75 protein-coding genes, 1 tRNA gene and 1 pseudogene (2 of these 77 running past the window's edge) are annotated in these 54,138 nt (G+C 43.6%); 1 reads left to right on the top strand and 76 read right to left on the bottom strand.

Going from position 1 to position 54,138, the window contains the following annotated elements:
- The 19 genes and pseudogenes from MUF05_02090 to rpsU form a co-directional block, all read right to left on the bottom strand.
- A protein-coding gene (locus tag MUF05_02090) for a M23 family metallopeptidase (protein MCU0665870.1) crosses the window boundary here: on the bottom strand, positions 1–306 show its 5' portion. 105 nt of this gene lie to the left of the window's left edge; 306 of the gene's 411 nt are visible here — the first part of the coding sequence; it begins with the start codon at positions 304–306; its stop codon lies off the left edge, out of view.
- A 30-nt stretch (positions 307–336) separates the two neighbouring features.
- A tRNA-Gly gene (locus MUF05_02085) sits at positions 337–407 on the bottom strand.
- A 6-nt stretch (positions 408–413) separates the two neighbouring features.
- The gene (gene thiC / locus MUF05_02080) at positions 414–1,697 is read right to left on the bottom strand and encodes a phosphomethylpyrimidine synthase ThiC (GenBank protein MCU0665869.1); all 1,284 of its coding nucleotides are present in this window, start codon (positions 1,695–1,697) and stop codon (positions 414–416) included.
- On the bottom strand, positions 1,694–2,245 hold the full coding sequence (gene thiE, locus MUF05_02075) for a thiamine phosphate synthase (protein ID MCU0665868.1): 552 nt from the start codon (positions 2,243–2,245) through the stop codon (positions 1,694–1,696). The genes thiC and thiE overlap by 4 nt, the downstream gene beginning before the upstream one ends.
- Before the next feature lie 10 nt (positions 2,246–2,255).
- Complete coding sequence (locus tag MUF05_02070) at positions 2,256–2,714, bottom strand: thiamine-phosphate pyrophosphorylase (protein ID MCU0665867.1); 459 nt, start codon at positions 2,712–2,714, stop codon at positions 2,256–2,258.
- Positions 2,695–3,117, bottom strand: a pseudogene (rfaE2, locus tag MUF05_02065) (D-glycero-beta-D-manno-heptose 1-phosphate adenylyltransferase). The gene MUF05_02070 and the pseudogene rfaE2 overlap by 20 nt, the downstream one beginning before the upstream one ends.
- Before the next feature lie 50 nt (positions 3,118–3,167).
- A complete protein-coding gene (locus tag MUF05_02060; GenBank protein ID MCU0665866.1) occupies positions 3,168–3,740 on the bottom strand; it encodes a D-sedoheptulose 7-phosphate isomerase in 573 nt (190 codons plus the stop codon).
- A gap of 26 nt (positions 3,741–3,766) precedes the next feature.
- Positions 3,767–4,795, bottom strand: coding sequence for a 6-phosphofructokinase (locus MUF05_02055; protein MCU0665865.1), 1,029 nt, complete (start codon positions 4,793–4,795; stop codon positions 3,767–3,769).
- Between the two features lie 16 nt (positions 4,796–4,811).
- Positions 4,812–5,420 carry an alkaline shock response membrane anchor protein AmaP gene (gene amaP, locus MUF05_02050; GenBank protein MCU0665864.1) on the bottom strand — a complete coding sequence of 203 codons (609 nt, stop codon included), beginning with the start codon at positions 5,418–5,420 and terminating at the stop codon, positions 4,812–4,814.
- A gap of 3 nt (positions 5,421–5,423) precedes the next feature.
- Complete coding sequence (locus MUF05_02045; protein ID MCU0665863.1) at positions 5,424–5,771, bottom strand: Asp23/Gls24 family envelope stress response protein; 348 nt, start codon at positions 5,769–5,771, stop codon at positions 5,424–5,426.
- Between the two features lie 3 nt (positions 5,772–5,774).
- Complete coding sequence (accC, locus tag MUF05_02040) at positions 5,775–7,136, bottom strand: acetyl-CoA carboxylase biotin carboxylase subunit (protein ID MCU0665862.1); 1,362 nt, start codon at positions 7,134–7,136, stop codon at positions 5,775–5,777.
- Positions 7,137–7,412: 276 nt separating this feature from the next.
- A complete protein-coding gene (gene accB, locus MUF05_02035; GenBank protein MCU0665861.1) occupies positions 7,413–7,874 on the bottom strand; it encodes an acetyl-CoA carboxylase biotin carboxyl carrier protein in 462 nt (153 codons plus the stop codon).
- 20 nt (positions 7,875–7,894) lie between these two features.
- Positions 7,895–8,458 (bottom strand): elongation factor P, encoded by a 564-nt coding sequence (gene efp / locus MUF05_02030; GenBank protein ID MCU0665860.1) that lies wholly within the window; start codon positions 8,456–8,458, stop codon positions 7,895–7,897.
- Entirely contained in the window at positions 8,439–9,491 is a 1,053-nt protein-coding gene (locus MUF05_02025) for an aminopeptidase P family protein (GenBank protein MCU0665859.1), read from the bottom strand. The genes efp and MUF05_02025 overlap by 20 nt, the downstream gene beginning before the upstream one ends.
- Positions 9,472–9,921 (bottom strand): type II 3-dehydroquinate dehydratase, encoded by a 450-nt coding sequence (gene aroQ, locus MUF05_02020; protein ID MCU0665858.1) that lies wholly within the window; start codon positions 9,919–9,921, stop codon positions 9,472–9,474. Before aroQ ends, MUF05_02025 begins: the two co-directional genes overlap by 20 nt.
- Before the next feature lies 1 nt (position 9,922).
- The gene (locus tag MUF05_02015; protein MCU0665857.1) at positions 9,923–10,084 is read right to left on the bottom strand and encodes a Trm112 family protein; all 162 of its coding nucleotides are present in this window, start codon (positions 10,082–10,084) and stop codon (positions 9,923–9,925) included.
- Positions 10,085–10,086: 2 nt separating this feature from the next.
- Positions 10,087–10,437: a DUF1844 domain-containing protein gene (locus MUF05_02010; protein ID MCU0665856.1), complete on the bottom strand. Its 351-nt coding sequence runs from the start codon at positions 10,435–10,437 to the stop codon at positions 10,087–10,089.
- Positions 10,438–10,453: 16 nt separating this feature from the next.
- Entirely contained in the window at positions 10,454–11,284 is an 831-nt protein-coding gene (gene amrB, locus MUF05_02005; GenBank protein ID MCU0665855.1) for an AmmeMemoRadiSam system protein B, read from the bottom strand.
- Between the two features lie 6 nt (positions 11,285–11,290).
- The gene (rpsU, locus tag MUF05_02000) at positions 11,291–11,449 is read right to left on the bottom strand and encodes a 30S ribosomal protein S21 (protein MCU0665854.1); all 159 of its coding nucleotides are present in this window, start codon (positions 11,447–11,449) and stop codon (positions 11,291–11,293) included.
- 112 nt (positions 11,450–11,561) lie between these two features.
- Between rpsU and MUF05_01995 the strand changes: the two genes are divergently transcribed.
- Positions 11,562–12,728 carry a sensor domain-containing diguanylate cyclase gene (locus tag MUF05_01995; protein MCU0665853.1) on the top strand — a complete coding sequence of 389 codons (1,167 nt, stop codon included), beginning with the start codon at positions 11,562–11,564 and terminating at the stop codon, positions 12,726–12,728.
- Here MUF05_01995 and MUF05_01990 read toward each other — a convergent pair.
- The 57 genes from MUF05_01990 to rpsL all read right to left on the bottom strand — a co-directional run.
- On the bottom strand, positions 12,725–15,991 hold the full coding sequence (locus MUF05_01990; GenBank protein MCU0665852.1) for an AAA family ATPase: 3,267 nt from the start codon (positions 15,989–15,991) through the stop codon (positions 12,725–12,727). The genes MUF05_01995 and MUF05_01990 overlap by 4 nt on opposite strands.
- A gap of 19 nt (positions 15,992–16,010) precedes the next feature.
- Positions 16,011–16,250 carry a helix-turn-helix domain-containing protein gene (locus MUF05_01985; protein MCU0665851.1) on the bottom strand — a complete coding sequence of 80 codons (240 nt, stop codon included), beginning with the start codon at positions 16,248–16,250 and terminating at the stop codon, positions 16,011–16,013.
- 84 nt (positions 16,251–16,334) lie between these two features.
- The gene (locus MUF05_01980; GenBank protein ID MCU0665850.1) at positions 16,335–16,697 is read right to left on the bottom strand and encodes a PilZ domain-containing protein; all 363 of its coding nucleotides are present in this window, start codon (positions 16,695–16,697) and stop codon (positions 16,335–16,337) included.
- Positions 16,697–17,017, bottom strand: a complete 321-nt coding sequence (locus MUF05_01975; protein ID MCU0665849.1) for a hypothetical protein — start codon at positions 17,015–17,017, stop codon at positions 16,697–16,699. The genes MUF05_01980 and MUF05_01975 overlap by 1 nt, the downstream gene beginning before the upstream one ends.
- Before the next feature lie 286 nt (positions 17,018–17,303).
- Entirely contained in the window at positions 17,304–18,014 is a 711-nt protein-coding gene (locus MUF05_01970) for a transposase (GenBank protein MCU0665848.1), read from the bottom strand.
- A 136-nt stretch (positions 18,015–18,150) separates the two neighbouring features.
- Positions 18,151–20,340, bottom strand: coding sequence for an ATP-binding protein (locus MUF05_01965; protein ID MCU0665847.1), 2,190 nt, complete (start codon positions 20,338–20,340; stop codon positions 18,151–18,153).
- Position 20,341: 1 nt separating this feature from the next.
- Complete coding sequence (locus MUF05_01960) at positions 20,342–21,796, bottom strand: NAD(P)/FAD-dependent oxidoreductase (GenBank protein MCU0665846.1); 1,455 nt, start codon at positions 21,794–21,796, stop codon at positions 20,342–20,344.
- Between the two features lie 18 nt (positions 21,797–21,814).
- A complete protein-coding gene (locus tag MUF05_01955; protein MCU0665845.1) occupies positions 21,815–22,417 on the bottom strand; it encodes a nitroreductase family protein in 603 nt (200 codons plus the stop codon).
- Between the two features lies 1 nt (position 22,418).
- Positions 22,419–23,087, bottom strand: a complete 669-nt coding sequence (locus MUF05_01950) for a nucleotidyl transferase AbiEii/AbiGii toxin family protein (protein MCU0665844.1) — start codon at positions 23,085–23,087, stop codon at positions 22,419–22,421.
- Entirely contained in the window at positions 23,075–23,662 is a 588-nt protein-coding gene (locus tag MUF05_01945; protein MCU0665843.1) for a hypothetical protein, read from the bottom strand. The genes MUF05_01950 and MUF05_01945 overlap by 13 nt, the downstream gene beginning before the upstream one ends.
- A 61-nt stretch (positions 23,663–23,723) precedes the next feature.
- Positions 23,724–24,764 carry an SDR family oxidoreductase gene (locus MUF05_01940; protein MCU0665842.1) on the bottom strand — a complete coding sequence of 347 codons (1,041 nt, stop codon included), beginning with the start codon at positions 24,762–24,764 and terminating at the stop codon, positions 23,724–23,726.
- Complete coding sequence (locus MUF05_01935) at positions 24,764–25,015, bottom strand: acyl carrier protein (protein ID MCU0665841.1); 252 nt, start codon at positions 25,013–25,015, stop codon at positions 24,764–24,766. Before MUF05_01935 ends, MUF05_01940 begins: the two co-directional genes overlap by 1 nt.
- A 25-nt stretch (positions 25,016–25,040) precedes the next feature.
- Positions 25,041–25,271, bottom strand: a complete 231-nt coding sequence (locus MUF05_01930; GenBank protein MCU0665840.1) for a helix-turn-helix domain-containing protein — start codon at positions 25,269–25,271, stop codon at positions 25,041–25,043.
- 321 nt (positions 25,272–25,592) lie between these two features.
- On the bottom strand, positions 25,593–25,823 hold the full coding sequence (locus MUF05_01925) for a hypothetical protein (GenBank protein MCU0665839.1): 231 nt from the start codon (positions 25,821–25,823) through the stop codon (positions 25,593–25,595).
- A 17-nt stretch (positions 25,824–25,840) separates the two neighbouring features.
- A complete protein-coding gene (locus tag MUF05_01920; GenBank protein ID MCU0665838.1) occupies positions 25,841–27,094 on the bottom strand; it encodes an NAD(P)/FAD-dependent oxidoreductase in 1,254 nt (417 codons plus the stop codon).
- 6 nt (positions 27,095–27,100) lie between these two features.
- Positions 27,101–28,018 carry a malate dehydrogenase gene (locus MUF05_01915; protein ID MCU0665837.1) on the bottom strand — a complete coding sequence of 306 codons (918 nt, stop codon included), beginning with the start codon at positions 28,016–28,018 and terminating at the stop codon, positions 27,101–27,103.
- Positions 28,019–28,197: 179 nt separating this feature from the next.
- The gene (locus MUF05_01910; GenBank protein ID MCU0665836.1) at positions 28,198–28,632 is read right to left on the bottom strand and encodes a four helix bundle protein; all 435 of its coding nucleotides are present in this window, start codon (positions 28,630–28,632) and stop codon (positions 28,198–28,200) included.
- 9 nt (positions 28,633–28,641) lie between these two features.
- Entirely contained in the window at positions 28,642–29,733 is a 1,092-nt protein-coding gene (locus tag MUF05_01905) for an isocitrate/isopropylmalate dehydrogenase family protein (GenBank protein ID MCU0665835.1), read from the bottom strand.
- 48 nt (positions 29,734–29,781) lie between these two features.
- Complete coding sequence (locus MUF05_01900) at positions 29,782–30,156, bottom strand: four helix bundle protein (GenBank protein MCU0665834.1); 375 nt, start codon at positions 30,154–30,156, stop codon at positions 29,782–29,784.
- Between the two features lie 53 nt (positions 30,157–30,209).
- Positions 30,210–30,710, bottom strand: a complete 501-nt coding sequence (locus MUF05_01895; GenBank protein ID MCU0665833.1) for a 3-isopropylmalate dehydratase small subunit — start codon at positions 30,708–30,710, stop codon at positions 30,210–30,212.
- A 14-nt stretch (positions 30,711–30,724) separates the two neighbouring features.
- A complete protein-coding gene (locus tag MUF05_01890) occupies positions 30,725–31,771 on the bottom strand; it encodes a type IV pilus twitching motility protein PilT (GenBank protein ID MCU0665832.1) in 1,047 nt (348 codons plus the stop codon).
- Between the two features lie 96 nt (positions 31,772–31,867).
- Positions 31,868–33,121 (bottom strand): 3-isopropylmalate dehydratase large subunit, encoded by a 1,254-nt coding sequence (locus MUF05_01885; protein MCU0665831.1) that lies wholly within the window; start codon positions 33,119–33,121, stop codon positions 31,868–31,870.
- Between the two features lie 3 nt (positions 33,122–33,124).
- Entirely contained in the window at positions 33,125–34,300 is a 1,176-nt protein-coding gene (locus tag MUF05_01880; GenBank protein ID MCU0665830.1) for a pyridoxal phosphate-dependent aminotransferase, read from the bottom strand.
- A 10-nt stretch (positions 34,301–34,310) separates the two neighbouring features.
- Complete coding sequence (rplQ, locus tag MUF05_01875; GenBank protein ID MCU0665829.1) at positions 34,311–34,880, bottom strand: 50S ribosomal protein L17; 570 nt, start codon at positions 34,878–34,880, stop codon at positions 34,311–34,313.
- A gap of 6 nt (positions 34,881–34,886) precedes the next feature.
- Positions 34,887–35,879: a DNA-directed RNA polymerase subunit alpha gene (locus MUF05_01870; GenBank protein MCU0665828.1), complete on the bottom strand. Its 993-nt coding sequence runs from the start codon at positions 35,877–35,879 to the stop codon at positions 34,887–34,889.
- Positions 35,880–35,894: 15 nt separating this feature from the next.
- Positions 35,895–36,521, bottom strand: coding sequence for a 30S ribosomal protein S4 (rpsD, locus tag MUF05_01865; GenBank protein ID MCU0665827.1), 627 nt, complete (start codon positions 36,519–36,521; stop codon positions 35,895–35,897).
- Between the two features lie 3 nt (positions 36,522–36,524).
- Entirely contained in the window at positions 36,525–36,914 is a 390-nt protein-coding gene (gene rpsK / locus MUF05_01860; protein ID MCU0665826.1) for a 30S ribosomal protein S11, read from the bottom strand.
- A 21-nt stretch (positions 36,915–36,935) separates the two neighbouring features.
- Entirely contained in the window at positions 36,936–37,334 is a 399-nt protein-coding gene (rpsM, locus tag MUF05_01855; protein ID MCU0665825.1) for a 30S ribosomal protein S13, read from the bottom strand.
- 30 nt (positions 37,335–37,364) lie between these two features.
- The gene (gene rpmJ / locus MUF05_01850) at positions 37,365–37,478 is read right to left on the bottom strand and encodes a 50S ribosomal protein L36 (GenBank protein MCU0665824.1); all 114 of its coding nucleotides are present in this window, start codon (positions 37,476–37,478) and stop codon (positions 37,365–37,367) included.
- Positions 37,479–37,503: 25 nt separating this feature from the next.
- Positions 37,504–37,722 carry a translation initiation factor IF-1 gene (infA, locus tag MUF05_01845; GenBank protein MCU0665823.1) on the bottom strand — a complete coding sequence of 73 codons (219 nt, stop codon included), beginning with the start codon at positions 37,720–37,722 and terminating at the stop codon, positions 37,504–37,506.
- 4 nt (positions 37,723–37,726) lie between these two features.
- Positions 37,727–38,470, bottom strand: a complete 744-nt coding sequence (gene map, locus MUF05_01840) for a type I methionyl aminopeptidase (GenBank protein ID MCU0665822.1) — start codon at positions 38,468–38,470, stop codon at positions 37,727–37,729.
- The gene (locus MUF05_01835) at positions 38,451–39,116 is read right to left on the bottom strand and encodes an adenylate kinase (GenBank protein MCU0665821.1); all 666 of its coding nucleotides are present in this window, start codon (positions 39,114–39,116) and stop codon (positions 38,451–38,453) included. Before MUF05_01835 ends, map begins: the two co-directional genes overlap by 20 nt.
- Positions 39,117–39,436: 320 nt before the next feature.
- A complete protein-coding gene (secY, locus tag MUF05_01830) occupies positions 39,437–40,807 on the bottom strand; it encodes a preprotein translocase subunit SecY (protein MCU0665820.1) in 1,371 nt (456 codons plus the stop codon).
- Between the two features lie 26 nt (positions 40,808–40,833).
- Complete coding sequence (gene rplO / locus MUF05_01825) at positions 40,834–41,274, bottom strand: 50S ribosomal protein L15 (protein MCU0665819.1); 441 nt, start codon at positions 41,272–41,274, stop codon at positions 40,834–40,836.
- A 115-nt stretch (positions 41,275–41,389) separates the two neighbouring features.
- Positions 41,390–41,869 (bottom strand): 30S ribosomal protein S5, encoded by a 480-nt coding sequence (gene rpsE, locus MUF05_01820; GenBank protein ID MCU0665818.1) that lies wholly within the window; start codon positions 41,867–41,869, stop codon positions 41,390–41,392.
- Entirely contained in the window at positions 41,869–42,228 is a 360-nt protein-coding gene (gene rplR / locus MUF05_01815) for a 50S ribosomal protein L18 (GenBank protein ID MCU0665817.1), read from the bottom strand. The genes rpsE and rplR overlap by 1 nt, the downstream gene beginning before the upstream one ends.
- Positions 42,229–42,245: 17 nt before the next feature.
- Positions 42,246–42,791: a 50S ribosomal protein L6 gene (gene rplF / locus MUF05_01810; protein ID MCU0665816.1), complete on the bottom strand. Its 546-nt coding sequence runs from the start codon at positions 42,789–42,791 to the stop codon at positions 42,246–42,248.
- A 10-nt stretch (positions 42,792–42,801) separates the two neighbouring features.
- On the bottom strand, positions 42,802–43,197 hold the full coding sequence (gene rpsH / locus MUF05_01805) for a 30S ribosomal protein S8 (protein ID MCU0665815.1): 396 nt from the start codon (positions 43,195–43,197) through the stop codon (positions 42,802–42,804).
- A 14-nt stretch (positions 43,198–43,211) separates the two neighbouring features.
- Positions 43,212–43,397 (bottom strand): type Z 30S ribosomal protein S14, encoded by a 186-nt coding sequence (locus tag MUF05_01800; GenBank protein ID MCU0665814.1) that lies wholly within the window; start codon positions 43,395–43,397, stop codon positions 43,212–43,214.
- 21 nt (positions 43,398–43,418) lie between these two features.
- A complete protein-coding gene (gene rplE, locus MUF05_01795) occupies positions 43,419–43,982 on the bottom strand; it encodes a 50S ribosomal protein L5 (GenBank protein ID MCU0665813.1) in 564 nt (187 codons plus the stop codon).
- Positions 43,983–43,996: 14 nt separating this feature from the next.
- On the bottom strand, positions 43,997–44,308 hold the full coding sequence (gene rplX, locus MUF05_01790) for a 50S ribosomal protein L24 (protein ID MCU0665812.1): 312 nt from the start codon (positions 44,306–44,308) through the stop codon (positions 43,997–43,999).
- The gene (gene rplN, locus MUF05_01785) at positions 44,309–44,677 is read right to left on the bottom strand and encodes a 50S ribosomal protein L14 (GenBank protein ID MCU0665811.1); all 369 of its coding nucleotides are present in this window, start codon (positions 44,675–44,677) and stop codon (positions 44,309–44,311) included.
- The gene (gene rpsQ / locus MUF05_01780; protein ID MCU0665810.1) at positions 44,674–45,000 is read right to left on the bottom strand and encodes a 30S ribosomal protein S17; all 327 of its coding nucleotides are present in this window, start codon (positions 44,998–45,000) and stop codon (positions 44,674–44,676) included. The genes rplN and rpsQ overlap by 4 nt, the downstream gene beginning before the upstream one ends.
- On the bottom strand, positions 44,969–45,172 hold the full coding sequence (rpmC, locus tag MUF05_01775; GenBank protein MCU0665809.1) for a 50S ribosomal protein L29: 204 nt from the start codon (positions 45,170–45,172) through the stop codon (positions 44,969–44,971). Before rpmC ends, rpsQ begins: the two co-directional genes overlap by 32 nt.
- 16 nt (positions 45,173–45,188) lie before the next feature.
- Positions 45,189–45,605, bottom strand: coding sequence for a 50S ribosomal protein L16 (rplP, locus tag MUF05_01770; GenBank protein ID MCU0665808.1), 417 nt, complete (start codon positions 45,603–45,605; stop codon positions 45,189–45,191).
- Between the two features lie 26 nt (positions 45,606–45,631).
- Positions 45,632–46,333, bottom strand: coding sequence for a 30S ribosomal protein S3 (rpsC, locus tag MUF05_01765; protein ID MCU0665807.1), 702 nt, complete (start codon positions 46,331–46,333; stop codon positions 45,632–45,634).
- 31 nt (positions 46,334–46,364) lie between these two features.
- Entirely contained in the window at positions 46,365–46,703 is a 339-nt protein-coding gene (rplV, locus tag MUF05_01760; GenBank protein MCU0665806.1) for a 50S ribosomal protein L22, read from the bottom strand.
- Between the two features lie 23 nt (positions 46,704–46,726).
- The gene (gene rpsS / locus MUF05_01755) at positions 46,727–47,014 is read right to left on the bottom strand and encodes a 30S ribosomal protein S19 (GenBank protein MCU0665805.1); all 288 of its coding nucleotides are present in this window, start codon (positions 47,012–47,014) and stop codon (positions 46,727–46,729) included.
- A 135-nt stretch (positions 47,015–47,149) separates the two neighbouring features.
- Positions 47,150–47,983 (bottom strand): 50S ribosomal protein L2, encoded by an 834-nt coding sequence (gene rplB, locus MUF05_01750; GenBank protein ID MCU0665804.1) that lies wholly within the window; start codon positions 47,981–47,983, stop codon positions 47,150–47,152.
- Between the two features lies 1 nt (position 47,984).
- The gene (rplW, locus tag MUF05_01745) at positions 47,985–48,266 is read right to left on the bottom strand and encodes a 50S ribosomal protein L23 (GenBank protein MCU0665803.1); all 282 of its coding nucleotides are present in this window, start codon (positions 48,264–48,266) and stop codon (positions 47,985–47,987) included.
- On the bottom strand, positions 48,263–48,901 hold the full coding sequence (gene rplD / locus MUF05_01740) for a 50S ribosomal protein L4 (GenBank protein ID MCU0665802.1): 639 nt from the start codon (positions 48,899–48,901) through the stop codon (positions 48,263–48,265). The genes rplW and rplD overlap by 4 nt, the downstream gene beginning before the upstream one ends.
- The gene (gene rplC / locus MUF05_01735) at positions 48,901–49,524 is read right to left on the bottom strand and encodes a 50S ribosomal protein L3 (GenBank protein MCU0665801.1); all 624 of its coding nucleotides are present in this window, start codon (positions 49,522–49,524) and stop codon (positions 48,901–48,903) included. Before rplC ends, rplD begins: the two co-directional genes overlap by 1 nt.
- 12 nt (positions 49,525–49,536) lie before the next feature.
- Positions 49,537–49,839 (bottom strand): 30S ribosomal protein S10, encoded by a 303-nt coding sequence (rpsJ, locus tag MUF05_01730; GenBank protein ID MCU0665800.1) that lies wholly within the window; start codon positions 49,837–49,839, stop codon positions 49,537–49,539.
- Between the two features lie 4 nt (positions 49,840–49,843).
- On the bottom strand, positions 49,844–51,046 hold the full coding sequence (gene tuf / locus MUF05_01725; GenBank protein ID MCU0665799.1) for an elongation factor Tu: 1,203 nt from the start codon (positions 51,044–51,046) through the stop codon (positions 49,844–49,846).
- Between the two features lie 45 nt (positions 51,047–51,091).
- Positions 51,092–53,185: an elongation factor G gene (gene fusA, locus MUF05_01720; GenBank protein ID MCU0665798.1), complete on the bottom strand. Its 2,094-nt coding sequence runs from the start codon at positions 53,183–53,185 to the stop codon at positions 51,092–51,094.
- A 95-nt stretch (positions 53,186–53,280) separates the two neighbouring features.
- Positions 53,281–53,751 (bottom strand): 30S ribosomal protein S7, encoded by a 471-nt coding sequence (gene rpsG, locus MUF05_01715; protein MCU0665797.1) that lies wholly within the window; start codon positions 53,749–53,751, stop codon positions 53,281–53,283.
- Positions 53,752–53,770: 19 nt separating this feature from the next.
- Positions 53,771–54,138: the 3' portion of a 30S ribosomal protein S12 gene (gene rpsL / locus MUF05_01710; protein ID MCU0665796.1), read on the bottom strand. It continues 31 nt past the right edge of the window; only the last 368 of its 399 coding nucleotides appear in the window; its start codon lies off the right edge, out of view; its stop codon occupies positions 53,771–53,773.

The following is a 54,138-nucleotide window of genomic DNA, read 5'->3' as shown; positions in this document are numbered from 1 at the left end:
GCCATTCTTAATTAAGATCTCTGAATTGCCGGAATAGACTGTTAAGAAATCTTCCGGATGCTCAATAATAATGGTCTTGCCATAACCCCTGAAGTCATTATCTAAATAAACTACCCTGCCTGAGCGCGAAGAAACTACATTCTGCCCTGCCGCAGATGCGCGGATATTTAATCCCCTGTCCTGTGAAACAACCTGGCCCTTAAGCGGCCAGATAAAGCCTCCTATAATAATATCTGCCTTGCGCGTTTCAGGCTGGTCCTGCTGCTGCGGCAGGCTGGCACATCCTGCCGCAAAATAAATAATCACAAAAAACAAAAACGCGCGCTTAAGCTTAAAAGCGAGCGATGGGAATCGAACCCACATATCCAGCTTGGGAAGCTGGTGTTCTACCACTGAACTACGCTCGCATGCGATCAAGCTTCTATGCATTCTTCAGTTAATTTTATAGAACAATATTTCCCGCACATAGTGCAAACTTTCTCGTCGGCAGGGCGCGATGACATTCTGTATTCTTTTGCTTTAACAGGGTCAATGGATAACTCTATCTGCTTATTCCAATCACGGGCTCTTCGGGCCAGGGACATCTTTTTATCCCACTCCCAGGCTGATTTTACCCCTTTTACCAAGTCTGCGGCATGAGCGGCAATACGCGAAGCGATTACCCCCTCTTTTACATCATTGATATCCGGATGGCGCAGGTGTTCCGACGGGGTCACATAACAGAGGAAATCCGCCCCGTAACTTGCCGCCAGCGCCCCTCCGATACTGGCGCTTATATGGTCGTATCCGGCAGCAACATCAGTGACCAAAGGGCCCAAGACATAAAACGGCGCGCCCTTACAAATCTTTTTCTCTAAAAGAATATTCTTCTTCACCTGATTTAAAGGCACATGCCCCGGCCCCTCAATCATCACCTGCACGTTTTTCTTGTTTGCCCTTGCGGCAAGCTCTCCTAGAATTTTTAATTCCGCGATTTGGGCTTTGTCCGTAGCGTCAAATATCGAACCCGGCCTTAAGGCATCCCCTAAGCTTAAACAAACATCATGCTCATAGGCTATATCCAGAATCTTATCAAAATGCTCATAAAAGGGGTTTTCTTTCTTATGGGTTTTAATCCATGCCGCTAAAATCGCCCCTCCACGAGAAACGACTCCCATGATCCTTTTTGATCTGTTTAAGGCTTCCACGCTTTTTATGGTAACTCCCGCGTGTATCGTAAAGAAATCCACCCCTTGTTTTGCCTGAAGCTGCAAGACCTCAAGGATGTCCTCAATATCAAAACCAAGTGGCTTATTTTTTCTGCTGGCGGAATTTACCGCGATTTCATAAATCGGCACGGTGCCCACGGGAACAGGAGAAGAATCAATTATTTTTTTTCGTATAAGCGCAATATCTGCCCCCACGCTTAAATCCATAACCGCGTCTGCCCCTGCGCTGCAGGCCGCGTCAAGCTTTTTTAATTCTTCTTCTATGTCAGGATGATCTGTAGAGGTGCCGATATTGGCATTGACCTTAGTCCTAAGGCCCATCCCAACCGCAAACGGACGGGCAACCCTATGGTTTTTATTAAGCGGAATTACGGCTTTGGATTTTTTAATCAGGCAGGATAAAACTTCTGCGGGTATGGATTCACTCTTGGCTATTTCTTCCACTAATGCAGTGATGATATTTTTCTTGGCAGCTTCTAATTGAGTCATCTTAGTTTTTCCTTTAGAACGGCTACTGCTTTTGCCATATCTTTGGCTTCAAGAACGTCTCTGCAGACCGCCACTTTTCTTACTCCGCAGGAAACCACCCTTGATATATTATCCCTGGTTACCCCGCCTATAGCAAAAAATGGCAGCTTTATTTTCCTTGAAATATCGGTTATTGTTTTAAGGCTTGTCGTTTGCGCGTCGGATTTGGTGGGCGTGGCAAACACCGCGCCAACGCCTAAATAATCCGCGCCAGCTTCTTGGGCAAGAATCGCTTCTTTTAAATTAGAACAGGAAACACCGATTATTTTATCTTGCCCCAAAATACTTCTTGCCAAACGCGCGTGCGTATCGCTTTGTCCGACGTGAAGCCCGTCAACATCCAGCAAATGCGCTATTTCAAGATGATCATTAATAATAAAAATAACGCCTTTTTCTTCAAAGATCTTTTTTAATTCTGATGCTAAACTATAAATCTCATCCGGGGTTTTATCTTTGGCCCTGAACTGGACCATGCAGGCTGCCCCCCCGGCAAGCCTGCGGGATGCCATAAACAAATCCTTATTTTTCAGCACCCCTGTGTCTAATATCACGCAGACTAAGGATTTTTTTAACCGTTCTTTTCTCCAACTCGTAGGCGCCATAACGGATACGCTTAAATTGCAATGAAACCGGGCCGCTTTTTAATTTAGAAAACTCTTCTAATACCCGCAACGACTCTTTGACCCTTTGCATATTGGCAAAAAATATATCCTGCCAATTCTTGCGCGCAAATTCCGAAGGCTGCTTGCATTTTAGGCCCACGTCTTTCAGGCTGTCCCGCGACTCTAAGAAAGCGCAGCTTAAAAGCTCTTTTAAAAGGATATCTGTCTTGTGGCGCATCCTTTTAAAACCGGCGCTTAAAAGACGGTCATTCAGGATAAACCGGGACACTTCTTCACACACCCGCCAGCCCTCTTTTAAACGGTTAGCGTTAGCGTCCAGTATCCGGTTAATGCAATCAGCTTTTGCTTTTCTCAAGGATCTTTTGAATAATGTTTGTTGTTGAGCGGCCAGCCGCCAGATTAACAGTAACAACCCTGCCGCCTGACTCTTTCACTTCGCAGCTGCCGGCGATATATTTATTTTCCCAATCCGCTCCCTTGACAAGCACATCAGGCTTAAGAGAACGAATTAATTTAATAGGCGTATCTTCTTGAAATAAAACCACATAATCCACGCAAGCCAAAGCTGCTAATACGCGCGCGCGGTCTTTTTCACCGACGATGGGCCGGTTTTCACCTTTTAGCTTACGGACAGAAAGGTCGCTGTTCAAGCCAACCACTAAAATATCCCCGTAGCTTCTAGCCTTTTGAAGGTACATCACATGCCCGTAATGCAATATGTCAAAACAGCCATTGGTAAATACTATCCTCTTGCCTTTTCTCTTTAGAAAAAGGATTTTCTTTTTTAGCCCAGAGAGAGTTTTTATCTTCAGGCCTGACAAAGTTCCTGCTCTATCAGTTCGCATATGATATGGCCCACGGTAATGTGCGCTTCCTGCACGCGCGCGGTAATGCTGGACGGGACCACAAAGGATACATCAGCAATACGGCAGATCTCTCCTCCGTCGCCTCCGCTCCAGGCAATGGTTTTTAAGCCCATTTTCTTGGCCTGTTTTAAACCCAACGCCACATTCTTGGCTTTGCCGCTTGTGGATATGCCCAAGGCAATATCGTTTTTCTGGCCTAAGGCCTCAACCTGCTTGGCGAAAACAACATCATATCCGTAATCATTAGCCAAAGAAGTTATAATAGAGGTATTAGTGGTAAGCGCGATCCCGGCTAAAGCCCCTCTATCTTTTTTAAACCTGCCTACTAGCTCCGCGGCAATATGCTGACAATCCCCAGCAGAACCCCCGTTGCCAAAAAGAATAACCTTGCCACCTTTCCTTAGGGCTTCAATCATAATCTCAGCCATGGCCTTGATCTCACTTATCTGATTACGCAAAATAGTTTCTTTTACATGAATACTTTCCAATAACACGTCCTGTATTCTATCTCTCATCTTAATCTTCTTTCTTTTGCGTTTTCTTATCCAAAGAATACTTTAGCGATATCGTAAAGTTCCATATCCACAGTCTTTAAGGCCTTTACCGCGTCCTCAAGCGCGACATCGATTATTTTAATCCCGGACAAAGCTACCATCCTGCCAAATTTCTTTTCCTGAATAAGCTGTACTGCTTTTACTCCAAAACGGGTGCCTAAAACACGGTCAAACGCTGTGGGGCTGCCGCCGCGCTGGATATGCCCGAACACGCTTACCCGGGTTTCGAAGCCGGTCCTCTTTTCGATCTCGCCGGCTAAGATCTCGCCTATCCCGCCTAAACGCACATGGCCAAAAGAATCCAGTTTCTGCTCCTGCAAAACCATATCTGACTGCTTAAAATGCGCGCCTTCAGCTACAACCACAATACTAAAAGTCTTGCCCCGGGCGTGGCGTTTTTTAATAATCTGGCAAACCTGCTCCATATCAATAGGGATTTCAGGGATAAGGATCACATCCGCTCCTCCGGCAATACCCGACTCAAGGGCGATCCACCCTGCGTGCCTGCCCATTACCTCGGCGACAATAATACGATGATGGCTTTCCGCGGTTGAGTGTAAACGATCAATGCATTCCGTAGCGATATTGATCGCGGTATCAAAACCAAAGGTATAGTCTGTGGCAGACAAATCATTATCTATTGTCTTAGGAACGCCCACGATGTTTAAGCCTTCCTTAAAAAGCTTTGAAGCCACCCCTAATGTATCTTCTCCGCCAATAGCGACCAAAGCGTCTAATTGCAGTTTCTTGAAATTATCTTTTACCTTCTGCACGTCCTCGGGTTTTTTATAAGGGTTGGTACGGCTTGTCCCTAAGATTGTCCCGCCCTTGGGCAGGATCCCGGAAACCGCATCTAAATTTAACGGCATGATATCAGCCTCAATTATGCCTTTCCACCCGTTTTTGATTCCGACAATTTCATAGCCCTCTAATAAAGCCTTTCTGACTACCGCCCTTATTACCGGATTTAAACCCGGACAATCTCCTCCTCCGGTAAGAATACCTATCCTGTGCATTTTCTACTTCCTCCTTTTAAACCCTGTTATACCCGCTAAAAGGTATCGAGGGCATTTGCTGTGCATCGTGTTTTCTTCTATCTTTATCTTTATCTTCAATAGAACTTATCTTGGCTATATGTATGCGTATGGTAACCGGCTCATCAAGGCCTAACACTTCCTGAATCTTACTTTTGGTAATTTCCTGAAGCCGCATAGTCATATCCGGGATATTGGTTTCGGATTTAAGCACCACCCTTAAATCAACGGATATGCCTTTTTTACTAGCTACTACATCCGGCCTTAATTCTTTTATCTCTGGCAAGAAAACCACAAGTCTCTTGATTAAATCTTCCACTGCCCCCAGAGCCACCGTCACCTCTCCTGATGCAGTGTCAAAGGCGATTGTCTTCTCTCTTTGATACCTGCCCAAAATAAGCTGGGCCAGCGAGAAGCTAACTACAATAAGGACCACTCCGGCTGTGCCGATAATAACCCGGCTGTTAACATTTTCCTGCAAAGAGGTAAAAATCCCGTTTATGTCCTGCGGCAGGAAAACATTAAGGGAAAAGATAATTAAAGCCAACCCAATAAATATCAACACCACCGCGTAAAAGATTATACCTATAGTGCTTAATATGCGCATATCTTACCCCCTCTCCACACCCTGGACATTTATGCTTATTTCTTTTATAAAAAGACTGGTCATTCTTTCTAAGCTGGAGCGCACGTTTTCCTGCACCTTAGACGATACATCAGCGATATTGTAATCATATTTGACTACTAATGGTATCTGCACTTTGACGTCTTCATTTTTCTCAAATTCCACTTTTATGCAAGATGCCGCCTTAGAAGTAAGAAATTCCATAAAACCCATGCGGATAAACCCCACCCGCTTTACCCCCTCTATGTCTTGGGCGGCCAAAGAAGCAATGGACGCCACAACATTACGATGGATCTTGACCATCCCTAAATCTGAGCGTTCTTCCTGTTTCATAGATTACTCCTCTTGCTTTTCTTCTTTGAGCATTTTATCCTGCACAAAATGCGTGGAGATGTCACCCTTGACAAAAAGCTCGTTATCAAGAAGCGCCTGATGAAAATCTACAGTAGTTTTAATTGGGGAAATTATAAACTCTCCCAGGGCGCGGCGCATCGTCTTTAACGCCTCCTGCCTGTTTTTCCCATAGCAAATAAGTTTTGCTGCCAAAGAATCGTAATAAGGAGAAATCTGATACCCGGAATACACGTGCGTGTCCACGCGCACCCCCGGGCCTCCGGGAAGGTTTAAGAATTCAATCTTCCCGGGAGAAGGCATGAAATTATTGCTGTAATCTTCAGCGTTAATGCGGCACTCGATGCAAGCGCCGGTTATTTTTATATCGTCCTGCTGTAAGCGTAATTTTTCGCCTGCGGCAGACTTAATCTGCTCTTTAATCAGATCAATTCCGGTGACCATTTCTGTAACCGGGTGCTCAACCTGAATACGGGTATTCATCTCCATGAAGTAGAAATTCTGCTTATCATCCATGAGGAATTCCATTGTCCCGACATTAGAATACCCCACGGACTTGGCTGCTTTCGCGGCCATTTCTCCCAGGCGCTTGCGTGATTTTGCATCCAAGGCCGGCGAAGGAGATTCTTCTACTAATTTTTGATGGCGTCTTTGAATACTGCAGTCACGCTCGCCCAGATGCACAATATGCCCATATTTATCCGCTAAAAGCTGAATCTCGATATGCCGGGGCTTTTCAAGATATTTTTCTATATACACATTGGCGTTGCCGAAATTGGCCTCTGCCTCTTTTTTAGCGGTCATTAAACTTGCCACTAAACGAATATCATTATGGCAAATACGCATGCCTTTGCCGCCGCCGCCTGCGGCAGCTTTAATAATTACCGGGTAACCGATCTTTTTGGCGATTTTTAAGGCATCTTCCTTGTCGCGGATAACCGCGGGGCTTCCCGGAATAATCGGAAGTCCGGCTTTTTGCATGGTAGTACGCGCGGTCATCTTATCGCCCATCAAACGTATATTCTCCGCAGTAGGCCCAATAAAAGCAATATTACAAGACTGGCAGACTTCGGCAAAATGCGGATTCTCGGCTAAAAACCCGTAACCCGGATGTATGGCATCAACATCGGTAATCTCTGCAGCGCTTATGATGGAAGGAATATTAAGGTAGCTTGTGCTTGAGGCGGCCTGTCCGATGCAAATCGCTTCGTCGGCAAAACGCACATGCAGCGATTCACGGTCAGCTTCAGAATATACCGCGACAGTGCGGATGCCCATTTCATGGCAGGCGCGGATAATTCTTAAGGCGATCTCGCCACGATTAGCAATCAAAATCTTAGAAAACATAATAAAAACTCCCTCAATAAAGTTACAAAGTTACATGAGGTTATATAACGTTACATGAGGTTACATGAGGTTACTTTTATAATCTTAACGCTTTTTTCTGCAACTTCAATTAACCTTATTTAACTTCATGTAACCTCATTTAACCTGCTCAAAAATATTTATTTGATTTTGCTTTTTGCAACCTCATTTAACCTGCTCAAAAATATTTATTTGATTTTGCTTTTTGCAACCTCATTTAACCTCATGTAACTTCATGCAACCTCATTTAACCTTAATTTATACCGGCTCCACCAGAAACAACGACTGCCCGTATTCAACCGGTTCGGCATTATCCGCCAAGACTTCCGCAACCCGGCCTTTGATCTCTGATTTTATTTCGTTCATTAATTTCATGGCTTCAATAATGCAAATAACCTGGCCCGGTTCAACTATCTGCCCCACCTCAATATAAGGAGGCGCCTCCGGAGAAGGAGCGCGATAAAAAGTCCCCACCATGGGAGATTTAATTTCTACAGAGCGGGAGGAATCCGCCTGCTCTTGAGGCTTAACAACAGGCTGGCCGCTTGAAGAAAGCTGCGCGGTATTCTGCCTTTCAATCATAATCGGCGCGTGATGTTCAAGACTGCCAGAGCCCATCTTCTTCAGGCGCACGCGCATGCCTTCTTTTTCAATCTCAAGCTCAACCAGGTCATTCTCACTCATCAAATTAAGCATTTCCTTGATTTCTTTTAAATTCATATCTGGTCCCCCCTTATGGCTTAAGGTACCCGTTCTACGTATGAGCCAGTGCGCGTATCAACTTTGATCTTGTCTCCCTCATTGATAAAAAGCGGCACCTGTATTACCGCTCCAGTTTCCAGCATCGCCGGCTTTGTGCCGCTTTTGGCGGTATCTCCGCGGATACCCGGCTCAGAACTTTTAACCACACATTCAATGAAATTAGGCAGATTAACGTTTAAAAGATCGTCCTTATAGAAATAGGCGCTCACATCAATGTTATCCTTGAGGAATTTCTTTCTCTCTGCTAACGCCTCCTCGGGAATAGAGATATCTTCAAATGTCTCCTGGTCCATAAAATGGAAGGTATCGCCGCTTGAATATTGATATTGAAGCTTGCGCTCCTCCACAAATGCCTCTTCAACTTTTTCATCGCCCCGAAAGGTCATATCCTGAATACTGGAATTCTTAAGATTGCGCAGTTTCGCGCGCACAAATGCCGCTCCCTTGCCCGGCTTTACATGCTGGGTATCTACTACAAGCCATACTTGGCTGTCCACAAATATAGTTACTCCGACTTTGACTTCATTTATTGAGAGCGCCACTTAGAACCTCCACTTTATTCTTAGTTATTAAACACATGTCTTCTATTCTTACCCCGAACTTGCCCGGAAGATAAATTGCCGGCTCAACGGTAAAAACCATGCCCGGCTTAAGGCAAGAAGTTTCATATTTGGATAGGTTTGGAGATTCATGGACTTCTAGGCCCACGCCATGCCCAAGGCTATGCTTGAAAAAACGGCCAAACCCCTTATTTTTGATATGATCCCGGGCAACTTCATCTATCTTGTCAGGCCTCCTCTGCCCATTTTGCAGCGCCTGAATCGCCTTCTTTTGCGCCTCTAATACTACATTATATATATTAGAGAATGAATTTTTAATTTTACCTAAAAAAAAGACCCTTGTCAAGTCGGATTTATAGCCTTGATAATCCGCCCCCATATCCAAAAGCACCGGCTCGTTATTCTTTATCTTTCGGCTTGAGCTTATATGGTGCGGGAAGCTGGAATTCTCTCCAGAAGCCACAATAATCTGGAAACTGGCGCCAGTTGCCCCCCGGCAACGGATAAACGACTCCAGTTTAGAACATACTTCTATCTCTTTGACTTCCGGCTTGATCACTTCCGCGGCAAAACCAAAGGCTTCGATTGCGATATCCACAGCACGGCGTATTTTTGCTATTTCAAAAGCTGTCTTTATTGCCCGCAAAGACTCTACTATCCCGAAAGTAGGGATCATCTCCTGGTAATAATCAAGGCCTTTTCTTATAAGCTGATATTCGGCATAAGAAAGCTTTCTTTCCTCAAAAGCAATGCTTTTGAACTTTAATTTCTTAATCCAAGAGGATATCGTCTGGGCAAAAGAACCGTTGAATTCAATTACCATGCATGAACCGCCAAGCGCTTTTCGCGCTTGGTGGGTATAACGCGAATCAGTAAAATAGAAATTCCCTGATCCGGAGAAAATCAAATAAGAATCCCTGCTAGGATAATTTAATAGGTAAGAAATATTCTGCTGGCAGGAAACAAGAATAGCGTCAAGCTTCTTTTCTTTTAGTCTATGGATTAGCTGTATCATCAAGGCATTGTTTTAAAGCTTTTAAGCCTAAAATGTAGCTTGCCGCGCCAAAACCTAAAATCGTGCCCTTGACAACAGGGGTGATAAGGCAATTACGGCGGAATTCTTCGCGGCAATGGATATTGGAAAGATGCACTTCTACCGTCACAACGCCACAGGCGGCGATAGCATCACGGATGGCAACGCTTGTATGCGTGTAAGCGGCCGGGTTTATCAAAATACCGCTAAATTTTCCTTTTGACTTGCCGATTAAATCCACCAGCTTACCCTCGTGGTTAGACTGGAAAATAGAAAGGCTTAAGCCCAGAGATTTAGCTGTTTTCTTCAGGCTTTTGTTAATTTGATCCAGAGTAACCCGGCCGTAAACCTGCGGCTCTCTTTTGCCCAGAAGATCCAGATTGGGACCGTGGATGACCAAGATTTTTTTCATTTTATTTTTCTGCTTCATCGATCAACATGACAGGCACGCCTTCGCGCACCGGATATTTCCTCCCACAGGATTTACAGATAATCTTACTGTCTTTCTGGTCATATTCCACATCGCCCTTGCAGGCCGGACAAGCCAAGATATCCAGCAATTCCTTATCAAGCATTTCTACTCCTTTTTGGCCTTAGAAACGTATTGCATCCTTAATTCATACAAAACATTTTCTAAAAGCTTGCTCTCCTCTTCGTTAAGGTTGCCTTTTGTTTTTTCTTGCAGCATAGTCAAGGTATCGATCATAAACTTTGATTGCACCAGATCCTGCTCTTTCTTATTAGTTGCGGGATTCGGGATATCTCCCAAAGAAATCGCCGCTTGTAAAGCCAGGGTAGTGATAAAAAATTTAAAATCGGGGTTAATCGGCGCAAATTCTTCCTGCTTGCTTGCTGTTTCTTCTTTTTCCTTATCTACCTTTTCTTTCCATGAATCGTCCACTTTTTTTTCTTGCGGATTGTTATCCATATTATTTTGCCTTATTTTAAGAAATTGTTATGCCGGCATAACCGACTACCGCGTCTTTATCGCCGGAAACATCCCCTGATGTCTGATATTTGATCAATTGGGCGCTTTTTGCGCCAGAGGCCTTAGCGTAAGAAAGCATTGCTACTGCCGGGCCAAAACCGCACATAGAAATATCAAGAGTGGTTACAGCCTGGATCAGGCCCTCAATATCCATATTAAGTATTGCTTTTATCGCGGCCTTGTCTTTTTCCTTGGCCCGGGCCTGAGGCTCATAATGGGTCATGTCGGAACTAACCGCTAAAAGCAATGACCCGGGCGGCTTGCTTTCTTCTGCCGCATGGGCAATGGCTTCACCCAAACATAATAAATTAGTTATATCCTGAATTCCGATACAAATAGGAACAATGCTAAAATCACTTTTAAAATACTGCAGCATAGGAAGCTGTACTTCTATGGAATGCTCTGATTCGTGCGCTAAGCAATCCGGCTGCAAGAAATCCGCTTCTTTTATAAGCCGGCCAGAAAACTCTTCGTCTATTTCGGCCTGCCCTAACGCAGTCTGCCAGGCACCCTTAGGCATTATGCTCCAAGCAACGCCTCTGCCGGTATGGTTTGGCCCCAGCAAAACAACGGTTTTTACCCGGCTTAAATCTATGCTTGCCAGAGTCTGAGCGCAAACCTTACCTGAATAAGCGTATCCCGCGTGGGGAAGCATGCAGGCAAGCGCCTCTTTTTTATCCGCCAAGAAACCGTCTAAAAAACCGTTTATCTGATCTTTTAAGCCTTCCCGGTCGGCAGGATAGAATCTTCCGGAGAACTTTGCCTGCCTCAAATTGGGGCTGGACATTTGAAACTACCTTCTTCTCTGCTTCTTTCTTTTTTTCTCGCTTGGCTTCTCGTAATGCTTGCGGTCGCGCACTTCCCTTAAGATGCCCTCTTGCTCAATCTGCCTTTTGAAACGCCTAAGAGCGGCTTCGAACGGCTCATCTTTCCTGACTTCTACCTGTGACAAAGTAATCACACCCCTTCCAATGGTATATTTTTTGTTAATATATCATTCTTTTTAACTTATGTCAATCTTCTTATGTTGACTTTACAGCCAAAATATGTTAAATTAGCTAATTATGATAGAAGAACTTACAAAAGCAAAACTGGAACTTGAGCGCACCAAGAATGAGCTGGCGATCCTTTACGAGATATCCAACGCCATGCGCACGACCTTAAAACTGGAGGAGATCCTCTACATCATCTTAACCGGGGTCACCGCGCATACAGGTTTGGGGTTTAACCGCGCCATACTTTTTCTGGTCAATGACGCCGAAGGCATAATTGAAGGGAAAATGGCTATCGGCCCGGAGAATGGCGAAGAAGCGCACACTGTCTGGAAAAGGATTGAACAGGAGCAGATGGACCTTGAAGACTTAATAAGCGCCTATAAATTCGCCCAGCCGGTGATAGTAGAATCCAGTTTCAACCAGCAAATAAGAAGGATCAAGGTCCCTCTCAGGGAGCATTCGGGAGGGATTTTGGCGTTAAGCGTTTCTGAAGGCATGCCGCTGCATCTGAATGAAGAAACTATTGTCAATTATAAAGACGACCAAATCATTAAAGCTTTACACAGCAATGAAATCGTGGTTGTGCCGCTAAAAGCCAAAGATAAGGTAAACGGGATCATCCTTGCGGACAATTTTATCACCAGAAAACCTATAACTAAAGACGATATCCGCCTGTTAATCATGCTTGCCAACCAGGCCGGCCTGGCAATTGAAAACTCACAGCTGTATGAAAAAACCGTGATGCGCGCGCACACAGATTACTTAACCGACCTGTGCAACCACGGCCACTTCCAATACCTTCTTCAGTCGGAAATGGAAAAGGCCAAAGCCACAAAAACACTTCTTAGTCTGGTTATGATCGATATAGACGATTTTAAGGTTTATAACGATAAACTCGGGCATCAGGCAGGAGACGGAATCTTAAAACAGCTAAGCTGTATATTGAAAAATCATTCCCGGAAAATGGATTATGTCTGCCGTTATGGCGGAGAAGAATTTACTTTGATCTTGCCTCAAACGGATAAGGACACTGCTTATGCAATCGCCGAAAGGCTAAGGCAGGATATTTTCAAGCATCCGTTTATTAACGAAGAGATACTTCCTAATAAAAAACTTACTGTCAGTATCGGTATTGCCACATTCCCGCAAGACGCCCAAAACCCATCAGAGCTTATCCTGCACTCCGATAAAATGCTTTATCAGGCAAAGCACAAAGGCAAAAACACCACCTGTTAAACAGGTTCCGGCTGGACAGATGTTTTTACCGAAGACATACCCGAGCCATCGCTATTTGCTTGCTGGGAGAATTTCACGGAAACAATCTTAGAAACCCCGGACTGCTCCATGGTAATGCCGTACATCACATTGGCATTGGCAATAGTCTTTTTATTGTGGGTGATGATAATAAACTGCGAACCCTTGGCAAATTCCTGAAGCATCCTGCCAAACCTATCCACATTGGCTTCATCAAGGGCAGCGTCAATCTCATCAAGGATGCAAAACGGCGCGGGCTTGACTTTAAAGATAGCGAATATTAAAGCTATCGCGGCCATGGACTTTTCGCCACCAGAAAGAAGAAGCACATTCTGCAGTTTCTTGCCCGGAGGCCGGCAGATAATCTCAATGCCGGATTCCAGAGGATCATTTTCATCAACCAGGAAAAGCTGGGCATCGCCTCCGTTAAACAACAGGCGGAAATAATTCCTAAACTGCACCTTCACAAGCTCAAAGGTCTCCACAAACATCTTCTTGGTGGTGCGGTTGATCTTATTGATGGCATCGTGCAAGGCTTGCCTTGCGGTATCAAGGTCAAGCTGCTGCTGGGCAAGAAAATCGTAACGCTTTTTTAATTCATCGTATTCTTCAATCGCCACCAAATTAACGGTGCCGTAAGAATCAACTTTCTTTTTTAACTGATCAATGCAGGCGGAAAGCGTTTCTTCGGCTTCAGGCGAATCTTCTTGCGCAGGCATACTCAGCGCTTCTAGGTCTACTTTATACGCCTGAAGGACTCTTTCCTTGATATTTAGATATTTAAATTCCAGATCCTTATTCCTCATCTGCAGGTCATACAAAACACCCCGCAGGTCTTCCATGCATTTACGGGCTTCTCCGAGGCGGTTGGTTAAAACGTCCGCGTCTTTAAGGCAAAGATCATATTTTTCCTGGGCCTGGGTAAAATCAGCTTGTTTTAATGTTATGTTTTCCACGGCTATGCTAACCGCCTGCTGCAGGTCAATAACTTCTTTCTCAAGGTTTTGTTTACGCGCCTGGTTGTCTAAAACCTGCTTTTCAAGCCCCAGCAAGGCGTTTTTGTTTTTTTGGCAATTCTCATCCAGAAGCCTTAAAGTATCCTGATCCGTGTTTAAACGTTTTTCCAGGGCGGTTAATTCTGTTTTGGTCTGGGCGATAACAACAAGAAAATCCTCCCTTGCCTTAGAGCGTAAACTTATATTATTCTGCTCTGTGGTTATAAGCTCTTCACATTCTTTTTGCTTGTTTTCCGCGCAAGCCAAATCCTGTTGAAGCTTAACGATGCCCGCGTCAAAACCGCTAAGCTGCTGCTGGACATCGCTTAATTCAAGAAGAATAACCTCTTCTTCAGACCTTATTTTATCCACCTGTGATGCTATATTATCAAAAAGCGCTTTTTTATTGGCAAGAGAGATCTCTGATGAACGCAAACTTTCCTGCCAAAGGTCCGCGTCTCTGCCCAGATCAGAAATATGCGCCTCTTTCATGCGCTTGATCATCTGTAAAGAATCAAGCTTATGCTGGATTTGCTCAATCTTTTCTTTGATCTTCTCGGTGTTTAGATCCACCGGCTTTGCCTCTCCCAAAAGCTTGAATGTCCCGTTTGATTCGCTGATGTAATTATTTTCCGGGTTAAGCTGCGGGTAAGCGTTAAGTTTAATGACAAGGCCCCCCAATTTATCCTGCGGCAGCTTATCAAGGTAAATGGTCGCGTTCATAGACTCGCCGATTACGTCATATTCGCTGCGTAATTTCTCAAGAAATTCCTTATGTGAAAACAGCGAAAGGCTCTGCTTCTCTAAATCCTCGATCTCCGCGTCCATATTCTTGATGGAACAGGATTCCTCATCCATCTGCTTTTTAACTGCGGAGATCTTTTCGCTTAGTAAAGCAAATTCCTGCTGGAGCTGTTCTACCTGAACACGCGTATTTTCCATCTGCGCTAAAGCAGTATTCTTTTCTTCGGTGACCTTGGCATTCTCGATATCCAGCCTTTTTTTGCGGGCCAAAAACACATGCTGCTTGGAGGTTAATTCGTGCACGCTGTTTTTAAGATGCGCAATACCGGCAGCAACATCAAGTATGTCTTTCTTGGACTGCGCAATAAGCTCAAGCGATACGCGGGTCTTATTATTTATTTCTTCAAGCTGCCTTTCATTTTCAGAAAGAAGATTCTTCTTTTCTTCTATATTTTTGCTTAAACTTGCAAATTCCTGATTTAACTTATCAAATTCCTGCTGGTCGTGCTCTATGCGCGCGGACAACTGCGCGGACTGCGAATTCAAATAGGCCACCTGCTCTACAAGCTCGGCTATTCTTTCCTTATTAAACAGGATGTGTTGGCTATCAGCTGACCTTTTGTTTTCTTCCTGCATGATCTGATCTTTTATGAGGCTTATCTGCTGCTGGCACTGATTTATCTTATCTTTGTGAAGCGATATCTCTGACTCTAACTGCTGCACAGAGGCGGCTACTTCTTTTTCACGCGCCTCGTTATCAGCCAAAGACAGGCCCAGCTCTTCACGCTTCTTAAGAAGCGTATCTTTTTGCAAACAGGATATTTTTATTTCTTTTTCTTTTAACTCCTCGAAGACTTCCTTGTACCGGCGGGCTTTGCTTGCCTGCCGCTCAAGAGAGCCGATCTGCCGCTTCACCTCAATAACAATATCATTTACGCGAAGAAGGTTCTGCTGGGTCTCATCAAGTTTTCTGATCGCCTCTTTTTTCTGGGCCTTATATTTGGTAATGCCGCTTGCTTCATCAAAAACTAAACGGCGGTCTTCAGGCCGGGAACTTAAAACAAGGTCGATTTTCCCCTGCTGAATCAGGGAATAGCTTTCCGCTCCGATACCGGTGCCCAGAAGTATATCCATGATATCTTTAAGCCGCACCTGGGTTTTATTCAAAAGGTATTCGCTGTCTCCAGAACGAAACAGGCGGCGGGTGATCATTACCTCGTCGTGATCAACGCTAAAGAAACGATTGGCGTTGTCAAAAACCACGCTTACCTCTGCCATACTTAGCGGCTCTTTGTTGTCTGTGCCGTTAAAAATAACATCCTGCATATCCGCTCCGCGCATCGCCTTTACCGACTGCTCTCCTAATACCCAGCGGATAGAATCAAAGATGTTAGATTTGCCGCATCCGTTTGGACCAACCACAGCGGTGACCCCGGGCTCAAAATTCAAAACTGTCTTTTCTGAAAATGATTTAAACCCTACAAGCTCCAGTCTTTTAAAATACATTGTCCATCTCCATTTTAATTTATTTTCTACGGCGCGTATTGGGCGTACTAAAAGCGCTTGAACTATCAAGCCAAGCGTCAATTTTATCTCTCTTAAAACGCCACTGCCCGATCAGTTTCACCGCCGGTATCTTATGAGTTTTCAGCCACTCGTAAATAGTGCGGCGGCTGACTTTAAGATACCCGGCCAGATCATCAATAGTCATTAAACCACTTGTTACCATAATTGGGATTTTAACAAAAAGAATATTTTCTGTCAAGGAAAATCTTTACATCTGTCGGCATACATTGACATATAGAAGAATAGTATTGCAGAATGTTACATATTTATGCAGATACTCACACTATTTAATCCGCGCCACCACATACTGGTTGATCTTGTCCCTGTCATCAGGTTTTATTTTCAAAAACCTTACCCCCGCGTCAAAAGCTGTGCCCGCGGAAGAATCGCTTAGTTTTATTTCTTTAATCCAGACCACTTTCCCTATGGCGTAAATAGGCTCATCATAATCCGGCAGGAAGAAATTCATCCCCAGATTAGTCCCGGATTCAAAACGCTCTTTTGTGACAATACAAATTCCGGTAGCGCTTATATTTTTACTATGGGAATTTAAAACTGGGAATTCAGGCGCGTTTATATCTAACTTCTGGCAGATAACTTCAACGCTAAAATGCAAGCGCGGAAAAGACCTTCTTTCATCATTCATTATTCTTTTTCTACCTCAGTGACTTCGTTAGGCTCAAACAAATAAACTGTGGCGCCGGTTTTGCTGTGATAGTCAGGGGTAACAACCAGGTAATCCTTGGATTCAAAAATAGCAAAAACAGACTCATGGGGGACATTAGCCAGATTCAGGTCCATTTCTTCTCCCACGCGTATCTCTGACTCCACAAGCTTTCTGATGCGGCTGCTGAATTTATGCACGTGGATCCTTTTAATGTGCGTGTCCTGAACCTGCCAGCCTGTAGTCTGTTCCGCGAATTTTCTTAAGGCTTCGCGGGCCTCTTGCGGTATTGGTTTATCCATATCAACCTCCCTGCCCAGAAAGGGCGTACCGGCGCAATACCGATTAAGCGCCGGGTATATAAGGTTATAAAAAAAGGCAACCCCTTTCACAAGGAATTGCCTACGGATTTATCTTGGATAATCACCCTCAACTGTCGCCTCGCTTGGTTAAGTATGCAAGTATATTACAACAAAATTAAAAAATAATCAAATCTTTTTTATACCCGTAGACGCTTTAGCTAACCTCCTGCGGGGCAATGAATTACAAAACAATTCCGGGTAGGATAAATATGAAAGTAAAAAATAATTATGTTTTTCCCAATTGTATAACCTTGCGCCGATTGCGCACAGGCGCCCTGCCCCGCCGGTATGACACAGGCCTGCCGCCCTCTTTGCGCAACAGATTAATAAACTTTGCCCCTCCTACGGGATCGCTTAAGCGGGAATAATACTTTTCCTCTTCATAATCAAATTCGCGCAGGTATTTTTTATAGGCAGCCTGCCGCGAGCGCGCGTCGGCGCCGAATTCGTGGAACATCGGGTCCTCGCAAGTCACCGCGTCGGGCCGGCCCGTGCAATAAAACGCGGCGCTGCTATACGGATATTGCTCTGCGCAAGAAACCATCTTGGCGCGAACCGGATTGCGCTCAATATACCGCGCGCAGGCAAAAATATAACTTTCTTTCTCAACGGGCTGCATCTTGAACCTGCCCTGCCACAGAAATCCGAAAGTCTCGTAAACTTTGTGATGATAATGCGTGTAGGCGCGGCTTATCCCGGCCATCATGCTCGAAATTTGCTCGGGCTGTTCAATTTCAAGCAATAAATGATAATGATTGGGCATAATCGCCCAGTGATAAAGCTTGGCATGAAAAAGCTCGGTGTACCTGCTGGCCAGGCGCGCGAAATGCGCGTAATCCTGAGGCAAGCGGAAAATTTCCCTGCCCGAGGCGCTGCGGCTGTAAATGTGATACAACAAAGATCCGGTTAACTGATACTTGCGGGCGCAAGACGGCATGTCATCCTCCTTTTATTCTATTAGACGAAACAACTGCGCGCGTCTTACAAAAATAGATACACTTAAATTTACCTTACCCATATTTGTTTTGTAATTCTCTGTGCTGCAGGATTTTAGCTAAAGCGTCTACAGGGGTCTAGGAGATGATGGGTAAGATCAGGGTGAAGCGGGTGCCTTGGGCGTGCACGGAGTGGAACATGATCCTGCCGTTATGCGCCTCGGTGATGATCTTGCGGATAACATACAGGCCTAAGCCGGTGCCTTTTCTGGCGGAAATCTTGGTGGTGAAAAACGGGGTGAAAATCTTAGCATTATTATTATCCTTAATGCCCATACCGTTATCCTCAACAATAATTTCAATTGTCTTTTCTCTGGGGATAGCCGTAATCACAATCTTGCCGCGATAATCCTTTTCGTTCAAAGTCGTGCGCCGCTCTACAATGGCGTCATAGGCGTTATCAATAAAATTGAAAAACACTTCCTGAAGCTGGACCAGGTTGCCGTAAATCTTGGGGATATCCTTGGGGTAATCGCGCACAATATCAATTTCCTTCAGCTTAATCTTAAACTGCACCATATCAATTGTCCCATCCAAAATATCATCAAGGGCAAGCGCGCCAAAATTCTCATCTCCGCGGCGGCTGTATTTAAGGATGCCCTTTACCACTTCTCCGCCCTGCATAACATTATTCTGAATGCGCTCAAGGGCGTAAGAAATATTCTTGATCATCTCTTTAATGTCGCTTGAGCAATTCGCGGTATCGGTAGTCTTAATGGTGTCAATGGTGTCTCCGGCAATCAAAGACAAGGCGTAAAAACGGTTGTTGATCTGATGAGATAATCCGTCGGCCATGGTGCCGATGGTGGCCATCTTCTCTGCCTGGGCGATCTGCGCCTGCATTTCTTTGGCATCCTCGTAAAACTGGGCGTTCTCAATAGCAAGCGCCGCCTGGCTTGCCAAAATCTGGAAGACGTTTAAATCCTCAATGGTATAGATCTGGCCGGAATTTTTCTCGCCCAAAACCACAAACCCCATAAAACGGTTCTCCAGGAAAATCGGCACCACCACTATCGCCTGCAAAACGCGCATATTTTCTTCCAGATGCTTGTAGGTCTGGTCATGGGTATCTTCCATATAGCGCTTGATTTCTTCATACACAAGCGGCTCGCGCTTAACCATCACCCATGCCACAAGCGGATTGTCATAGGAAACCGCGCGCAAATGCTCTGTGCCTTTGTTGCGCGCCACATGCAAAATAAACTCATTGTTCTGCGAATCATAAAGGTAAATTCCGGCGTAGGAAATCTTGACGGTCTTGGTAATAATATGCACAATCAGATCCAACAATCTTTTTAAACTGCGGATACGGGTCATGCCCACGGAAGCATGCTTGAGGGTTTGCTGATACTGCCTCTGCTCGCGAAGAAGCGTTTCCTCGGCTTTACGCTGGACATATATATAGATAAACGGCCCAACCGTGGCTAAAACAGCCATAAGCCCTAATGGCATTAACCACCATTCCGGACCTAATATTTCAATTAGATGAGTTTTATAAGTTGTAGCCACTACAAACGGCAGGCCTAAGACAAAAGTATAAACAAAAATAAATACGCCAACCCTCGTAATCGCCACCCTAATGTCCATAAGGCGGTATTTAATAATAACATAGACTATTATTAACGGATACAATACCAGCAAAAGATTGGAAAATGAGAAAATATCTAATCTAAATATAGGTAAAAATACTCCTTCAGCTCCTGGCCAAGATATAATAGAAGCAATAATTATATATTTTAACTGATTCTTAAAAACTCCGGTAGAATGCCAATAACTTCTCAAAACAAGCCAAAAAACATACCCCAAAAGAATCCAATAAAACCCAATATAAAAGGCTAAATAAATCCAACTTTTAGAAATAAACCAGTCAACGTAATAGAACGAATTAAAAACATACCGCACCCCACCTAAAAATAGAGGTCTAGAACATAAGTTTATAGCAATAAAAATAATGCCTGTTATATATGACAAACGTAACAAATATTTGTGGACCTTATTTTGAAGTTTTAAAAAAGCATAAATAAAATGATAATGCACTACGGGGATAAGGATGACAATGATATAAACTAATCTCCACCACCAAAAAGCATCTTCGGGATTCTTAATTGTAGATATTTTATATGCACCTAACCCCCAAATAGCTACAGAAAAAGCATAAGAACTGAAAACAAGAATGACATTAGTTCTCTTGCTTTTAGAAAAAGCGATAACTCCTATTAAAAAGGCGGATATAAAGACTAATAAACCGGATATACCGAAAATATTCATATTAGATTAGTAAATTATATTTATACTGCCATTTTAATCCAGCATCCTCAATTACAGAGCGCGCTGTTGTCCTTCCCATAACAGCTACTTGCGGAACTCCACCTTGACACAAGCCACCATTACACCAATGTCCAGCTAAATATAGTTTCCTTATAGAACTACGACTCATAAAAATTGGCTTTGTAATCAAATTAGGAGTAGAAGCCCAACCATAAGCAGCTCCATCACTATTTAAAGTATATTTATGAAAAGTGCTTGGTGTGGCATTAAACTTAATATCTATATAATCTCTTAAACCAGCTATGTTGCGAATAGTAAAATCAAGCATGCCATCCATAAAAGATACTCTGTGTCTTTTCCAGAAATCATCACTCTTAAACGGAACTATTGTGAACAATTCCATAGCACGTTTTATTTTATTATCTCCCGAATGCAAAGATGAGAAAATACAAACAACATATTTTATTAATTCATTATCTATTGCAAAATGATCAAAATTACAGTAATACTTCTTTAAGTCATAATCCGAGAAAATCAGCATATTAGAAGGAGATTTTATTATTTTCTCAACCCCATCTTTTAAGCCCAGATAAACAAAAAAAGCAGAAGGAGAAATAATGTAATCTATTCCTAGTTGTTTTTCTTTACTCTCCAAATCAATAAGCTTAGTAAAAGTTTGTATCGCATCAGCGTTTGAAATAACAGCATTGGATAAGAATTTAACGCCATCATTTAAGACAACTCCTTTTGCCTCATTGTTCTCACATAATATTTTAGCAACTTTCTTACCGAAAATAATCTTACCACCATTGCTTCTTATGATATCGGATAGCAAATCAGGAAATGATTGCAATCCTTTCTTAGGATACCAACCTGGATCACATACTGTTTCCCTGAAAAGAAGTGTCGCACTAACAGCAGACACTTTATCAGAAGGTAAGCCTAGCCCCCCTAGCAAAACTTCAAACTTAGCTTTTAATCTATTATCTTCAAAGTATTCATCTAAAACTAATTGAAAACTTAACCTCTTAATCTTTTTGTAAATCGAAAGAAAATCTTTGTCGAGTATAAACTTAAAAAAATTAGTAATATTATTCTTTTCTTTTGGAAAAACTTTTTGCATATCCATTATTGTATCTTCAATATCAGCATAAATATGAACAGAGGAATCGGGAAAAATAATTGTGTCAACCGGATTAAACTGATTAAACTTCATAACGTCCATAACACCTATTTCAGTTAATACTTTCCCAAGCATGCCATTTCTAATGCCACCCAAATAATGTCCTCCAGCATCAAAAGTGTAGCCTTTTCTCTGGAAAGAAGTACAATAGCCCCCCGGCTTATCATGCTGCTCTACAATCATAACCTTTAACCCTGCTTTAGCCAGATAGCATCCGCAGACAAGCCCCCCAATCCCAGCCCCAATAATCACTACATCATATTTTTCGTTCATTTCAAAAGACTCTCTTTCTTACTCATAGATGACTGACTCACTTAGCGGCTTTCTTTTGCATCTTTTACCTTTTTCTGCCGGATAACCCAAAGTAAGCATTGCCACAAGTTCACCCTCAGGCTTAACAAATTCATTTATTCCATCTTTACAAAATAAAGGCGTATCAAGCCAACAAGAACCCAAGCCAAATCCTTCTGCGACTAGAATCATATTTTGTATAACTGCTGAAATAGCTGCAATTTCAGCTTGTCTAGCCATTTTCATATAATCCTCGTTAATTCTTTTAACAAAAGAAACAACTGCAGAACAATTATAAATTACCACCAATACTTTAGCACTTGCAATTGTTTCTGCGCTTATTCGTGTAATAACATTTGCTCCAGCGCCTAATTGTTTGGATTTGACAAACATAATCTCGGATAATTTCTTGATCTTGCCGGCATCCTGTATAACTACAAATTTCCACGGCTGAAATCCCGGAGCCATCAAAGACGGCCCCCAAATGCCTGCCTCAATAATTTTATCCAAAATCTCCTTAGGCACAGGCTTATCTTGGTAGCGGCGGATACTGGCGCGCTGTTTAATCAAATCTAGAAGCTGTTCGGAAAATGTATTTTGCATATTATATGGAAGAAATACGCTCCTCTAACGCCATTCTTAAAATCTTAAAATTTTCTTTTGTGTAATAGGCGCGCTGTTCGGGCAAAAGTAGCGCACCTAATTTTACCTGATAATCTTTCTTTGTCAACGCATCAAGGGTAGAAAGTATCTTGCCGATATCCTTCTTAGGGATCCCCAACAAAATCCCCTTCTTAAACAAAAACTCCATATCAAAGATATCCCGGGCTTCTTTACGGCTTAGGAAAGCTTCTGCCTTATTGCGCATCATATCTTGCAAAGACAGAACTTTAAGAAATACTTGAGTATTAGAATATTGGCTATAGGCAATGGCAGTATCGGCTTTTACCTTTCTTGCCTGTTTTCGCACTTCGATCTTTAGCGCGCGCGGATAACGGCTTGATTTAATTTCAAAAAGAATAGTGTGAAATTTATTAGCACTATCTCTTATTGTATAGGAAGCGGATAGAATATCTTTTAATTCTTTAAAAAGTTTCGCGTGGGAGACCTTGCGCGCCAGCCAAAAATCAAGATCTACAGAAAATCTCTGGAGCCCATAACAAAGCCTAAGCATCGTGCCGCCGCAGAAAATAAGTTTATTCAACAGGCGCGCGGTATTTAACTTATCCAATACCTCTAACTCAAATTGTTCCTGCTTAATTAAATCTTGCATATTTTTTTCACTATCTGCTGCGTACGTTTTGGGTAATGCCTGATGACACCTGATAATTCGCGCTTATTTAAACGGGAAAGGTTAAGCGCGGAAAAATCAAGCGCATAACGGTTTAATGAATAAAGATAACAAGCGTCGGCAAGCGCCTTTTCGGCAGTTGCCATAAAAATACCATCTTTCTTATGAAAACCGAAATAATGTTTTTTCCTAAGTTTATAATAAACAAATTCTTGCTCTTTTACACGGATAGAACGGGAACGCTTAAGAGAAACACTTTCAATAACGCCACGCGCAACCTGGGTAGATATTTCATGAAAGCCTAAAGCAGAAAGAAATGATATATACGAAGGCACCTGCAGGATATTGGCAAGAGAAAACAAAGCCATTGAATCAAGCGCCTGCCAGCGCTCGGAAGTAACATAACAATTGTTTTTGAGCCTAATTAGTATCCCTTGTTTTACATAACGGCTGGCAATAACCCGCGCCGAAGGCTTCGTAATCCCTAAGGTATCGGCTATTTGGCCTATATCAAAATAAGGCTTCTTATTTAACTTGCTAAGCTGTAAATAATGCATAATATAGCTGGGGATACATTGTTAACATTAATGTTAATTATATATTCCTGCTGTTATTTTGTCAAGCGCTCTTCGCTAAGATCACGCGAAGCATCTTTTCATCCACTTCCGGCATGGTAAAACCGTAACCTTGAAGAAGATTATTGGTGTAAGTTGAATCCAGGCCGGTGTGGAAATTTATGTTAAAGATGGTTTCCTGCAATATTTTGCGCTGTGCCGGAGTAAGATTAACCGGCTTAAATTGCTCTAAACTTACAACTTTAGGAGGCTTAAAACCCATGATCTCTCCCGCGATATCAAGCATCTGCTCTATTGACACCAAGCGCGCCGGAAACGGGTGAAATGTGCAATTTGGTTTTTGGTGGCGCGACCATAAAATATAAATCGCCTGACAGGTTAGATCTACCGGGACAAGGCTTGCCCAGGAATTTTTCAGGGGAAACTCTGGAAAAATCTCAAGCGAACAAAGTTTCAAGAGCTGATACATATGTTTGGATTCAAAAATGCGGCCGGTTGTGGAATCTCCGATAACCATGGATGGCCGGTAAATATCAACCCAAAGGCCCTGCCTGCGGTAATCATAGGCTAAAATCTCAGCTTCAAATTTGGATTTTTCGTAATTGGTGGGAAAACTTTGGCCTTTATCTAAATCTTTCTCGGTAAAGGTGCCAGCATAATTTCCATAGACATAGGCGGTACTTATGTGGCTGGTTCTTTCAAGCTTGGATTTTTTCTTAAGCGATAAAGACAACTCCAGAATGTTTTTTGTGCCGGTGACATTGGTTTGACGCAGTTTCTCTATGGGAAGATTTAAATCGGTAATTGCCGCACAGTGGAAGATTTCCTGAATTTTATCTAAACGCGCGCGGGATTTTTTGTCTAATCCTAAATCCGCAAGGCAGATATCCCCTTCTAAAACTTCAAGATTATCAAGGGCAATTTGTCCCCATAAATTTAAAGCTTCTTTTACTCTCTGTGGGGGATTTTTATTTGAAGCGAAGCGGGCCAAAGCGATGATTTTATGGCCTTCGGAAAGAAGAATTTTGGCAAGGTATGAGCCGACAAGCCCGGTTGCGCCGGTAAGGAAAACTTTTTTCTTCATCACGCTTTGATTAACTTCTCCAGCATGGCAAAGACGTTGACAAGGGAACGCACGTTTGGGATTTCTTCTTCGGGGATAACGATTTTATATTTTTTCTCAAGGCTTGCCACAATCTCAAGGGCCATCATACTGTCTATGCCTAAATCTTCCACAAAGCGGCTTTCGTCTTTAAGCTCATCCTCCGGCCGCTCGGTTATTTCAGCTACCAGCTTCCTCGTTTCCTTCTTTATTTCTTCAATGTTTTTTGCCATGCATAAGCCTCCTTAAAAAATATAATTATGATTGCGGTTTTTCTGTGTTGAGTACAACTTGGGCCCTAGCCTGACAAGTCAACTTTTCCTTGATCCAGCGCTCAATATACTTACGGTGAAATCTCCAATCAGTGCCGATCTTAAACGCGGGAATTTTACCCTGGCGGGCGTAACGGTGCACAGTCAAAGGATGCAATCCCAGATAATCTGCCACATCTTTTGCGGTCATAATTTCTTTGCTTTTCTTCTCTTTCATATCCACACCTCTTTTAACATATCTTAACTAATCCTACATATACCAAACAAATAATCCCTTGTCAAGTAAAATAATTCATTGTAGACGCTTTAGCTAATACTATGCCACACAAAAGATTACAAAACAAATATGGGTAGGGTTTAAAAAACTAAAATCACAGGAAGGCAAAGTACGCTAATTACTGGGACGCACCTTTGCCTATTGCACCTTGGCAAAAATGAATGCCAAGTGCGCCCTTTCGGGGCAGAAAGGCAAAGTGCCCCTTTTCTATGGCGTATTTGTTTCATAAGTTATTGTGCTACATGGGGTTAGCTAAAGCGTCTACGATATTATTGCCAAGACGGTGCCGATGGCGATGGTTTCGCCTTCCTTAATAAGCACCTGTTTTAATACTCCGCTTGCCGGACTGGGAAGATTAAAAGTGGCTTTGTCGGTAGTAAGTTCAACTAATTCTTCTTTTTCTTTTACAGCTTGCCCTTCCTGAAAAAACCAGTAAGAAACTGTAGCCTGCTTGATCCCCTCGCCCAACTCTGGAAGTTTAACTTCAATCATAACAAGTCCTCTCTCTCTTATTCTAACGCCTCGCGGATAGATTCACTCAAAGTCGGATGAGCAAAAATAGTTTCCTTAAGCTGTTTTACGGTCAAACCGTTGGAAGCTGCCACAGTAATAACAGATATAAGCTCGGTAACTTCCGGCCCGATCATGCTGGCGCCTAAGATCTTGCCACTTGCTTTATCAGAAATAATCTTTATAAAACCTTCGGCGGCATCCATCACTCTGGCCATGCCCGAAGCCATAAAATCAAACTTGTGCATAACCGTATCCACTGCCCGCTTCATCGCCTCTTCTTCAGTTAAGCCAACGCTCGCAATCAAAGGATCGGTAAAAATGCAATTGGGCACATAAGGATTATCGGCTTTTCTATTAGCCCCCAGCATATTATCCACTGCCACTTCTGCCTGATAAGAAGCATAATGCGCAAGCATAATCTTTCCGGTGCAGTCTCCAGCGGCAAAAATATTGGGCACAGTCGTGCGTAAATATTCATCCACTGCGAATCCCTGCTTCTGGATCTTTAATCCGACCTCTTGAGCGCCCTGGAGGGAAACATTAGCAACTCTACCCACGCAGACAGCTATCAAAGAATAGCCGTCCAAATTCATACTTTTTACATCAGCATCAATCAAAACATTGATCCCTTTTTTCTTAAAAGTTGTTTCTATTTTCTTCTGGATCTGCGCGTCCTGCCCAGGCAAGATAAACGGCATTTTCTCCGCGAGGGTGACTTTTACCCCTAATTGATTGAATAACGAAGCAAACTCGCATCCGATCACCCCGGCTCCCACAATTAGTATTTCCGGGGGCAGCTTCTCCAATTGCAATAGTTGATCACTGGAAATAATCTTAGGCGCAGCAAATTTTAAATCCGGCAATTCAAAAGGCAGCGAACCGGTTGAAACAAGAATGAATTTAGCGCTAATTTCTTTATCGCCGGCTAGGACTTTATTGGGGCCGGTTAATTTTGCCGTAGCAGCTAAAACGTCTACGCCTTTTAAAGAAAATTGCACTCCCGCGGCAAGCTGAGAAACAATTTTATTCTTTTTCGCCTGGGCAAGGGAAAAATCTACGGGTTTAGAATTAAGAGAATTTATTTTAGCCCAATGTATTAAAGCCTTGGTAGGAATACACCCGCGGTTAAGGCAGACACCGCCTGTTTTATCCTTCTCAATCAGGCAGACTTTCATCCCGGACTTGACAGCCTTTTTAGCAGCGGTCAATCCCGCCCAACCGGCGCCGATAATAATTAAATCATAGTCCATAGAGAATTATTGAATTCTAGAAAACTGCTCTTTTATGCCCTGACAAGCCTTAAGGAAAGATTCTTTTTCATTCTGATCAAGATCAAGCTGAACAATCTCTTCAATGCCATTCTTGCCGATAACACAAGGCAGCCCTGCGCAAACATCCTTTACCCCATACTGCCCGTTAAGATAACAAGATACTCCCAAAACGCATCTTTTATCCTGCGCTATAGCCTTGACCAACTCTGCTATCGCCGCCGAGGGAGCGTAATAAGCGCTTCCCGTACCATACAAAGAAACAATCTCTGCCCCGCGGCCAATGGTACGGCTGATAAGCTGGTTTACTTCCTCTTCAGGAAGCAGTTGCTTCAGGCAGGTGCCGTTAACAAAAGTAAATCTTGCTAACGGCATCATGCCCTCACCGTGGCTTCCGATAACACAAGGCACAACCTTGGACACCGGGACATTAAATTGCTCGGCGATTAGATTTGCAAAACGCGAAGCATCCAAAGTTAACCCCATGCCTAACACACTTGTTTTTTTAAAATTAAGCGAATTTATGCAAACACGGGTCATTAAATCCAATGGATTAGTCACCACTACAACAACCGCGCGCTGGCAATACTGACGGATATTATGGCAAACTTGTTTTAAAATAGAAGCGTTTTTACTGGCTAGGTCCTCACGGGTCATCCCGGGTTTGCGCGCAAGGCCTGCAGTAATAACCACGATATCAGAATTCTTAAGCTGTTCAAAATCAGATGTGCCGGTAACATGATAATCCATGCCCAAGGCCTGCCGCGCGTCAGCTAAATCATAGGCCTTGGCGCGGGCTAAGTTCTCGGCGATATCAAACAAGAAAATATCGCCGATATTTTCTTGCGCTAAGCGAAGAGCTGCGGTGCCGCCAACGTTACCAGCGCCGATAATAGAGATCTTCATAGAAAATCAGGTTAAATGAGGTTGCATAAAGTTACATGATGTTAAATGAGGTTGCTTAGAAACAAAGAGCAAAAACAATATTCAACAATCAGGTTAAATGAGGTTGCATAAAGTTACATAATGTTAAATGAGGTTGCTTAGAAACAAAGAGCAAAAACAATATTCAACAATCAGGAAGACTATTTAGCACTACGCTTAGCGAAAGTGCGCCATGTGCCTTCTTTTTCTATCTTATATAACGAAATTAAATACCTATTTGACATATAGTCTGCACTACGATAAAGCTTCATAAAAATATCAAAATCAGTTTTCTGAATAATACCGTCTTCCAAGCAATCTTCCATGTCGCCACTTAACTCTGCTAAAGACCCCTGACTTATCTTTATGCTATGTATAAATTCTCCTAATGTGCCTTTGCGATATCCTTCTCTTAGATTTTGCTTAGCAGAACGCGCGGCATCTCTCATCTGAGAAGCTAAACGCATATGTGAACGAACAATATTCTCTGTTATTTGATAGGTTAACTTGCGAATCTGGCAAATATCCTGATAAAACTTGAGTTTTTCATAAGGCGCTGTTTTTGATACTGTGCTTTTAGCAACCTGATGTAACATCACTTAACCTCACGTAACCTCATGTAACTTTCTTATTACCGCTTCTGCCATTTGTTTTGTGCCCACTGCCGAAGGGTCATCGCGATGCGGTTTTAAATCATAGGTAACAAATCTGCCTTCTTTAAGTACTGCGCTTAAGGCGTGTTCCAAGCGGTTGGCAGCTTCATTTTCTCCAAGATGGCGCAACATCAAAACCCCGGACAAGATCATCGCGCTAGGGTTGACTTTATTCAAACCAGCGTATTTAGGAGCAGAGCCGTGCACTGCCTCAAATACCGCTATCTTTTCTCCGATATTGGCTCCCGGAGCAATTCCTAAACCTCCGATTAATCCAGCGCAAAGATCCGAAAGAATATCCCCATAAAGATTAGGAAGCACCAGCACATCATAATAGTGCGGCCTTTGCACAAGCTGCATTGCCATATTATCCACCAGGGCCTCTTCAAATAATACCCTGCCTTCATAGCTTTGAGCAACCCCCTTTGCCGCCGCCAGAAAAAGCCCGTCGGTATATTTCATGATATTGGCTTTAGTCACACAGGTGACTTTCTTGCGGTTATTTGCCAAGGCGTATTCAAAAGCAAACTTTACGATCCTTTCGGCGGCATAAAGCGAAATGGGTTTAATGGAAATGCCTGAATCAGGGCGGATTTTCTTAACACTATAGGAATCTATTTTTTTGATAAGCTCTTCGGTCTCGGGCTTGCCCTGCTCAAATTCAATACCGGCGTAAAGGTCTTCGCTGTTCTCGCGCACAATCACCAGATTGATATCTTTATACAGGCTTTTTACCCCCGGATACGATTTTGCCGGACGCACGCAGGCGTAAAGATCCAAAGCCTGACGAATAGCCACATTCACCGAGCGGAAACCTTTTCCAATAGGAGTGGTGATCGGACCTTTTAATGCAATTTTATTTTTTTTGATAGATGAAAGGGTGGCTTCAGGAAGAAGTTCCCCGCATTGCTCTAAGGCGTCTTGGCCGGCTTGCGCCTGATCCCAGCTTATCTTAACACCGGTTGCGTCAATACAAGCTTGCGCGGCCCTGGCTACTTCCGGGCCAATTCCGTCGCCTGGGATAAGAGTAATGGTGTAGGGCATAGGAATTAAAAATGAAAAATTAAAAATTAGAAATTAAAAACATAAATGCTACTTATTACGTAAAGTAATAATGCTTTTTCCAAGTATATTATTAATTTCAGTTACTTCATTAATAAGCTTGCTGACTTTAGGATATTCGGCTCTGCCAGTATCCCGTAACAAACATAGCCAATATTTTGTCTCATTTCCTGATTTCAAAGAATGATTCAAGAAATTTGTAAAATCTTTGCGTGAACTTGATGCTTGCGCTTCAATAACATTAGCACCTACACTTGTAGCACTAGCCAACAATTGATTAGAAATAATGTGAGTTGCGTTATCTTTTGGTAAATCAGAAACAAAATTAACAATACTAACCGAGAAAGCGTAGGTCCTGTTTTTTATATCATAATTACTCTGAAAACTTGCCCCTTTATTTTCCATTAGCAATTATACCAGCATTTTGTATTTTAATTTTGAATTTTTATTTTTTAATTCTAAATTTCTAACTCGCCATACTTTTTAACGTAATTTACCACTCCGCCTTCGCGTAAAAGAGCTTGCATGAATTCCGGCAAGGGGGAGATTTTAAAATCAACGCCGGATGAAACATTCCTGGCAGCGCCTTTATCTAAATCAATATCTAAGGCGTCGCCTTCTTTTATTTTATCAGTATCCAATTCCACCAGGGCTAATCCTATATTAAAAGCGTTACGATAAAATATCCTGGCAAAAGATTTAGCAACCACAGCAATTATTCCGGATTCTTTTATTACCAATGGCGCCTGCTCGCGCGATGAGCCCATGCCGAAATTTCTTCCAGCAACCAGGATAGATTGACCGGGCGTAATCTTGGATGGGAATGCTGGGTCGATATCTTCCATAATATGCTTGGCCAATTCTTTCATATCGGTAATGGCGAATTTGTAGCGGCCGGAAATAATAAAATCCGTGTTGATATCATCGCCTAACTTTATGGCCTTTCCTTCTAAACGCAAAGAAACTCTCCTTTTTAAAGATGCTTGAATTCTTCCACGTTCTTGACTTTAGACATGGCAGTGTCCAAAGAAATAAGCCCCTGCTGGAATAATTCTTTCAGACATTTATCCATGGTCTTCATCCCGAATTGGCTCCCGGTCTGAATAAGTGTCGGGACCTGCTCAACTTCCTGCTCGCGGATAAGATTACGGATACCAGCGGTGGCAACCATTATCTCTGTGGCAAGCACTCTTCCGTGCCCGTCAGCTTTGGGCAGCAATAACTGCGAGACAACTCCTTGCAAACAGTCGGCAAGCTGTAATTTAACCTGTTGCTGTTGATGCGGAGGGAATACGTCTATAATTCTTTGAATGGTCTGCGGAGCATCAGGGGTATGTAAAGTTGCCAATACCAAGTGCCCTGTTTCCGCGGCAGTCAAAGTTGTAGAGATAGTTTCCAGATCGCGCATTTCGCCAACCACAATAACATTAGGGTCCTGGCGCAATGTATGCTTAAGCGCTTCGGCAAAAGAACGCGTATCCGCGTAAACTTCCCTCTGCTTGATCACGCTTTTCTTATTCGCGTGGATAAATTCTATCGGGTCTTCTATGGTCATCATCAAACATTCGCGCTCGGAATTGATCAAATCAATTATCGCGGCTAAAGTTGTGGTCTTACCTACTCCGGTTGGCCCGGTAACTAAAAATAAACCGTTGGGTTTGCGCGCCAGATCAAAAACTATTGGCGGCAGGCCCAAATCCTGAATACTGGGGATATCCAGAGGCACACGGCGAAAGGCTGCTTCCACAGAACCCTTCTGCAAATGCACATTCACCCGGAACCTGTCTAATCCGGGAAGCGCCAATGATAAATCCAGCTCCAGGTCGCGCTCAAACACTTCTTTCTGGGCGCTGGTCAAAATACTATAGATCATTTTCTTAAGATCGTCTCTGCCCAGAATACTACTTTTGGTGCGATTGATGCGTCCGTCAATACGTAAAAGCGGAGGCTCATTTTCAGTCAAGTGCAGATCTGATGATTTGGTTTCAATACACTGCAATAAAAGATCCCTAATTTCCATTAGTCCTCCTTGCCCAGAAAGGGCACACCGGCGCATCAAATTGCGCCGGGTGTTGCCTGATAATTGCGCACCGGCGCATCAAATTGCGCCGGGTGTCTATAAATATTTTCGGCAATCAGCGATCTTGCCTTCAACCGCCGAAGCTGCTACCGTTGCCGCTGACCCCAGATAAATAAAGGCAGCTGGATTTCCCATGCGCCCTTTAAAATTCCTGTTTGCCGTTGAGATGACTACTTCCCCGTCTGCGGGCACGCCATTGTGAGTACCCACGCAAGGCCCGCAACCGGGCGCCACGATGATCGCGCCTGATTTAACAAAAACATCCACTACTTTTTCTTTTAAAGCTTTTTCTAAAACATCTCTTGAGCTTGGCGCGATTATCAAACGCACGCCGCTGGAAACTTTTCTTCCTTTTAAAATCTTAGCGGCAACTGTTAAATCTTCTAATCTTCCGTTTGTGCATGTGCCTAAAAATGCCTGGTTAATTTTAACGTTCTTGAATTTAGTGATATCTAAAGCCGTGTCCACGGTGTGCGGACGCGATACTTGGGGTTTCAATCTTGAAACATCATATTCCAAAACTTTTTCGTAGATTGCCCCTGGGTCGGCGGCAATCTTCTGGATTTTTCTTTTGCCTTTTAATCTTGCCTTAAGCCAGGAAACAGTTTTCTCATCCACAGGCATAAAGCCTGCTTTAGCCCCCATCTCTACTGCCATATTGCAAATGGTAAACCTGGCGTCCATGCTTAAGCTGTCAATGGCGCTGCCGCAGAATTCAACCGCGCGATAAGTAGCCCCGTCAGCTCCTATATCTGTTATTATACGCAAAATCAGGTCTTTTGCAAATACGCCTTTTGGAAATTTCCCTTTTACGGATATTTTTATGGTTTGGGGAACCTTAAGCCAGTTTTTCCCCGTAGCTAAGGCAATGGCCAAATCTGTGGAACCGACACCCGTAGCAAAGGCCCCCAGAGCGCCATAGGTGCAGGTATGCGAATCCGCTCCGAAAACCAGGTCTCCGGGGAGAATTTCGCCTGATTCGGGAATCACCTGATGGCAGACACCGCATCCTATATCATAAAGAAAGGCCTTAAATTCTGAGGAAAATTCGCGCATCTTTTTATGCACGCGCGATACCCCTTCGCTGGGAGATGGCGCGCTATGATCAATGACCATGCAAAACTTTGTTTTTAACTCAGACAAACCCATCTGCCTGACCCGGTCAATAATAATAGAAGAGGTGCCATCCTGCCCAAAGGTAAAATCAATATTGCAAAGCGCGAAATCACCCGCCTTAACGTCTTTACCGCAATGGCTGGATAATATTTTCTCGGCGACAGTCTTCGGCATATTTTATATTCGGTTTAAGAAAGCCTCAAGCCGGTTAAGCCCTTTGGTTAGTTGTTCAATACTTGTGGCAAAACTAATGCGGATGCAGTCGTCTTTGCCAAAACCGTCTCCGGGGATCAAAGCTACTTTTTCTTCGTTAAGGATCTTCTGGGCAAAAGTTACAGAATCCATTTTGCTTTTAGAGATATTGCAGAAAATGTAAAAGGCGCCCTGGGGCTTAACAAAACTTATTTTTTTCATGCCGGATAAACGCGACATACAATAATCCCTGCGCTGTTGATATTGAGCGCACATTTCTTTTGAGAATTTATCGTCGGCCTTAACCGCGGCAAGGGCGGCTTTTTGGCTTATGGAACTTACATTGGAGGTGGTGTGATCCTGCAGTTTGGAAATGGCATTTGCCACATCAAGGGGCGCTCCTAAATACCCTACGCGCCATCCGGTCATGGAATGGCTTTTGGAAAATCCATTCACGGTGATGGTAAGATTATATATATCAGCTCCAAAAGAACCAATAGAAGAGTGGCTGGCCCCGTCAAAAATTATCTTTTCATATATTTCATCAGAGATAACAAATATTTTATTCTCCACGCAAACGCGGGCGATATCTTTTAACTCTTCTTTGGTATAGACGCAGCCCGAAGGATTAGAGGGGCTGTTTAAAATCAAAACCTTGGCCTTAGAAGTAATATATTTTTCTATTTCCTTGGGCTTAAGTTTAAAATCATTCTCCGGTAAGGATGGAATAAACCGCACAGAGCCGCCAGCTAATCTGGCCATTTCCGGGTAGCTGACCCAATAAGGAACAGGTATTAGAACTTCATCTTTTTCTTCGGCTAAAACAAAAATAGCGTTAAAGATACTGTGCTTTGCCCCGCAGGAAACAACTATTTGCTCAGGGGCATATTCTAGATTATTGTCTTTTTTGAATTTATCGCAGATGGCGGACTTTAATTCCGGGATGCCTGTGGTGGGAGTATATTTGGTAAAGCCGGATTCTATCGCGCGGATTGCCTCCTGCTTGATAAAATCCGGCGTGTCAAAATCCGGTTCTCCAGCGGCCAATGTCACAACATCAGCCCCCTGGCTTTTAAGTTTCTTAGCAGCCGAAGTGATCGCCAAGGTTGAAGAAGGATTAATCTTCTCCATGCGAGCGGCTAATCTTGTGTCTATGCGCATACTATATAATTTATAGCGAATCGCGCTCTTTTTTAAATATATTCTTTATCCCGCCCAGGAATTTCTTTTGAGGTTTCTTTTCCAATACCGGCTTTTCCTCATGTTTGGGCTTAACGGGTGGCTGAACAGCAACAGTATCAATTACCTGGCCTTGTTCATGCTTCTTATCGGCTTCAACAGCTTTTTGCTCTTTCTCTTTCTTGACTTTTTTTACTTCTTTCTTCTTGATTTCGGTAAGCTCAAAGATGGCCATCTGGGCATTATCCCCGCGGCGCTTGCCAAGGTGCAGAATACGGATGTATCCTCCGGTCCTATCGGCAAAACGCTTGCCGATATCATCAAAAAGCACTTTCACTAACGCGTGATCACAAAGTACCGCGTAAGCTTTTCTTCTTGCGGATAGAGTATCTTCTTTAGCAAGCGTGATCAGCTTTTCCACGACCGGCCGGGCTGCCTTTGCCTTGGCTAAAGTTGTAGTCATGGTCTGATAGATAAAAAGGTTACGCGCCATGCTTTTTAAAGTGGCTTTTCTCCAGCTGGTAAAACGGTTCAACCTATTTTTTGCTTTCTTATGTCTCATGTGTGTTTACGCCTTCTTTAATTTTTTGGAATCAATCTGCATACCTAAACTCAAGCCCATCCCTGCAAGAAGTTCCTTGATCTCGGTTAATGATTTTTTACCGAAGTTCTTAAAACCTAACATCTCATCTTCGCCGCGCTTGACCAAGTCCGCGATAATCTTGATATTGGCCTCACGCAGGCAGTTTGAGCTTCTTACTGACAATTCAAGCTCGGATATGGGAAGGCGCAGTTTCTCATAAATGGCGGTTTCCTCTTTGCTCATCTCTACCTCTGGCTCATCATCCTCTTCGGGAAGCTGGCCGAAATTAACAAAGATGTCCATGTGCCGCTGTAAAATATTAGAGGCGTAGAGAAGCGCATCTTTTGGAGTAATTGATCCGTTGGTAAAAATCTCGATGATCAGTTTATCGTAATCCGTCCTCTGCCCCACGCGGGTATTCTCAATGGAATAGTTTACTTTCCTGACCGGGCTGAAAATAGAATCAATCGCGATTGTCCCTACGGGATGATCTTCCTTTTTGTTCATCTCTGCCGGCATATAACCCCTGCCGCGGGCAACTTCCATCTCCATCTGGAATTTCGCGTCTTTAGTAAGGGTGGCGATATGCAATTCCGGATTGATGATCTCCACGGTTTCATCCGACTCAATATCCCTTGCCTTGATCACGCCCTTGGAATCTTTGCGGATATAGATGGTTTTCGGTATCTTGGAATGAGAATTAATGATCAGGTTCTTCAGGTTCAGCACTATTTCAGTAGTATCCTCCATTACTGACGGGATAGTTGAAAATTCATGCTGTACCCCATTGATCCTTATAGAAGTAACCGCGCTTCCTTCTATGGAAGACAAAAGCACCCTTCTTAAAGAATTACCAAGAGTTACTCCGTATCCTCTTTCAAAAGGAGCGGCAGAAAACTTTCCGTAGGTATTTGTGTAAGTGGCTTCATCACACTCTAAACGGTTTGGTAGTTGAAAATCTCTCCATTTAATTCCCATGTATTTGACTCCTTCTTATTTGGAATATAATTCTACGATCAACTGTTCCTGTATTGTTGCTGGAATATCGTTTTTCTCCGGAAGCCGGTTAACTTTTGCCTTAAGACTGCTGGCATCAAAATCAAGCCATGTGGGGACGCTTCTGTTTTTATTAAGCTCAAGGGTATCTTTGATGCCTTTCTGGAAACCTTCCTTAACCTTAATTTCAATCACATCATCCTGTTCCACCAGATAAGACGGAATATTCACTCTTTTGGAATTCACATATACCGCGTTATGACGCACGACCTGACGGGCCTGGGGCCTTGATGAAGCAAGGCCTAAACGAAAAATAACATTATCCAGCCTTCTCTCCAGCAATTGCAAAAGAACGCGGCCGGTAACGCCTTTAGTATGCGAGGCAATCTGGAAATAACGGCGGAACTGCCCTTCCATCATCCCATACATCCATTTGACTTTTTGCTTTTCCTTCATCTGTGTGCCGTAATTGGAAAGCTTCAGCCTATTCTGCCCGTGGTCTCCCGGGGGAAAAGCCCTTTTAGTAAGCGTGCATTTTTCTGAAAAACACTTATTGCCTTTTAAGAAAAGCTTCTCGGAACTTCTACGGCATAAACGGCAGACTGCCTCTGTATAACGAGCCATTGTTTATATTCTCCTTTTCTTTTTCGGACGGCATCCGTTGTGCGGAATAGGAGTTGTATCCTTAATACAAGTAACAACCAATCCCGAAGCCTGAATAGCGCGGATGGCTGATTCCCTTCCGAATCCCGGACCCTTGACGCAAACGTCAACTTCCTTAAGGCCGATTTCTTTGGCCTTTTTGGCCGCGTCAGCGGCGGCAACTTGAGCGGCAAAAGGAGTAGCCTTTTTTGACCCGCCGTAACCGACGATGCCGGGGGTTGACCAAACCAAAACATTACCCTGTTTATCGGTAATGGAAATTATGGTATTGTTAAAACTTGCCTGAATGTGCGCGGTACCGGTTGTGATGCCTTTGGCAAGTTTCTTCTTCTTGACCTTTTCTTTATTGGCCATTAAAACTATCCTCCTCTAAAATTATTTCTTAGCTGGCGCCGCGTCTGGCTTCTTGATTACTGCCAATCCGCCTTTGCGCGGGCCTTTTCTTGTGCGGGCATTAGTGCGGGTTCTTTGCCCGCGCACCGGAAGCCCTCTTTTGTGCCTTAAACCTCTCCACGAACCGATATCCATTAAGCGTTTGATGTCCTGTGAAATATCCCGGCGTAAATCACCTTCCACCTTGTATTTACTTTTCTGAATGGCGTTTAATAAACGGCCAACCTCTTCTTCAGTCAAATCTTTGGCCCTTTTCTCAGGGGGGATATTGGCATCTTTCAGCAAAAGACCTGCCACATATTTGCCCACGCCGTATAAATAAGTCAGCGACACATCAATCCTTTTTTCTTTTGGAAGGTCTACACCTAAAATTCTCGGCATTTTATTTTTACTCCTCTTGATATTACAGGCTTATCCCTGTCTTTGCTTGTGCTTGGTATTAAAACAGATGACCCTGACCACGCCTCTTCGTTTAATAATTTTACATTTATCGCAAATCTTTTTTACTGAAGCTTTGACTTTCATTTTATTCTTCTTTCGTTCTAAAAGGTTATTTTGACCTAAAAGTGATTCTTCCCCTGGATAAATCATAGGGAGTAAGCTCAAGCTTTACTTTATCTCCGGGCAGTATCCTGATAAAATGCATCCTCATTTTTCCGGACACATGCGCCAAAACTATGTGGCCGTTCTCAAGCTTGACTCTGAACATCGCGTTGGGAAGCGTCTCAACTACGGTGCCTTCTGTCTCAATAAGTTCTTCTTTGGCCATATTTTTATATTGTTAGAATCTGCGGTCCGTTTTCGGTAATCGCCACGGTGTGCTCAAAATGCGCTGAATCTTTTCCGTCTTTGGTCACCGCCGTCCATCCGTTATCCAATATCCGGCATTCCCAAGTTCCTGCGTTTACCATCGGCTCAATCGCCAAGACCATTCCGTTTTTCAAAACCGGCCCTCTTTTTGGCAGCCCGAAATTCGGCACCTCCGGGTCTTCGTGTAAATCCTTGCCGATCCCGTGACCCACAAATTGCCTGACCACGGAAAATCCATTACGCTCTACGTAATTCTGAATGGCATAAGAAATATCAAATAAATACGCTCCGACTTTAGCCTTTTTTATCCCTTCAGACAAGGCATTGCGGGTTATCTGAATAAGCTTTTTCCTGCTGGCGGAGATTTTACCAATGCCGATGGTAATTGCCGAATCAGAAAAATACCCGCGGTATTGAAGCCCTATATCAAGGCTTAAGATATCGCCTTCCTGAAGTACCCGCTCTGAAGGAATGCCATGCACTATTTCTTCGTTTACCGAAGCGCAGATAACACAGGGGAAACCTTTATACCCCTTAAATGCCGGAAGCGCTTTTTTTTCAAGGACCAAGTCTTCTGCTAATCTATCAAGTTGCGCGGTTGTGACCCCGACGCGTGTTTCGTGCCGTAAAACTTCTATGATCTGCGCTAAAATCTTTCCCGCCTGCCTTAAGGCCTCTAACTGGGCTTCAGACTTTATGGGAATCATTGTATTTCTTGACTACTCCAACCACAATGTTTAAAACATCATTTGCCGCTCCGTCAGCGGGGACGCTCTGCAGCTTGCCTTTATCGGCGTAATATTTTATAAGAGGCGCGCTATCTTTGCGGTATACCGCCAAGCGGTTCATAATGGTTGCCTCGTTATCATCCGGGCGCTGATAAAGTTCTCCATTGCAATTGTCACAGATCATCGGTTTCTTTGGAGGCATATTCGTCTTGTGAAAATTAGCTGCGCATTTCCTGCATACAAGCCTGCCGGAAAGCCTCTGCACGATCATTCTTTCGCTGGTATTTAAATCCACAACTAAATCTATCGGCATATTCTTGGATTTCAAAACTTCATCCAAGCTTTGCGCCTGATTAATGGTGCGCGGATAACCGTCTAAAATAAAACCTTTTGCTATATCAGATCTTGAAAAACGCGAAATAAGCATTTCGGTTACAAGCTCATCCGGAACAAGGGCTCCGGCATCCATATATTCCTTGGCCTTCTTGCCTAATTCGCTGCCATCGGCGACATTCTGGCGTAAAAGATCCCCTGTTGAAATATGCGCCAAAGATAACTGCTTAGCTAAGACTTTAGCTTGAGTGCCTTTGCCGGCTCCGGGGGGCCCCATCAATATCATTCTCACAAGAAACCCTCTTTAATTTAAAGTTTAAAATGAAAAATGCAAAATTAAAAACATAAAAACAAAATTAGAAAACATTAAAATCAAAAAAAACACTGTTGTTAATTTAAAATTTAAAATAAAAAATTAAAACAAAAACCTAAAATCTCAAATTTAAAAACCTAAGAATATAAAAAATAAATAATTATTGAGCTTTAAAAGAAAATTTGATTTACCAATGAGCAAATAACTAAATTTTTTTACTACTATATTTTTTGCTTTTATCTTTTTGCTTTTATCTTTTTGCTTTTATTTCTTAATTTTTAATTTTGAATTTTTAATTTTTATCTTCTTCCCTTAATCCTTGCGCCTTTGATAAAACCCTCGTAGTGATGCATCATCAAATGCGATTCAAGCTGTTTGATCGTATCCAGCATAACCCCCACGATAATAAGAACGCCTGTGCCGCCGAAAAATGACGCGACAAGATACGGCACCTTTAGCCATGCCATTAACGCGTCAGGGAATATCGCCACAAAGGCGATAAATAGCGCGCCTGCCAAAGTAATACGGGTCATGGTGTAATCTAAGAATTCCGCGGTTGAAACTCCCGGGCGGATACCCGGAATAAACCCGCCGTATTTTTTCATGTTATCGGCTAAGTCCACCGGATTAAAAACAACCGCGGTGTAAAAATAGCAGAAGAATATAATTAAAAGAGCGTAAACTATAGAATACCCGACATTGCCGCGGGTTAAAGCATGCGCAAAACCCTGAAACGCAGGATTCGGTATGAATGATGCCAGAGTCGCCGGAAAAAGTATTATGGACTGCGCAAAAATGATCGCGATAACCCCTGATGTGTCTACCTTAAGGGGGATATAGGTGCTCTGCCCTCCGAAAACCTTTCGCCCTACTACTCTTCGGGCATACTGCACAGGGATCCTTCTCTGCCCCTGGGTAACAAGTATAACCGCGAAAACTACCGCCGCTAAAAGAAAAACCATCAGCAGTAATACCGCCGGCTGCAGCTGCCGCCGAGTGGGATTAAAGGGCGACAATAAAACAAAAAGCTGATGAAAGGCAGCCGGGATACGCGAGACAATACCGGCTGTAATAACAAGCGATATGCCGTTACCGATGCCGCGCTCCTGTATCTGCTCGCCCAGCCACATCAAGAAAATCGTTCCGGTAGTAAGAGTTAAAACTGTTAAAAGTTCAAAACCCAAGCCCGGAGCTAAAACAATCTTGGGCATATCCTGCATGGTCCTGCCCAAACCCTCAAGCCACTTGGCGATAAAAAATGATTGTATAACTGCCAAGACTACCGTTCCATAACGGGTAAACTGATTTATTTTTTGATAACCGGCTTTTCCTTCTTTGGCCAGCTTTTCTAATGCCGGGATAACCGCAGTCAAAAGCTGCAAAATAATGGAGCTGGAGATATACGGCATGATCCCCAAAGCAAAAATGGTCAGCCTCTCCATGGCGCCGCCGGAAAACATATTAATAATGCCAAAGAGCGCTCCACCAGAAGACTTGGAGATTTGACTGATAAATTCCGCTAACGCTATCCCGTCAATCCCGGGAATAGGCAAATAACAACCCATGCGATAAACAGCCAAAAGGCCCAGAGTAACCCAAAGGCGCTTTTTTAGATCCGGAATGCGAAAGCTGTTGATTAATGGGCTGAAGTTAAAGGTATTAGCTATCATTATTTAATGTAGCGTTTATTAATCTATTAAGGAACCGGGATAACTTGCGCTTTGCCGCCTGCGGCTATAATCTTGTCTGCTGCCTGCTTGGAAAAAGCGCTGGCCTTGACGGTCATGGCTTTTTTCAGCTCTCCTAAGCCTAGTATCTTAACTAATTTTTCTTTATTCTTGATCAAACCCTTTTCTTCTAAGAGTTCAGGGGTGATAATATCCTGATTAATCTTGGCTAAAGATTCCAGATTCACGATCTGGAATTCTTTTTTGAAAATATTGGTAAATCCGCGTTTAGGGAACCTGCGGATCAAAGGCGTCTGCCCGCCTTCAAACCCCAAATAAAAATCACGGCCTGTCCTGGAAGTCTGCCCTTTGCTGCCGCGGGTAGAAGTCTTACCATGGCCGGAACTGGGGCCGCGCCCTAAGATTTTTTTTCTGTGATTAGACCCAAAGGGGGCTTTTAGATTATGCAAACCAAAAGTTAAAACTGCCGCAGCAGCTTTGGCTTTGGCCTTTGGCTTTCTCACTGCAGGCTTTTTGACTTGCTTAGCCGCTTTTTTCTCCTGCGCAGGAATCATTTGTTTTTTCTTAATCGGTGTTTTCTTGTCCATTACTTTCTGCCTTTAATTGAGTTAAGCCTTTTACAGTGGCTTTAATAACGTTAATAGGATTGTTTGATCTTAATGATTTAGTCAGGATATCTTTTATGCCGGCTGATTCACAGACCGCGCGCACCGCGCCCGACGCGATAACGCCGGTTCCTTCAGAAGCAGGCATCAATAAAACTTTTGCCGCGCCGAATTCTCCGATAATCTCATGGGGAATACTTGTGCCTTCCATGGGGATTCTAATCAAGCTTTTCTTGGCCTTGGACAGGCTCTTTCTTATGGCATCGGCTACTTCATTGGCTTTTTCCAGGGCAAACCCTACTCTTCCTTTTGTATCGCCGACAACCACAAGGGCGCTAAAATGCATTTTCTTGCCGCCTTTGGTAACCTTAGTGACGCGGTTTATGGCAATGACTTTTTCTATGAATTCTGACTGCTGTTCAATATTTATCTGGCGCATTAGAACTTTATTCCCCCTTTTCTTAAACTATCGGCGAACGCCTTGATCCTGCCGTGATACAAATAACCGGCGCGGTCAAAAACTATTCTCTCAATGCCTTTGCTTTTTAATTCAGCCGATAAGGTTTCGCCCAATACATTGGAAGCTTTAATATTGCCCCCGGAAGGGATCTTGGCTTTCAAATCTTTATCTGAAGTGGAACATGCCGCCAACACCCGGTTATTCACGTCGTCGATGGCCTGCGCCGATAAATTATTTAAACTGCGGCGCACCACCAGCCTTGGCATTTCTTTGGTGCCGGAAACTCTCTGACGGATGCGTTTGTGCCTTTTTAACCTTAAGACTTCTTTTTTATTCATATGTTTACCTTTATGGATTATTTACCCGTTGCTTGCGCTTTGCCAACCTTCTTTTTCACGTATTGCCCGACGAAACGGATACCTTTGCCTTTATAGGGTTCCGGAGGATAGACCTTTCTTATTTCAGTTGAGATCCTCCCCACTAATTCCTTGTCAATCCCGGTTACCACTAAATTAGTCGGCTTGGGAGCCTCTATTTTTATGCCCTCGGGAATAGCGATATTAACCGGATGGGAAAAACCCAGACTCATATTTAGAACTTTTCCCTGTACCTGGGCCTTGAAACCAACTCCGATAATCTCCATTTCTTTCTTATAACCCTCAGTAACGCCTTTGATCATGCCTAAGATAAGCGCGCGGTAAAGCCCGTGCAGCGATTTATCAATCTTGCTGTCGGTGGCGCGCGTTAAAATCAGGGTATTATCTTTTAAATCCGCTTTGATGCGGTCAGAGATCTTGCGGTTTAATTTCCCCTTAGGCCCTTCCACAAAAACACAGCTGTCTTTAACTTCTACTTTTACTTGATTAGGGATGCTTATGGGTTTCTTGCCTATCCTTGACATATTTTTCCTCTTACCAGACGTAAGCCAAAACTTCCCCGCCAACTGCTTCTTTGCGGGCCTGGCTGTCAGTTAAAATTCCTTTGGGGGTTGAAAGAATGGCCATACCTTTTCCTCTTAAAACTAGCGGAATCTTGGTTTTGTCCACATAAATCCTCATGCCTGGACGTGAAATGCGGCGGATCTTGCGGATAGCGCACTTGCCGCCGGTGTATCTAATATAAACACGTAAAATGCCCTGCTTCTTGTCTTCAATGGGCTTTACGGCATCAAGATATTTATTTGCTACCATGATATCAAACATCTTTTTAAGGATATTTGAAGCAGGCACATCCACATTTTCTTTATGCGCCATAGTGGCATTTCTTATGATCGTAAGCGCGTCAGAAATTAAATCCGTCCTTGACATATTTATCTATCTCCTTACCAGCTTGCTTTTCTTATTCCTGGGATCATGCCCTTCCAGGCCAATTCCCGGAAACAAATCCTGCATAAACCGAACCTTCTCAAATATCCGCCAGAACGCCCGCAGATAGAACAACGGTTATATTTACGCGTAGAGAATTTCGGCAGTTTTTTCCATCTGTTGATTTGCGATTTCTTGGCCATAAGCCTTATTACTCCTGTTTATTAGTCTTTTGCCTCTTTAAAAGGAATACCAAAAAGTTTCAGTAATTCCCTGGATTGCTCTTTGCTCTTGGAGTTCTTAATTACAAATGTTATGTCCATGCCTTGAGCTCGGGTGATCCTGTCCACGTCAAGCTCCGGAAATATATGTTGTTCGTTTAAGCCGAGGGTATAATTACCCGCCCGGTCAAAAGCGTCCATCTTGACGCCTCTGAAGTCGCGGATACGCGGCATCGCCACATTAATAAGCCGGTCCATAAATTCATACATATGCCTTCTGCGAAGGGTAACCTTGCAACCCACGGGAGCATTTTCTTTTACCTTGAAATTAGAAATGGCTTTCTTGGCCCTTCTCATTAAAGGCTTCTGCCCGGTGATGGTAGCTAATTCTTCCATCGCCTTATCTAAGGCCTTGACATCCTGCAATGCTTCACCCACGCCCATATTTACCACAACCTTCTCTACGCGCGGCACGCTCATGGAATTATCAAGCGAGAATTTCTCCATCATTTTCGGGATGATTTCTTTTCTGTATCTTTCTAATAATCTGGGAGCTGGTTTAGCCATTATATTTTACCTTTTTAGAATGTTTCCTTGCAAGATTTACAAAAACGCGTTTTTTCTTTTCCTTCGGCGGCCTTAAATCCTACGCGCGAAGCCTTGCCGCATTGCTTGCAAACTAACATGATATTGCTTGTGCTGATAGGCACTTCTACGCTTACTATGCCGGCCTGCTGTTCCTGCTTGGTCTTACGCTTGTGCTTCTTAACCTGATTAATACCCTCTACGATGGCGCGCTTGTTTTGCGCTAAGACCTCTAAGACTTTGCCTTTTTTGCCTTTGTCTTTGCCTTTGGTAACCTGAATGATATCGCCTTTTTTTATTTTAAACATTTATATTACCTCTGGGGCTAAAGAAATTATTTTTGAGAAATTCCTGTCCCTTAATTCTCTGGCTACCGGCCCGAACACGCGCGTGCCTTTGGGGTTAAGCTGGGCGTCAACAAAAACCACCGCGTTTTTGTCAAAGCGAAGGATGGATCCATCCGCCCTTCTGATCGGATGCCTGGTGCGCACAACTACTGCTTTGCCCACTTCGCCCTTTTTTACTGTTGCATCGGGGGAAGATTCTTTGACATTAACATTGATGATATCCCCAATAACCGCAAAAGAGCAGTTTTTCTTGCCTAAAACACCGATAAAAGATACTCTTTTTGCTCCGGTATTATCTGCTACGTCTAGAATTGAGCGGATCTGTATCATTTTAGCTGATCCTTTACCTTTATTTCAACTGTTTCATCTTTTATTTGAATAAGCGATGCCGATTTCTTGACCACGGAAACAACGCGGAAACGTTTATCCTTGGAAAGAGGACGGGTCTCTTCAATTATTACCAAATCCCCGGTATGCGATATTGGCTTTTCATCATGCGCCTTGAATTTAGTGTAAGTCTTCACGATCTTGCCGTATTTGGGATGCTTAAAAGACTGCAAGACCTTAACTACGCGGGTCTTGGTCATCTTATCGCTTACAACTGTCCCTTGAAACCTTCTCTTACTTCCCATTTTTCTTCTCTTTCTTTTCATTTAGCAAAGTATTGATCCGGGCGATATCTTTTTTATACATAGAGAATACGTGCGGCTTGTCCACCCTTGAAGTATAACGGCCCTGGTTAGCTTTAAAAAGCTGCTGGGAAATCTCTCTCGCCTTTTGCTTCAATTCTTCATTTGATAAAGCGCGCAATTCTTTGATTTTCATCTTATCTCTGCCGTTTCTATTTATGTATGCGGGTTACGAATTTTACTCTTAAAGGCAGCTTATAGGCTACCATACGGAAACAATGCCGGGCATACTCTTCGGGGATGCCTCCCAATTCAAATAAAACCTTTCCCCTTTTAACTACTGCTACCCAATGGTCCAAATCGCCCTTTCCTTTACCCATACGCACTTCCGCGGGTTTTTTGGTAATAGATTTATCCGGAAACATGCGTATCCACATCTTGCCGCCCTTATTCAACTGGCGCGCCAAAATAACGCGCACCGCCTCAATCTGGGAATTCTTAATCCAGCCGTTATCCAAGACTTTTAACCCGAATTCCCCAAAAGCAAGTTCTGCTCCGGTAGTAGCAACGCCCCTTCTTTGCCCTTTTTGAAGGTTGCGGTATTTTACTCTTTTAGGCATCAATGGCATAACTTTAAATCCTCAAGCTTTCTTCTTTATTCTGCTGGAACCGGCGCCTTATGCGGCTTAAAACTCCGGTTTTCCTTTTGCTGCTTAGATTCAACTTCAGTTTCATGCGTATTATAGGCAAACATCTTATCAAGGATGTCGCCTTTATAGATCCAAACTTTTATTCCAATCAAGCCGTAGGTAGTAAAACTTTCCGCGAAACCGTAATCGATGTCCGCTCTTAAAGTATGAAGCGGAATTTTGCCCTGGCGGTAACTTTCGGTACGCGCGATTTCCGCTCCGTTTAAACGGCCCGAACAGATAATCTTAACCCCCTTGGCTCCAGCATTAAACGCCTGCTCCATGGAACGCTTTACCGCTCTTCTGAAGGCAACGCGTTTTTCGATTTGTCCGGCGACATTCTGGGCTAAAAGATTGGCGTTTGTGCTTGGATTCTTTACCTCAACGATATCTATGGAAACTTCCTGCTTGATGATCGCGTTTAAATCTTCACGCAGTTTTTCAATATCCGCTCCGTGGCGGCCGATAATGATACCCGGCTTGGCGGTCAGGATCTTTATTCTTACCGACTGGGTCAGCCTCTCAATGATCACATCCGCGATTGCCGCGTGCTTAAATTTACTAGCTATGTGTTTGCGGATCTTGTAATCCTGCGCGATGAGGACTTTGTAATCCTTATTCTTGGCAAACCAACGGGAATGCCAAGTGCGCGAAATCCCAATTCTCATTACAAACGGATTTACCTTTTGTCCCATTAATCTACACTCCTGATTTTAAATCTAATTCTATTCTAATATGCGAGGTTCTTCTGACAATCGGTGCCGCCCTGCCAAACGCTGCCGCCTTAAATCTCTTCCACATCGGCCCCGCGTTACAGGTAATACGCGATACGTAAAGTTGATTAGCGCTAAAACCTTTGACCTTGGCATTGGCAATAGCGGATTTTAAAAGCTTGCTTAAAAATTCCTTTGAGCGCTTATCAATATTGACAAGTATCGCCTGGGCCTCAAGGACATCCTTACGGCGGATCAAGTCAATCACCTGCCGGATTTTGCGCGGCGACATCCTGATGAATTTTAATTCTGCTTTAGCTAACACGTTTTTATCCTTTTATATTATTTTTAAGTCTTTTCCGCTGCTTTTTTGGCTTTAACCCCGCCATGCTTACGAAATACGCGGGTGGGAGCGAATTCCCCTAATTTATGCCCTACCATATTCTCGGTGACAAAAACCGGTAAATGCCTGTGGCCGTCATGCACAGCAAAAGTCAGGCCCACAAAATCCGGGGTGATCGTGCAACGCCTTGCCCAGGTCTTTATCGCGGTGCGCTGCCCCGAGCGGCGCGCGCGGTCAACTTTCTTTAATAATTTCTCGTCAATATACGGGCCCTTCTTTAATGAACGCGGCATGTCTTCCTCGCTTTTACACTTATTAAACTAAAAGACGCTCGTTGAAATTCAAAATTAAAAAGTAAAAATTCAAAATTTACCTTAAAACCATTTCCTAAAGATTTTAATTTTAGATTTTTCATTTTTAATTTTAAATTACTTTCTTCTTTTAACTATAAATTTATTAGAATATCGCTTTGGTTTCCTGGTTTTGTAACCCTTAGTCGGCTGGCCCCATGGGGACACTGGATGAGGATTACCCTGCCCTGATTTTCCTTCGCCTCCGCCATGCGGATGGTCAACCGGATTCATGGCTAATCCTCTTACTGTCGGGCGAATACCCATCCAACGGGAACGGCCGGCCTTGCCAACAGAAATGGCTTCATGCTCAACATTGCCCACCTGCCCAATAACCGCATGGCAGTCTAAACTTATTAAGCGCACTTCGCCTGAAGGCAAACGCACATGCGCGTAATCGCCTTCTTTGGCCATAATCTGCGCGCTTGAACCAGCGCTTCTTACAATCTGCGCGCCTTTGCCCGGGCGGATTTCAATATTATGAATGAGCGTGCCTGAAGGGATATAACGCAAAACCAAACAATTGCCAACCTTGATTTCTGTTTCTTTGTCATTTGAAGAAACAATCTGATCTCCCACATTTAATCCTAGAGGAGCGATGATATATCTTTTCTGGTTTGGCTGGTATTCAACTAAAGCCAGCCTTGCCGAACGATTCGGATCGTACTCAATAGCAAGGACTTTTGCCGGCTTATCCAAAAGATCGCGCTTAAAATCAATCAAGCGCAATTTACGTTTGTGCCCGCCACCCTGGTGCCTGACAGTCAAACGGCCGCTTGAATTTCTGCCGCCTGTCCTCTTTAAAACAGTTACAAGCGACTTCTCGGGATAATCCTTAGTAATCTCAGTAAAATCCGGACCAGTGATCCAGCGCCGTGACGGACTTGTGGGCCTGAATTTTTTTATACCCATTTTATGCCTTCTCTTCTATTTTTTGCCCCTCTTTAAGGCTGACTATCGCCTTTTTCGTATCCGGGGTTTTGCCGATTTGAGATCTTACGCGTTTCTGTTTGCCGGGAACAATAGATGTATTAACCGAAACTACTTTTACCTTATAAATCTCTTCCACGGCGCGTTTCACCTGAATCTTGTTGGCGGTTTTATCCACCAAAAACAAGTACTTGCCTTGGGGTTCGTTAAGATAAGTTGATTTCTCGGTCCTGATTAAGCTTTTTATGACGGTAAATGAGTTCATTTTTTCAATCTTTTCACTAACGCGTCAAGCGCGGCCTTAGTAATTAATATTTTACGGGCAGTTAAAACTTCATACGCATTCGTATCTGAAGATAAAGACAAGTTCAGGCCCTGAATATTACGGGAAGCAACTTTAATATCTTTATCCATCTTCTCAATCAAAAACAAACGGTTCTTATTTTTCTTATCCACAAATTTTAGTTTATCAAATATCCCGCAAAGCTGTTTTGTCTTAGGATTAGCCAGCTTGGCCTGGTCTAACAGAATAATGCTATTTTCCTGAACCTTAAGATTAAGCGCGGATTTAAGAGCCGCGGTTTTTATTTTCTGCGGCAAGACATAGCTGTAATCGCGCGGATGCGGCCCAAAAGTAACTCCGCCGTGCCTCCATATCGGAGAACGAGTAGAACCGTGACGGGCGCGCCCGGTGCCCTTTTGTTTCCAGGGCTTTTTACCGCCTCCGGAAACTTCACCGCGGGTTTTAGTAGCGGCTAATCCTGTTCTTTGATTAGCCCTATAGGCAACCATTGCCTGATAAATGACATCCTTATTAACCACGCCATCAAAGACACTTTTATCAAGCTTGATGGAATCTATTTCTTTTCCTTCAATATTAAGCAAACTTAAAGCTTCCATTATTTAACCTTTTGAACTTTCTTTTTCGCTTTTCTTATCACAATAAGGCTGTCTTTGTGGCCGGGCACAGAACCATTAACCAGCATAATATTTTTTTCCGCGTCCACCTTGATAATCTTCAAATTCTCAGAAGTAACCCTGACCGCTCCCATGTGGCCGGGCAAATGATGCCCTTTCCAGACTCTGCCGGGAGTAGTGCTTGAACCAATTGAACCGATACGCCGATGCGATGTTGAACCGTGCGTCTTAGGGCCGCCTTGCCAATGCCATCTTTTCATGCCGCCCTGAAAACCTTTGCCCAGTGAAATCCCTGCCACATCCACAAAGTCGCCTTCCTTAAAAAGATCCACCTTAGCCTGATCGCCGATTTTATATTCCTGCCCCGCTTCTTTTTCCACTTCGCGGATAAATTTACAAGGGCTGACATTTATCTTCTTGAACATCCCTGCTTGCGGCTTCTTTAAGTGCTTCTGTTTAACCTGCCCAAAACCCAGCTGGACATTTTTATCGCCGACTGCTAAAACAAAGCACGGCCCCACCTCTAAAGCGGTAACTGCGGCAAACGCTCCTTTAGCGTCAAAAACATGCGTCATCCCTATTTTCTTTCCTATCAAGGCTTTCATTATCGTTTTGGGTTATTTTATTTCTACATCCACTCCGGCAGGCAGATTCAGTTTCCTCAAGGAATCGATAGTTTTTGAGGTAGGCTCAAAAATATCTATCAGCCTTTTGTGCACGGACAAATCAAACTGCTCCCGGGATTTCTTATCAATCACCGGAGAGCGTAATACCGTATAGATCTCCTTTTTTGTGGGAAGAGGCACGGGGCCGGAAATTATAGCCCCGTTCCTTTTCACGGTTTCCACAATCTCTGTTACTGCCTGGTCTAACAGGCGGTGGTCATAAGCTTTTAATTTGATTCTTATTTTCTGTGACATATTTTTATGCAATTATCTCGGTGACTACCCCTGCGCCTACTGTATGGCCGCCTTCGCGGATAGCGAAACGCGATTCTTTTTCCATGGCGATGGGCGTGATTAATTCAACTTCTAAATTCGCGTTATCTCCGGGCATAACCATTTCTGTGCCCGTAGGTAATTTTACTGAACCGGTAACGTCGGTAGTCCTGAAATAGAACTGCGGACGATAACCCGCGAAGAATGGGGTATGCCTTCCGCCCTCTTCTTTGCTTAAGATATATATCTGCGCTTTAAACTTTGTGTGCGGAGTAATTGATTTTGGAGCGGCGATGACCATACCGCGCTCAATATCATTTTTATCCACGCCTCTTAATAAAAGCCCGACGTTGTCTCCAGCTTGCCCCTCATCCAAAAGCTTGCGGAACATTTCAATACCGGTAACAACTGTCTTTTTTACTTCCGGGCGCAAGCCCACTATTTCAACTTCCTCGTTGACTTTTACTTTTCCTCTTTCAATCCTCCCAGTTCCCACTGTCCCGCGGCCTTCAATAGTGAAAACGTCCTCAACCGCCATCAATAATGGCTTGTCAAGTTCGCGCGGAGGCAGCGTAATAAACTCATCGCATGCCTTCATCAGCTCATGGATACAGGAAGCTTCCGGAGCGTTGGCATCAGCTACCTGTAATGCCTTAAGGGCGCTTCCCTTGATGATGGGAGTTTTATCCCCGGGGAAACCATATTTGGTCAAAAGGTCTCTTACTTCCATTTCAACCAAATCAATTAATTCTTTATCGGAAACCGTGTCAACCTTATTTAAAAATACTACGATATTGGGAACGTTAACCTGGCGCGCTAAAAGAATATGCTCTCTTGTCTGAGGCATGGGGCCGTCAGAAGCAGAAACTACTAAGATTGCGCCATCCATTTGGGCTGCGCCGGTAATCATGTTCTTGATGTAATCAGCGTGGCCGGGGCAGTCAATATGCGCGTAATGACGGTTGTCAGTTTCATATTCAACGTGGGCAACAGAGATAGTAACAACCTTTGTTTCATCTCTTACGGTGCCGCCCTTGGCAATATCGGCATACTGGCGTTCCTGGGCTTTTCCCATCTTTGCTAAAACGTGCGTGATCGCTGCCGTCAAAGTGGTCTTACCATGATCGATGTGCCCGATGGTGCCGATGTTAACGTGTGGCTTTGACCTTACAAATTTTTCCTTAGCCATTAGTACACCTCCCTATTTAATTTATTATTCCTGTTTTAAAAACCTTTATTTTCTTGTCCCTGCTGAAGCAAACCCAGCGATAATCTTTTCCGCTATATGTGAAGGCACCTCGGTATAATATGAGGGCTCCATTGTATAGGAAGCTCTGCCTTGAGTAATAGAACGGACAACCGTGGCGTAATTAAAGATTTCCGCCAACGGAATAAACGCCCTTATCGCGCGCACATTAGCGCGGGAATTGATCGCGTTTATTTTCGCCCTGCGCGAGCTTAAGTCTCCGATAACCGCTCCCATGAATTCTTCTGGAGTAACAACTTCCATATCCATGATCGGCTCCATCAGGACCGCGCCAGCTTTTCGCATGCCGTCAGTAAGAGCTATCCCTGCGGCCATTTTAAAGGCCATTTCTGAAGAATCTACATCGTGGAATGACCCGTCCACCAAAACTACTTTTATATCTGTAACCGGATACCCTGCTAAAACACCGCTCTTAGAAGTTTCCATAATGCCTTGTTTAACTGCGGGGATAAATTCTTGAGGTATTGCCCCTCCCTTAATCTTATTTTCAAAAGTAATCCCTGTGCCGGGAGTTTCTTGGGGGCCAAGCTCAATAACTACATGGCCGTATTGGCCGCGGCCGCCGGACTGCTGGATAAATTTGCCGGTGGCGTTAACCGCCTTAGTGATCGTCTCCCGATAAGCAACCTGAGGAAAACCAACCTGCACCGGAACATTAAATTCTCTTAAAAGCCTATCGACAATAATTTCAAGATGAAGCTGGCCCATGCCGGAAATAATAGTTTGGCCTGTTTCATGATTGTAATGGATCTTAAAGGATGGATCTTCATCGCCTAACTTATGAAGCGCTAACCCCAGTTTTTCCTGGTCATCTTTATTCGCGGTTTCAATGGCCTGCTGGATAACTGGTTCCGGAAAACGCATGGCTTCAATTACGATATGGGTATTTTCAGAGCAGATGGTATCCCCGGTTTTGGTTTCTTTTAAACCTACTACCGCAGCGATATCTCCGGTAGAGATACTCTCCACGATTTCCTGGCGATTAGCGTGCATCCGCACCAGCTTAGTCACTCTTTCGCGCACATGCTTAGTGGCGTTATGGATATAAATTCCCTGATTCAAGGTCCCGGAATAAACTCTGACATAATTAAGCCTTCCCACATACGGGTCGGTAGCAACCTTAAAACAAAGCGCGCAAAACGGAGCCTTGTCAGAAGTATCTATTTCTTCAAATTCGCCTGTTTCGGGATTAGTGCCTTTTATTGAGGGGACATCGCTGGGGGAAGGTAAATAATCGCAAACCGCATCCAATACAAACTGAATGCCTTTATTCTTAAAAGATGAGCCGCATAGAACCGGGACAAATTTATTGGCAACAACGGTTTCACGGATTTTTTTATGCAGGTCCTCTCTGGTTACTTCTTTATTGTGCAGAAATTTATCAAGTATCTCATCATCCGCTTCAGCAAGCCGCTCGATTAAAATCGCGCGGTATTTTGCTACTTCGGCTTTAAATTCTTCGGGGATCTGCTTGGTTTCTACCTCTTTGCCTAGATCATCTTTATAAAAATGCAATTTATCATCCACAATATCAATAATGCCTTTAAAATTTTCCTGGTCGCCATACGGGACCTGAATGGCCGCAGCGTTAGCGCCTAAACGCTTATGCATCTGATCAATAACCTCAAAAAAATTGCTTCCGGTCCTGTCCATTTTATTTACATAGGCAATCCTGGGAACGCCATAACGGTCCGCTTGTCTCCAAACAGTTTCGGACTGCGGCTCAACTCCGCCGACGCCGCAGAAAACAACTACCGCCCCGTCTAAGACCTTTAAAGAGCGCTCAACCTCAACCGTAAAATCAACGTGGCCGGGAGTATCTATAATATTAATAGAACAATCTTTCCATTGGCAGGTAGTAGCCGCCGCGGTAATAGTAATACCGCGCTCCTGCTCCTGAACCATCCAGTCCATAGTAGCAGTGCCGTCGTGAACCTCGCCTAACTTATAATTTTTCCCTGTGTAAAAAAGGATGCGCTCGGTAGTCGTGGTCTTACCAGCGTCAATATGGGCGATGATGCCGATGTTCCTTATTTTTTCTAATGCGACCTTGCGTGCCATTTTTTCTCCGTGTCTCTGCCCTATATGGCAGAGACAAATATTATACACAAAAATATCGATTTGTCCAGTAAAATCGTATATTAATTAGAAATTAATTACCATCTAAAATGCGCGAAGGCCTTGTTGGATTCAGCCATTTTATGAGTATCGTCGCGCTTCTTGATTGAGGAGCCTTCGTTCTTGTAAGCAGCGATGATCTCTTCGGCTAATTTTTCCTGCATGGGTTTGCCTTTTTTATTGCGGGCAAAATCCCTGATCCAACGAAGGGCGATGGAAGTGCCCCTTTCCTGCTTAACTTCAATAGGCACCTGATAAGTAGCCCCCCCTACTCGGCGGGGCTTAACTTCAAGGCGGGGACGTGCATTCTCTATAGCCTTGTAAAAAATCTTTACCGCGTCGGTATCATTAAGCTGTTTTTGCACAATCTCAAAGGCCTCATAGATGATATTTTCAGCAGTTGATTTCTTACCGTCGAGCATCATCATGTTAATGAATTTACCTATGATCTTGCTGTTGTATTTGGGGTCCGCCAGGATCTGTTTTTCTTGTGCCTTTCTTCTTCTCATGTCTTTTTATTACTCCTTATTATTTTTTCGCTTGTGGCGCAGCAGCTTCTTTAGGCCTTTTAGCACCGTACTTTGAACGCGACTGCCTTCTTTGGTTGACACCAACTGAATCCAATGTCCCGCGGACAATATGATACCTTACCCCAGGCAGATCTTTTACCCTGCCGCCTCTTACAAGCACGATAGAATGCTCCTGAAGATTGTGCCCTTCACCGGGAATATAAGAAGTCACTTCAATGCCGGTAGTAAGCCGCACCCTGGCGATCTTACGCAGCGCGGAGTTAGGCTTCTTGGGTGTCATGGTGCGCACCTGAAGACAAACCCCCCGCCTCTGCGGACAGGCCTTTAATGCCGGTGATTTAGTTTTCTTGCGCTTGGAAATCCTTC

The organism is Candidatus Omnitrophota bacterium (assembly GCA_025453395.1).
GTDB lineage: Bacteria > Omnitrophota > Gorgyraeia > Gygaellales > Profunditerraquicolaceae > JAlOQK01.
This window is presented reverse-complemented; position numbering and strand designations above follow the sequence as displayed.

What these genes read in the sequence shown, in the direction of transcription:
- MUF05_01920 (MCU0665838.1), bottom strand. Translation starts at nt 27,094, where the DNA reads ATGGACTATGATTTAATTATTATCGGCGCCGGTTGGGCGGGATTGACC.
- rplE (MCU0665813.1), bottom strand. Translation starts at nt 43,982, where the DNA reads ATGGCTAAACCAGCTCCCAGATTATTAGAAAGATACAGAAAAGAAATC.
- MUF05_02015 (MCU0665857.1), bottom strand. Translation starts at nt 10,084, where the DNA reads ATGCTTGATAAGGAATTGCTGGATATCTTGGCTTGTCCGGCCTGCAAG.
- rpsS (MCU0665805.1), bottom strand. Translation starts at nt 47,014, where the DNA reads ATGCCGCGTTCATTAAAGAAGGGCCCGTATATTGACGAGAAATTATTA.
- amaP (MCU0665864.1), bottom strand. Translation starts at nt 5,420, where the DNA reads ATGCGCATATTAAGCACTATAGGTATAATCTTTTACGCGGTGGTGTTG.
- MUF05_01975 (MCU0665849.1), bottom strand. Translation starts at nt 17,017, where the DNA reads ATGGATAAACCAATACCGCAAGAGGCCCGCGAAGCCTTAAGAAAATTC.
- rplX (MCU0665812.1), bottom strand. Translation starts at nt 44,308, where the DNA reads ATGTTTAAAATAAAAAAAGGCGATATCATTCAGGTTACCAAAGGCAAA.
- MUF05_01905 (MCU0665835.1), bottom strand. Translation starts at nt 29,733, where the DNA reads ATGCCCTACACCATTACTCTTATCCCAGGCGACGGAATTGGCCCGGAA.
- MUF05_01890 (MCU0665832.1), bottom strand. Translation starts at nt 31,771, where the DNA reads ATGGAAATTAGGGATCTTTTATTGCAGTGTATTGAAACCAAATCATCA.
- thiE (MCU0665868.1), bottom strand. Translation starts at nt 2,245, where the DNA reads ATGGCATCCCGCAGGCTTGCCGGGGGGGCAGCCTGCATGGTCCAGTTC.
- rpmJ (MCU0665824.1), bottom strand. Translation starts at nt 37,478, where the DNA reads ATGAAAGTCAAAGCTTCAGTAAAAAAGATTTGCGATAAATGTAAAATT.
- MUF05_02010 (MCU0665856.1), bottom strand. Translation starts at nt 10,437, where the DNA reads ATGGATAACAATCCGCAAGAAAAAAAAGTGGACGATTCATGGAAAGAA.
- MUF05_02060 (MCU0665866.1), bottom strand. Translation starts at nt 3,740, where the DNA reads ATGAGAGATAGAATACAGGACGTGTTATTGGAAAGTATTCATGTAAAA.
- MUF05_01930 (MCU0665840.1), bottom strand. Translation starts at nt 25,271, where the DNA reads ATGAAAGAGAAGAAAAGCAAAGAAATTATGACCGCAAAAGATGTGGCA.
- MUF05_01980 (MCU0665850.1), bottom strand. Translation starts at nt 16,697, where the DNA reads ATGAATGATGAAAGAAGGTCTTTTCCGCGCTTGCATTTTAGCGTTGAA.
- MUF05_01925 (MCU0665839.1), bottom strand. Translation starts at nt 25,823, where the DNA reads ATGATTGAAGTTAAACTTCCAGAGTTGGGCGAGGGGATCAAGCAGGCT.
- thiC (MCU0665869.1), bottom strand. Translation starts at nt 1,697, where the DNA reads ATGACTCAATTAGAAGCTGCCAAGAAAAATATCATCACTGCATTAGTG.
- rpsM (MCU0665825.1), bottom strand. Translation starts at nt 37,334, where the DNA reads ATGCCGAGAATTTTAGGTGTAGACCTTCCAAAAGAAAAAAGGATTGAT.
- rplR (MCU0665817.1), bottom strand. Translation starts at nt 42,228, where the DNA reads ATGAATAAAAAAGAAGTCTTAAGGTTAAAAAGGCACAAACGCATCCGT.
- MUF05_01960 (MCU0665846.1), bottom strand. Translation starts at nt 21,796, where the DNA reads ATGAACGAAAAATATGATGTAGTGATTATTGGGGCTGGGATTGGGGGG.
- fusA (MCU0665798.1), bottom strand. Translation starts at nt 53,185, where the DNA reads ATGGCACGCAAGGTCGCATTAGAAAAAATAAGGAACATCGGCATCATC.
- rplC (MCU0665801.1), bottom strand. Translation starts at nt 49,524, where the DNA reads ATGAAAGCCTTGATAGGAAAGAAAATAGGGATGACGCATGTTTTTGAC.
- rpsJ (MCU0665800.1), bottom strand. Translation starts at nt 49,839, where the DNA reads ATGTCACAGAAAATAAGAATCAAATTAAAAGCTTATGACCACCGCCTG.
- rpsC (MCU0665807.1), bottom strand. Translation starts at nt 46,333, where the DNA reads ATGAGAATTGGGATTTCGCGCACTTGGCATTCCCGTTGGTTTGCCAAG.
- rpsG (MCU0665797.1), bottom strand. Translation starts at nt 53,751, where the DNA reads ATGAGAAGAAGAAAGGCACAAGAAAAACAGATCCTGGCGGACCCCAAA.
- accB (MCU0665861.1), bottom strand. Translation starts at nt 7,874, where the DNA reads ATGAATTTAAAAGAAATCAAGGAAATGCTTAATTTGATGAGTGAGAAT.
- infA (MCU0665823.1), bottom strand. Translation starts at nt 37,722, where the DNA reads ATGGCCAAAGAAGAACTTATTGAGACAGAAGGCACCGTAGTTGAGACG.
- MUF05_01800 (MCU0665814.1), bottom strand. Translation starts at nt 43,397, where the DNA reads ATGGCCAAGAAATCGCAAATCAACAGATGGAAAAAACTGCCGAAATTC.
- MUF05_01870 (MCU0665828.1), bottom strand. Translation starts at nt 35,879, where the DNA reads ATGGGAATTAAATGGAGAGATTTTCAACTACCAAACCGTTTAGAGTGT.
- rpsD (MCU0665827.1), bottom strand. Translation starts at nt 36,521, where the DNA reads ATGGCTCGTTATACAGAGGCAGTCTGCCGTTTATGCCGTAGAAGTTCC.
- rpsK (MCU0665826.1), bottom strand. Translation starts at nt 36,914, where the DNA reads ATGGCCAATAAAGAAAAGGTCAAGAAGAAGAAACTTGCCAAAGGCATC.
- rplN (MCU0665811.1), bottom strand. Translation starts at nt 44,677, where the DNA reads ATGATACAGATCCGCTCAATTCTAGACGTAGCAGATAATACCGGAGCA.
- MUF05_01945 (MCU0665843.1), bottom strand. Translation starts at nt 23,662, where the DNA reads ATGCATTATTTACAGCTTAGCAAGTTAAATAAGAAGCCTTATTTTGAT.
- MUF05_01900 (MCU0665834.1), bottom strand. Translation starts at nt 30,156, where the DNA reads ATGGAAAATAAAGGGGCAAGTTTTCAGAGTAATTATGATATAAAAAAC.
- accC (MCU0665862.1), bottom strand. Translation starts at nt 7,136, where the DNA reads ATGTTTTCTAAGATTTTGATTGCTAATCGTGGCGAGATCGCCTTAAGA.
- MUF05_02045 (MCU0665863.1), bottom strand. Translation starts at nt 5,771, where the DNA reads ATGAAACAGGAAGAACGCTCAGATTTAGGGATGGTCAAGATCCATCGT.
- MUF05_02025 (MCU0665859.1), bottom strand. Translation starts at nt 9,491, where the DNA reads ATGATACAGCTAATCCATAGACTAAAAGAAAAGAAGCTTGACGCTATT.
- secY (MCU0665820.1), bottom strand. Translation starts at nt 40,807, where the DNA reads ATGATAGCTAATACCTTTAACTTCAGCCCATTAATCAACAGCTTTCGC.
- rplW (MCU0665803.1), bottom strand. Translation starts at nt 48,266, where the DNA reads ATGAACTCATTTACCGTCATAAAAAGCTTAATCAGGACCGAGAAATCA.
- rplD (MCU0665802.1), bottom strand. Translation starts at nt 48,901, where the DNA reads ATGGAAGCTTTAAGTTTGCTTAATATTGAAGGAAAAGAAATAGATTCC.
- MUF05_01940 (MCU0665842.1), bottom strand. Translation starts at nt 24,764, where the DNA reads ATGAAGAAAAAAGTTTTCCTTACCGGCGCAACCGGGCTTGTCGGCTCA.
- rpsE (MCU0665818.1), bottom strand. Translation starts at nt 41,869, where the DNA reads ATGCGCCAGATAAATATTGAACAGCAGTCAGAATTCATAGAAAAAGTC.
- MUF05_01915 (MCU0665837.1), bottom strand. Translation starts at nt 28,018, where the DNA reads ATGAAGATCTCTATTATCGGCGCTGGTAACGTTGGCGGCACCGCAGCT.
- rplB (MCU0665804.1), bottom strand. Translation starts at nt 47,983, where the DNA reads ATGGGTATAAAAAAATTCAGGCCCACAAGTCCGTCACGGCGCTGGATC.
- rplP (MCU0665808.1), bottom strand. Translation starts at nt 45,605, where the DNA reads ATGCCATTGATGCCTAAAAGAGTAAAATACCGCAACCTTCAAAAAGGG.
- amrB (MCU0665855.1), bottom strand. Translation starts at nt 11,284, where the DNA reads ATGTCCAGCCCCAATTTGAGGCAGGCAAAGTTCTCCGGAAGATTCTAT.
- MUF05_01995 (MCU0665853.1), top strand. Translation starts at nt 11,562, where the DNA reads ATGATAGAAGAACTTACAAAAGCAAAACTGGAACTTGAGCGCACCAAG.
- MUF05_01885 (MCU0665831.1), bottom strand. Translation starts at nt 33,121, where the DNA reads ATGCCGAAGACTGTCGCCGAGAAAATATTATCCAGCCATTGCGGTAAA.
- map (MCU0665822.1), bottom strand. Translation starts at nt 38,470, where the DNA reads ATGATTCCCATAAAGTCTGAAGCCCAGTTAGAGGCCTTAAGGCAGGCG.
- MUF05_01935 (MCU0665841.1), bottom strand. Translation starts at nt 25,015, where the DNA reads ATGGCAAAAAACATTGAAGAAATAAAGAAGGAAACGAGGAAGCTGGTA.
- rplF (MCU0665816.1), bottom strand. Translation starts at nt 42,791, where the DNA reads ATGTCAAGGATAGGCAAGAAACCCATAAGCATCCCTAATCAAGTAAAA.
- MUF05_01990 (MCU0665852.1), bottom strand. Translation starts at nt 15,991, where the DNA reads ATGTATTTTAAAAGACTGGAGCTTGTAGGGTTTAAATCATTTTCAGAA.
- MUF05_01965 (MCU0665847.1), bottom strand. Translation starts at nt 20,340, where the DNA reads ATGAATATTTTCGGTATATCCGGTTTATTAGTCTTTATATCCGCCTTT.
- rpmC (MCU0665809.1), bottom strand. Translation starts at nt 45,172, where the DNA reads ATGAAAATCAAAGAATTGCGCGCTTTATCAAATGAAGAATTGAAGCAA.
- MUF05_02055 (MCU0665865.1), bottom strand. Translation starts at nt 4,795, where the DNA reads ATGCACAGGATAGGTATTCTTACCGGAGGAGGAGATTGTCCGGGTTTA.
- rpsH (MCU0665815.1), bottom strand. Translation starts at nt 43,197, where the DNA reads ATGTCAAGGACGGATTTAATTTCTGACGCGCTTACGATCATAAGAAAT.
- MUF05_01950 (MCU0665844.1), bottom strand. Translation starts at nt 23,087, where the DNA reads ATGCAAGATTTAATTAAGCAGGAACAATTTGAGTTAGAGGTATTGGAT.
- MUF05_01970 (MCU0665848.1), bottom strand. Translation starts at nt 18,014, where the DNA reads ATGCCGTCTTGCGCCCGCAAGTATCAGTTAACCGGATCTTTGTTGTAT.
- tuf (MCU0665799.1), bottom strand. Translation starts at nt 51,046, where the DNA reads ATGGCTAAGGAAAAATTTGTAAGGTCAAAGCCACACGTTAACATCGGC.
- rplQ (MCU0665829.1), bottom strand. Translation starts at nt 34,880, where the DNA reads ATGAGACATAAGAAAGCAAAAAATAGGTTGAACCGTTTTACCAGCTGG.
- MUF05_01910 (MCU0665836.1), bottom strand. Translation starts at nt 28,632, where the DNA reads ATGTTACATCAGGTTGCTAAAAGCACAGTATCAAAAACAGCGCCTTAT.
- MUF05_01955 (MCU0665845.1), bottom strand. Translation starts at nt 22,417, where the DNA reads ATGCAAAATACATTTTCCGAACAGCTTCTAGATTTGATTAAACAGCGC.
- rpsQ (MCU0665810.1), bottom strand. Translation starts at nt 45,000, where the DNA reads ATGAAAAGAAAGAGAAGAAAAATGGGAAGTAAGAGAAGGTTTCAAGGG.
- MUF05_01880 (MCU0665830.1), bottom strand. Translation starts at nt 34,300, where the DNA reads ATGCGCATAGACACAAGATTAGCCGCTCGCATGGAGAAGATTAATCCT.
- aroQ (MCU0665858.1), bottom strand. Translation starts at nt 9,921, where the DNA reads ATGAAAAAAATCTTGGTCATCCACGGTCCCAATCTGGATCTTCTGGGC.